At 71.4% G+C, this 56,690-nt stretch carries 48 protein-coding genes and 2 pseudogenes; 24 read left to right on the forward strand and 26 right to left on the reverse strand.

Features of this window, described 5'->3' with window-relative positions:
- Positions 1-7: 7 nt before the first annotated feature.
- The 3 genes from NQO67_RS40705 to dprE1 form a co-directional block, all read right to left on the reverse strand.
- A complete protein-coding gene (locus NQO67_RS40705; RefSeq protein WP_255955616.1) occupies positions 8-421 on the reverse strand; it encodes a VOC family protein in 414 nt (137 codons plus the stop codon).
- Between the two features lie 202 nt (positions 422-623).
- Positions 624-1,400: a decaprenylphospho-beta-D-erythro-pentofuranosid-2-ulose 2-reductase gene (dprE2, locus tag NQO67_RS40710; protein WP_255955618.1), complete on the reverse strand. Its 777-nt coding sequence runs from the start codon at positions 1,398-1,400 to the stop codon at positions 624-626.
- Between the two features lie 115 nt (positions 1,401-1,515).
- Entirely contained in the window at positions 1,516-2,976 is a 1,461-nt protein-coding gene (dprE1, locus tag NQO67_RS40715) for a decaprenylphosphoryl-beta-D-ribose oxidase (RefSeq protein ID WP_255955619.1), read from the reverse strand.
- A 142-nt stretch (positions 2,977-3,118) separates the two neighbouring features.
- Between dprE1 and NQO67_RS40720 the strand changes: the two genes are divergently transcribed.
- The 3 genes from NQO67_RS40720 to NQO67_RS40730 are packed head-to-tail and all read left to right on the forward strand — an operon-like array spanning position 3,119 to position 5,393.
- On the forward strand, positions 3,119-3,724 hold the full coding sequence (locus NQO67_RS40720; protein ID WP_308295745.1) for a phosphatase PAP2 family protein: 606 nt from the start codon (positions 3,119-3,121) through the stop codon (positions 3,722-3,724).
- Positions 3,717-4,844, forward strand: coding sequence for a decaprenyl-phosphate phosphoribosyltransferase (locus NQO67_RS40725; protein WP_255955620.1), 1,128 nt, complete (start codon positions 3,717-3,719; stop codon positions 4,842-4,844). The genes NQO67_RS40720 and NQO67_RS40725 overlap by 8 nt, the downstream gene beginning before the upstream one ends.
- A gap of 12 nt (positions 4,845-4,856) precedes the next feature.
- Positions 4,857-5,393 (forward strand): GtrA family protein, encoded by a 537-nt coding sequence (locus NQO67_RS40730; protein ID WP_255955621.1) that lies wholly within the window; start codon positions 4,857-4,859, stop codon positions 5,391-5,393.
- A 371-nt stretch (positions 5,394-5,764) separates the two neighbouring features.
- Here the strand turns inward: NQO67_RS40730 and NQO67_RS40735 are convergent, their stop codons facing one another.
- Positions 5,765-7,027: a D-alanyl-D-alanine carboxypeptidase family protein gene (locus tag NQO67_RS40735; protein ID WP_255955622.1), complete on the reverse strand. Its 1,263-nt coding sequence runs from the start codon at positions 7,025-7,027 to the stop codon at positions 5,765-5,767.
- Positions 7,028-7,569: 542 nt separating this feature from the next.
- Between NQO67_RS40735 and NQO67_RS40740 the strand changes: the two genes are divergently transcribed.
- The 3 genes and pseudogenes from NQO67_RS40740 to NQO67_RS40750 all read left to right on the forward strand — a co-directional run.
- A complete protein-coding gene (locus tag NQO67_RS40740) occupies positions 7,570-8,436 on the forward strand; it encodes a GH25 family lysozyme (protein WP_255955623.1) in 867 nt (288 codons plus the stop codon).
- Between the two features lie 366 nt (positions 8,437-8,802).
- Positions 8,803-9,669, forward strand: coding sequence for a GH25 family lysozyme (locus tag NQO67_RS40745; RefSeq protein ID WP_255955624.1), 867 nt, complete (start codon positions 8,803-8,805; stop codon positions 9,667-9,669).
- A gap of 174 nt (positions 9,670-9,843) precedes the next feature.
- Positions 9,844-10,071: pseudogene (locus NQO67_RS40750) on the forward strand (SCO4848 family membrane protein); the annotation flags it as partial.
- Positions 10,072-10,649: 578 nt separating this feature from the next.
- Here NQO67_RS40750 and NQO67_RS40755 read toward each other — a convergent pair.
- From NQO67_RS40755 to NQO67_RS40765, 3 genes are all read right to left on the reverse strand, one after another.
- Entirely contained in the window at positions 10,650-11,291 is a 642-nt protein-coding gene (locus NQO67_RS40755; RefSeq protein ID WP_255955625.1) for an MmgE/PrpD family protein, read from the reverse strand.
- On the reverse strand, positions 11,288-12,763 hold the full coding sequence (locus NQO67_RS40760; RefSeq protein ID WP_305126895.1) for an MmgE/PrpD family protein: 1,476 nt from the start codon (positions 12,761-12,763) through the stop codon (positions 11,288-11,290). Before NQO67_RS40760 ends, NQO67_RS40755 begins: the two co-directional genes overlap by 4 nt.
- Positions 12,764-13,135: 372 nt before the next feature.
- Positions 13,136-14,173, reverse strand: coding sequence for a LysR family transcriptional regulator (locus NQO67_RS40765; RefSeq protein ID WP_255955627.1), 1,038 nt, complete (start codon positions 14,171-14,173; stop codon positions 13,136-13,138).
- Between the two features lie 229 nt (positions 14,174-14,402).
- Here NQO67_RS40765 and NQO67_RS40770 point away from each other — a divergent pair, with 229 nt between their 5' ends.
- Complete coding sequence (locus tag NQO67_RS40770) at positions 14,403-14,879, forward strand: tetratricopeptide repeat protein (protein WP_255955628.1); 477 nt, start codon at positions 14,403-14,405, stop codon at positions 14,877-14,879.
- Positions 14,880-15,044: 165 nt separating this feature from the next.
- On the opposite strand, the gene NQO67_RS40775 is transcribed toward NQO67_RS40770, so the two are convergent.
- The 4 genes from NQO67_RS40775 to NQO67_RS40790 all read right to left on the reverse strand — a co-directional run bounded on the left by NQO67_RS40775 (position 15,045) and on the right by NQO67_RS40790 (position 19,818).
- Positions 15,045-17,537, reverse strand: a complete 2,493-nt coding sequence (locus tag NQO67_RS40775) for an ATP-binding protein (protein ID WP_255955629.1) — start codon at positions 17,535-17,537, stop codon at positions 15,045-15,047.
- A gap of 53 nt (positions 17,538-17,590) precedes the next feature.
- Positions 17,591-18,217 (reverse strand): DUF6879 family protein, encoded by a 627-nt coding sequence (locus tag NQO67_RS40780; RefSeq protein WP_255955630.1) that lies wholly within the window; start codon positions 18,215-18,217, stop codon positions 17,591-17,593.
- Positions 18,210-18,479, reverse strand: a complete 270-nt coding sequence (locus NQO67_RS40785) for a hypothetical protein (protein WP_255955631.1) — start codon at positions 18,477-18,479, stop codon at positions 18,210-18,212. Before NQO67_RS40785 ends, NQO67_RS40780 begins: the two co-directional genes overlap by 8 nt.
- Positions 18,480-19,155: 676 nt before the next feature.
- Positions 19,156-19,818, reverse strand: coding sequence for a M15 family metallopeptidase (locus tag NQO67_RS40790; protein ID WP_255955632.1), 663 nt, complete (start codon positions 19,816-19,818; stop codon positions 19,156-19,158).
- Positions 19,819-20,253: 435 nt separating this feature from the next.
- Between NQO67_RS40790 and NQO67_RS40795 the strand changes: the two genes are divergently transcribed.
- The 9 genes from NQO67_RS40795 (at position 20,254) to NQO67_RS40840 (ending at position 30,721) form a co-directional block, all read left to right on the forward strand.
- Entirely contained in the window at positions 20,254-21,450 is a 1,197-nt protein-coding gene (locus tag NQO67_RS40795; RefSeq protein ID WP_255955633.1) for a helix-turn-helix domain-containing protein, read from the forward strand.
- A 468-nt stretch (positions 21,451-21,918) separates the two neighbouring features.
- Entirely contained in the window at positions 21,919-22,221 is a 303-nt protein-coding gene (locus tag NQO67_RS40805) for a DUF7848 domain-containing protein (protein ID WP_308295746.1), read from the forward strand.
- A 294-nt stretch (positions 22,222-22,515) separates the two neighbouring features.
- A complete protein-coding gene (locus tag NQO67_RS40810) occupies positions 22,516-22,764 on the forward strand; it encodes a hypothetical protein (RefSeq protein ID WP_255955635.1) in 249 nt (82 codons plus the stop codon).
- Positions 22,761-23,483 carry a FadR/GntR family transcriptional regulator gene (locus NQO67_RS40815; protein ID WP_255955636.1) on the forward strand — a complete coding sequence of 241 codons (723 nt, stop codon included), beginning with the start codon at positions 22,761-22,763 and terminating at the stop codon, positions 23,481-23,483. The genes NQO67_RS40810 and NQO67_RS40815 overlap by 4 nt, the downstream gene beginning before the upstream one ends.
- A gap of 363 nt (positions 23,484-23,846) precedes the next feature.
- Positions 23,847-25,052: a hypothetical protein gene (locus tag NQO67_RS40820; protein WP_255955637.1), complete on the forward strand. Its 1,206-nt coding sequence runs from the start codon at positions 23,847-23,849 to the stop codon at positions 25,050-25,052.
- Positions 25,053-25,197: 145 nt separating this feature from the next.
- Positions 25,198-26,526: a metallophosphoesterase gene (locus NQO67_RS40825; RefSeq protein ID WP_255955638.1), complete on the forward strand. Its 1,329-nt coding sequence runs from the start codon at positions 25,198-25,200 to the stop codon at positions 26,524-26,526.
- A 142-nt stretch (positions 26,527-26,668) separates the two neighbouring features.
- Complete coding sequence (locus NQO67_RS40830) at positions 26,669-27,790, forward strand: hypothetical protein (protein WP_255955639.1); 1,122 nt, start codon at positions 26,669-26,671, stop codon at positions 27,788-27,790.
- A 64-nt stretch (positions 27,791-27,854) separates the two neighbouring features.
- On the forward strand, positions 27,855-28,259 hold the full coding sequence (locus NQO67_RS40835) for a hypothetical protein (protein ID WP_255955640.1): 405 nt from the start codon (positions 27,855-27,857) through the stop codon (positions 28,257-28,259).
- Positions 28,260-28,261: 2 nt separating this feature from the next.
- Positions 28,262-30,721 carry a DUF4132 domain-containing protein gene (locus NQO67_RS40840; protein ID WP_255955641.1) on the forward strand — a complete coding sequence of 820 codons (2,460 nt, stop codon included), beginning with the start codon at positions 28,262-28,264 and terminating at the stop codon, positions 30,719-30,721.
- Here NQO67_RS40840 and NQO67_RS40845 read toward each other — a convergent pair.
- Both NQO67_RS40845 and NQO67_RS40850 read right to left on the reverse strand, forming a co-directional pair.
- The gene (locus NQO67_RS40845) at positions 30,690-32,162 is read right to left on the reverse strand and encodes an MFS transporter (protein WP_255955642.1); all 1,473 of its coding nucleotides are present in this window, start codon (positions 32,160-32,162) and stop codon (positions 30,690-30,692) included. The two genes, NQO67_RS40840 and NQO67_RS40845, sit on opposite strands and share 32 nt — an antisense overlap.
- A gap of 293 nt (positions 32,163-32,455) precedes the next feature.
- The gene (locus NQO67_RS40850) at positions 32,456-33,109 is read right to left on the reverse strand and encodes a TetR/AcrR family transcriptional regulator (protein ID WP_255955644.1); all 654 of its coding nucleotides are present in this window, start codon (positions 33,107-33,109) and stop codon (positions 32,456-32,458) included.
- A 286-nt stretch (positions 33,110-33,395) separates the two neighbouring features.
- Here NQO67_RS40850 and NQO67_RS40855 point away from each other — a divergent pair, with 286 nt between their 5' ends.
- Both NQO67_RS40855 and NQO67_RS40860 read left to right on the forward strand, forming a co-directional pair.
- The gene (locus NQO67_RS40855) at positions 33,396-34,262 is read left to right on the forward strand and encodes a shikimate dehydrogenase (protein WP_255955645.1); all 867 of its coding nucleotides are present in this window, start codon (positions 33,396-33,398) and stop codon (positions 34,260-34,262) included.
- A 30-nt stretch (positions 34,263-34,292) separates the two neighbouring features.
- A pseudogene (locus tag NQO67_RS40860) lies at positions 34,293-36,086 on the forward strand (bifunctional sugar phosphate isomerase/epimerase/4-hydroxyphenylpyruvate dioxygenase family protein).
- Here NQO67_RS40860 and NQO67_RS40865 read toward each other — a convergent pair.
- The 5 genes from NQO67_RS40865 to sdhC form a co-directional block, all read right to left on the reverse strand.
- Positions 36,034-36,717, reverse strand: coding sequence for a hypothetical protein (locus NQO67_RS40865; RefSeq protein ID WP_255955647.1), 684 nt, complete (start codon positions 36,715-36,717; stop codon positions 36,034-36,036). The pseudogene NQO67_RS40860 and the gene NQO67_RS40865 sit on opposite strands and share 53 nt — an antisense overlap.
- A gap of 183 nt (positions 36,718-36,900) precedes the next feature.
- Complete coding sequence (locus NQO67_RS40870) at positions 36,901-37,647, reverse strand: succinate dehydrogenase iron-sulfur subunit (protein WP_255955648.1); 747 nt, start codon at positions 37,645-37,647, stop codon at positions 36,901-36,903.
- Between the two features lie 187 nt (positions 37,648-37,834).
- On the reverse strand, positions 37,835-39,610 hold the full coding sequence (gene sdhA, locus NQO67_RS40875; RefSeq protein ID WP_255955649.1) for a succinate dehydrogenase flavoprotein subunit: 1,776 nt from the start codon (positions 39,608-39,610) through the stop codon (positions 37,835-37,837).
- Between the two features lie 96 nt (positions 39,611-39,706).
- Positions 39,707-40,228, reverse strand: a complete 522-nt coding sequence (locus tag NQO67_RS40880) for a succinate dehydrogenase hydrophobic membrane anchor subunit (protein ID WP_255955650.1) — start codon at positions 40,226-40,228, stop codon at positions 39,707-39,709.
- 5 nt (positions 40,229-40,233) lie between these two features.
- Complete coding sequence (gene sdhC / locus NQO67_RS40885; RefSeq protein ID WP_255955651.1) at positions 40,234-40,614, reverse strand: succinate dehydrogenase, cytochrome b556 subunit; 381 nt, start codon at positions 40,612-40,614, stop codon at positions 40,234-40,236.
- 436 nt (positions 40,615-41,050) lie between these two features.
- On the opposite strand from sdhC, the gene NQO67_RS40890 reads away from it, so the two are divergent.
- The 5 genes from NQO67_RS40890 (at position 41,051) to NQO67_RS40910 (ending at position 47,016) form a co-directional block, all read left to right on the forward strand.
- Positions 41,051-42,607, forward strand: a complete 1,557-nt coding sequence (locus NQO67_RS40890) for a beta-N-acetylhexosaminidase (RefSeq protein ID WP_255955652.1) — start codon at positions 41,051-41,053, stop codon at positions 42,605-42,607.
- A gap of 160 nt (positions 42,608-42,767) precedes the next feature.
- On the forward strand, positions 42,768-43,400 hold the full coding sequence (locus NQO67_RS40895; RefSeq protein ID WP_374119291.1) for a hypothetical protein: 633 nt from the start codon (positions 42,768-42,770) through the stop codon (positions 43,398-43,400).
- Positions 43,401-43,606: 206 nt separating this feature from the next.
- A complete protein-coding gene (locus tag NQO67_RS40900; RefSeq protein WP_255955653.1) occupies positions 43,607-44,251 on the forward strand; it encodes a hypothetical protein in 645 nt (214 codons plus the stop codon).
- A gap of 675 nt (positions 44,252-44,926) precedes the next feature.
- The gene (locus tag NQO67_RS40905) at positions 44,927-45,649 is read left to right on the forward strand and encodes an RNA polymerase sigma factor (protein ID WP_255955654.1); all 723 of its coding nucleotides are present in this window, start codon (positions 44,927-44,929) and stop codon (positions 45,647-45,649) included.
- Positions 45,649-47,016: a hypothetical protein gene (locus tag NQO67_RS40910; protein WP_255955655.1), complete on the forward strand. Its 1,368-nt coding sequence runs from the start codon at positions 45,649-45,651 to the stop codon at positions 47,014-47,016. Before NQO67_RS40905 ends, NQO67_RS40910 begins: the two co-directional genes overlap by 1 nt.
- Positions 47,017-47,336: 320 nt before the next feature.
- Here NQO67_RS40910 and NQO67_RS40915 read toward each other — a convergent pair whose 3' ends face one another.
- The 8 genes from NQO67_RS40915 to NQO67_RS40950 all read right to left on the reverse strand — a co-directional run bounded on the left by NQO67_RS40915 (position 47,337) and on the right by NQO67_RS40950 (position 55,545).
- The gene (locus NQO67_RS40915; protein ID WP_255955656.1) at positions 47,337-48,041 is read right to left on the reverse strand and encodes a PIG-L deacetylase family protein; all 705 of its coding nucleotides are present in this window, start codon (positions 48,039-48,041) and stop codon (positions 47,337-47,339) included.
- Between the two features lie 14 nt (positions 48,042-48,055).
- Positions 48,056-48,925, reverse strand: a complete 870-nt coding sequence (locus NQO67_RS40920; protein ID WP_255955657.1) for a carbohydrate ABC transporter permease — start codon at positions 48,923-48,925, stop codon at positions 48,056-48,058.
- Positions 48,922-49,881 carry a carbohydrate ABC transporter permease gene (locus NQO67_RS40925; protein ID WP_255955658.1) on the reverse strand — a complete coding sequence of 320 codons (960 nt, stop codon included), beginning with the start codon at positions 49,879-49,881 and terminating at the stop codon, positions 48,922-48,924. Before NQO67_RS40925 ends, NQO67_RS40920 begins: the two co-directional genes overlap by 4 nt.
- Positions 49,875-51,251, reverse strand: coding sequence for an ABC transporter substrate-binding protein (locus NQO67_RS40930; protein ID WP_255955659.1), 1,377 nt, complete (start codon positions 51,249-51,251; stop codon positions 49,875-49,877). Before NQO67_RS40930 ends, NQO67_RS40925 begins: the two co-directional genes overlap by 7 nt.
- Positions 51,248-52,228 carry a GNAT family N-acetyltransferase gene (locus NQO67_RS40935; RefSeq protein ID WP_255955660.1) on the reverse strand — a complete coding sequence of 327 codons (981 nt, stop codon included), beginning with the start codon at positions 52,226-52,228 and terminating at the stop codon, positions 51,248-51,250. Before NQO67_RS40935 ends, NQO67_RS40930 begins: the two co-directional genes overlap by 4 nt.
- Positions 52,225-53,142: a MurR/RpiR family transcriptional regulator gene (locus NQO67_RS40940; protein WP_255955661.1), complete on the reverse strand. Its 918-nt coding sequence runs from the start codon at positions 53,140-53,142 to the stop codon at positions 52,225-52,227. The genes NQO67_RS40935 and NQO67_RS40940 overlap by 4 nt, the downstream gene beginning before the upstream one ends.
- Before the next feature lie 180 nt (positions 53,143-53,322).
- On the reverse strand, positions 53,323-54,519 hold the full coding sequence (locus NQO67_RS40945) for an exo-beta-N-acetylmuramidase NamZ family protein (RefSeq protein ID WP_255955662.1): 1,197 nt from the start codon (positions 54,517-54,519) through the stop codon (positions 53,323-53,325).
- A 159-nt stretch (positions 54,520-54,678) separates the two neighbouring features.
- Positions 54,679-55,545 (reverse strand): L,D-transpeptidase family protein, encoded by an 867-nt coding sequence (locus tag NQO67_RS40950; RefSeq protein WP_255955663.1) that lies wholly within the window; start codon positions 55,543-55,545, stop codon positions 54,679-54,681.
- A gap of 460 nt (positions 55,546-56,005) precedes the next feature.
- Between NQO67_RS40950 and NQO67_RS40955 the strand changes: the two genes are divergently transcribed.
- On the forward strand, positions 56,006-56,690 hold a 685-nt coding region (locus NQO67_RS40955; protein ID WP_255955664.1), incomplete at its 3' end, for a methylmalonyl-CoA mutase family protein.

A 56,690-nucleotide genomic window follows, 5' to 3' on the forward strand; every position in this document is an offset into this window, starting at 1 on the left:
CCCCGTGCTAGCCCCGCGGCTCGCTGATGTCGACCATCCACGGCACGCCGAACCTGTCCACGCACATGCCGAACTCGTCGCCCCAGGCCTGCTTCTGCATGGGCATCGTGATGCTTCCGCCCTCGGACAGCCGCTCCCAGTAGCCGCGCAGCCGGTTGGCGTCGTCGCCGCTGAGGCTCACCGAGGAGCCCGCCATGGGCCGGTACTCCATCTGGGAGGGCACGTCGCTGGCCATGATCGTGTAGCCGGCGTCGGTCTCCAGCATGGCGTGCATGACCAGGTTCGCATCGGGCGGGTCCGTGGCGCCGAGGTCGCCGAAGGTGCTGAGGGCGAGGTCGCCGCCGAACACGCTCGCGTAGAACTCCATCGCCTGGCGGGCGTCGCCGTTGAACGTGAGGTAGGGGTTCAGCCGTGAGGACATGGTGCTCCTCCTGGGGACTGTGGATGGTGGGTGGCCGGCGGGGCGGCGGGTCCGTGTGCCGTGGAACGGGCAGTGGGATGGTGCGCCCGGAGACTCGGTCGGCCACGGTGGCGCGGGTGCGAGCCACGCTAGCGCCCGCGCACGCCGGCCCACGGACGAAACGCCGGGTCCCCGGAGACGTTCACATCGGCACCGGAGCCGTTCACATCGGCAGCCGGCGGAGGACCGGCCGTGGCGCGTGCCGCACCGCCGACATCACCAGACGCAGGGGCCCCGGCACCCACACCAGCTCCGCACGCCGTACCAACCCCGTCTCGATGGCGCGCGCCACGGCGCTTGGGGTGGTGGCGAGCGGCGCCGGTGTGCGACCCGCCGTCATCTTCGTCCGGACGAAACCGGGGCGCACCACCATCACGTGCACCCCCGTGCCGTGCAGCGCGTCGCCGAGGCCCTGGGCGAACGCGTCGAGGCCCGCCTTGCTGGAGCCGTAGATGAAGTTTGCGCGCCGGGCCCGTTCGCCGGCGACCGAGGAGAGCACCACCAGCGAGCCGTGGCCCTGGGCCTGGAGCGCCTTGGCGCACACCAGGCCGGCCGACACGGCGCCCGTGTAGTTGGTCTGGGCGACCCGTACCGCGGACAGTGGCTCGTTCTCGTCGTGTGCCTGGTCGCCGAGGACGCCGAAGGCGAGCAGCACCATGTCGACGTCTCCGGCGTCCGAGCCCGTTCCGCCCTCGGCGAAGACCTTGCCCAGCACCTCCTCGTGGGAGGCGCAGTCCAGCGCGTCGAAGGCGACGGTCCGTGCGTCGGCGCCCAGGTCGCGCAGTTGCTCGGCCGCCGCGTCCAGGGCGGGCGACGGCCGGCCGGCGAGCCACACGGTACGGGTGCGGCGCGCCACCAGCCGCCGCGCCGTGGCCAGCGCGATCTCGGAGCTGCCGCCGAGCACGAGCAGGGACTGGGGGATACCGAAGGCGTCCTTCATGGCGGGCACTCCAGGGGCGAGGGAGAAGCGCGGGGAGGGGTGGGGAGGGGAAGGCAGGGGAGGGGAAGGCAGGGGGAGGGCGGGTCCGGGGGCGGGGCCTGGCGAGGGTCCGGGCCTAGAGACCGAGCCGGCGTGACAGGTCCGAGGTGAACACGCCGTGCGGGTCGAGCCGGGCGCGCAGCTCGCGGAAGTCGGCCAGCCGTGGGTACATCACCGGCAGCAGGTCGGGGCGGAGCCGGGCGTCCTTCGCGAGGTAGACCCGGCCGTCCGCGGTGGCCACCGCCTCGTCGAGCCGGTCCAGGAACGGGCCGAGCCCGGGGAGGTCCGCCGGGATGTCGAGGGCCAGCGTCCAGCCGGGCGCGGGAAAGGAGAGCCAGCCGGGATCGGCGTCACCGAACCGTTTCAGCACCGCGAGGAACGACGGGCAGCCCTGCGCGGTGATGCGCCTCACGATCCGCCGCAGGGCCTCCTCGTGGCCGTACCCGACGACGAACTGGTACTGCACGAAGCCGCTGGGCCCGTACAGGCGGTTCCAGTGCGGGATGCCGTCCAGCGGATGGAAGAACGTGGGCAGCCGCTGGAGCTCGCCGATGCGGAGCCGGGGCGCCCTGCGGTACCAGAGCTCGTTCAGGACGCGTACGGGGCCGCGGCCCAGCAGCCCGTCCGGTACGAAGGCGGGGGCGCCCGGCAGCCGGGCGGGGCGGAAGGCCAGGGGGTCGCGCCGGGCGCGCGCGGGGAGCGCGTCGAGCGGGGCGTGATCGCCGCGAGTGAGCACGGCGCGCCCGGTCGCCGCGCCGCGCGCCAGCAGGTCGATCCAGGCCACCGAGTACCGGTAGCGGTGGTCGGTGGCGGTGAGCCGGTCCATCAGGTCGTCGAGGTCGGCGGCGCGTTCGGTGTCCACGGTCACCCAGGACGTCTCGACGGGCAGCAGCCGCACCGTCGCGGTGAGGATCGCGCCGGTCAGGCCCATGCCGCCGGCGGTGGCGTCGAAGAGCGGGGTGCCGCGTTCGACGGTGCGCACCTCGCCGTCGGCGGTGAGCAGTTCCAGGGAGAGCACATGGCGGGAGAACGAGCCGGCGCCGTGGTGGTTCTTTCCGTGGATGTCGGCGCCGATCGCACCGCCCACCGTCACATAACGAGTGCCGGGGGTCACCGGTACGAACCAGCCCAGCGGCAGCAGCACCTTCATCAGCCGGTGCAGGCTCACCCCCGCGTCGCACAGGACGAGGCCCTGCGCCGCGTCGACGACGTGGATGCGGTCGAGGCCGGTCATGTCGAGCACCTGGCCGCCGGCGTTCTGCGCGGCATCGCCGTAGGCGCGACCGAGCCCCCGTGGAATGCTCCCGCGCGCCCCGTCCCGCGCGCACCCGCGGACGATCGCGGCCACCTCCTCGTAGCTGCGCGGGCGCAGCACCCGGGCGCCGCTCGGTGCGGTACGCCCCCAGCCGGTGACGGGGACGACCGGGTGGCGGACGGTGGCATCGAGTGCGGGTGCGTCGGGTGCGTCGGGTGCGTCGGATGGGTGGGCCGTGTTCGGGGCCTTCCGGGCGGGGGCGGTGTCGGCGGAAGCAGACATGGTCAGGACCGTATAGCCGCGGTACGGGCGAATCTGATGATCCTGTGGTTTTCTGCCGAATTCATCACTGAATGGGATGGATTAACGGAGTGTCGTCCTATCGCATCGTCATCTTTTTCGGAGGGCGTAGAAGAGTCGAGCCATGCACGACCTGGATCACCGGCTGCTCGCCGCGCTGCGGGACTGCGGCGCCGACCCTCGCGTGGCCACGATCGCGCGAGCGCTTTCCGCGGGGGGTGAGCACGGCGCGCTCTGGATCGCCGGAGGCCTCGGTGCCGCCGTCGCCGACCGCGCGCAGCGCGGCGCATGGGTGCGCGGTACCGCGCTGACCGCCGCCGCACACCTGACGAGCGTGGCCCTCAAGCGCCTGGTGCGGCGCCCGCGCCCCACCCGCATCGCGCCCCTGGTACGCACCCAGGGCCGGCACTCCTTCCCCAGCTCGCACGCCACGTCGGCGGCGGCGGCCGTGGTGGCCTGCGCGGCACTGCGGCCGGCGGGCGGCGGCCTCGCCCGGGCCGTGCCGCCGGTGGCCGCTGCGGTATGCGTCTCCCGGCTGGTCGTGGGGGTGCACTACCCGTCCGACGTGGCCGCCGGTGCCGTGCTCGGTGGGCTGCTCGCCCACCTCGGCAGGCCCTGGATCACCCGGCCGCTCCCGCCCGTCGCCCACCACCGCCCTCATAGGAAGTCGCTGCGCTCCCCCAGCCCGCCTCGGCCACCTGTCCGCCCGAAAGGCCGTCCCCATGTCTGAACGCACCGTGCTCGGCCCCGGTCCCGCCCGCACCGCGGCCCCCGACCCGCCTGCGAACGGAGCCGCGAAGTCCACCGAGGCCGGGAAGCATCCCGGAGCCGGAGCCGGAGCCGGAGCCGGAGTGGGAGTGGGGGAGTGCGCCGGCGGATCCGTGCGGTCGGCCGAGTCGGGCGCCCCCTCGGTGCCAACCGCGCCAACCGCGCCCTCCGGATTCGCCCGGCTCCTCGGCCCGCGTCTCGCGCTCGGTCTGCTGAAGACCGCGCGCCCCCGCCAGTGGATGAAGAACGTGCTGGTCGGGGCGGCACCGTTGGCGGCGGGTCAGCTGTTCTCGTGGGCCGTGCTCGGGCGGCTCGCGGTGGTCTTCGTGCTGTTCACGGCCGCCGCATCCGCCGTCTACCTGATCAACGACGCACGGGACGCCACGGCCGACCGGGCCCACCCGGTCAAGCGCCACCGCCCGGTCGCCGCCGGGCAGGTCCCGGTGCCCGTCGCGTACGCGGTCGGCGGGGCGCTCGCGGTGGCGGCGCCGGCCGCCGCCGCGGTGCTGTGCACCCCGCTGGCCGCGGCGCTGCTCACCGCGTACGTCGGCATGCAACTGGCGTACTGCGCACGCCTCAAGCACGTCCTCGTCGTGGACCTCACGGTGGTCACCGTGGGGTTCGTCATGCGGACGATGAGCGGCGGCCTGGCGCTCGGCATCCCGCTGTCCCGCTGGTTCCTGATCACCACGGCGTTCGGCGCGCTGTTCATGGTCGCCGCCAAGCGGTACTCCGAGGCCGTCCAACTACCCGGCAGCGCGGGTGCGACCAGGGCACTGCTGGCCGAGTACACCACCGGCTACCTGCGGTTCGTCTGGCAGCTCGCGGCAGGCGTGGCGGTCCTCGCGTACTGCCTGTGGGCGCTGGAGGGCGGTCCCGGGGCGGCGGGGAGCGGGGCCGGGCTGCTGCCCTGGCGCCAGCTGTCCATGGTCGCCTTCATCCTCGCGATCCTGCGCTACGCCGTCTTCGCCGACCGCGGCGCCGCGGGCGAACCGGAGGACGTGGTCCTGCACGACCGCCCGCTCGCGGCCATCGGCCTGCTGTGGCTGGCGCTGTACGGACTCGCGGTCGTCGACGGGTGAGGGGCGTGACGGATGCCGATCCCGCAGACGCGAGGGGAACGGGCGACGGTGCCGGCCGGAGGCGCCCGGGTGGCACGGGAGGCGCCGGGGGCGCGGTGCGGGCTGCTCGGCGAGGTGCTCGGATTCGCCGCGGCCGGGCTCTGCGCCTACCTCACCGACCTGGCGCTGTTCGTCTGGCTGCGCGGTGCCGTGGGCCTCGGTCCGCTTCCCGCCAAGGCGCTGTCCTTCGTGGCGGCCTGCGGGATCGCCTACGCGGGCAACGCGCTGGGCCCCTACCGCGGACGCGTCGGCTCCGACTGCGGCCCGGGAGCGTTCCGTTTCCGCCGCTACGGCCTGTTCGCCGCGATCAACCTCGCCGGTGCCGTCGTCCAACTGCTCTGCCTGACCGTCACGCACTACGGGCTGGGGCTCACCTCACCGTGGGCGGACACCGTCTCCGGTGCCGGGGTGGGGATGGCGCTGGCCACGGTGCTGCGCTTCTGGGCGACGCGGACGTTCGTCTTCGGCGCGAAACCTTCGGCACGCGACCTGTCGGAGCGGGTCTCGTGAGCGGAGGGACGAGACGCAGGGCCGAAAGACGCCCCGAAAAGGGGCGCGGGGAACTGCGCGAACGACCACGACGAAACCCGCACGCCGCCACCGAGACCGCGGGGCAGAACCGGCCGCATTCCGGCCACCGGCGGATGGTCTGCCGTCCCGGCCACCGGCGGATGGTCTGCCGTCCCGGCCACCGGCGGATGGTCTGCCGTCCCGGCCACCGGCGGATGGTCTGCCGTCCCGGCCACCGGCCGACGGTCTGCCGCCCCGACCACCTGCGGATGGTCTGCCGCCCCGGCCACCGGCCGACGGTCCGCCGCCCCGACCACCTGCCGACCGCCGATCACGCGGCGGAGCCGCAGAAGGCGTGCGGGCGCCGGGCGTCAGCGGCGCGGCAGGCGGCGGACGAGTTCGGGGAGCGGCCAGCGCTTGTGGACCACGAAGGCACCGATCGCCAGGAGCACCAGCACGCCACCGACGATCGCCAGCGCGATGCCGACCCCGCTGGAGCCGTCGTCGGAGGCCTGCGCGGTGTCGGTGGCGGCACCCTTCTTGTCGCTGCCCTTGCCGTCGCTGGAGGCGTGCTTGCCCGCCTTGCCGCCGGAGGCCGAGGCGACGCTCTTCGGGGGCACCAGTGCACCGACCGGGGTGACCTTGCCGGTCGCCTTGAAGCCCCAGTCGAGGAGGCGTGCCGCCTCCTGGTAGACCGGCAGGATGCCGCCGGCCGACGGGTGCATCACCGTGACGAGCAGCACATGGCCGTCGCGCTCGGCGACGCCGGTGTAGGTCGCGCCCGCGTTCGTGGTGTTGCCGTTCTTGACGCCCGCGATGCCCTCGTACGGGCTGAGTCCGGCGTCACCGGTGAGCAGCCGGTTGGTGTTCTGGATCTCGAACGACCCGCGGGTCTTCTTGCCGTGCTTGCCCTTCTTCGTCTCGCCCGGGAACTGCGCCCGTACCGTCGAGCAGTAGTCGCGGAAGTCCTTCTTCTGGAGCCCGGAGCGGGCGAACAGGGTCAGGTCGTACGCGGACGACACCTGGTGCGGCTCGTCGTAGCCGTCGGGGCTGACCACGGTCGTGTCGTCGGCCTGCAACTCGTCGGCGTGCTTCTGCATGTCCTGCACGGTCTTCGGCACGCCGCCGTTCATGGCCGCGAGGACGTGCACCGCATCGTTGCCGGAGCGCAGGAAGACACCCAGCCACAGGTCGCTGACCTTGTAGGTCTCGTTCTCCTTGACGCCGACCAGGCTGGAGCCCTCGCCCATCCCCGCCAGGTCCGAGAGCGCCACCTTGTGTTCCTCGGTCTTCGGGAACTTCGGCAGCAGGGTGTCGGCGAAGAGCATCTTCAGGGTGCTGGCGGGCGGCAGCTTCCAGTGCGCGTTGTGCGCGGCCAGCACCTCGCCCGACTCGGCGTCCGAGACGATCCAGGACCGTGCGGTCACGTCCTTCGGCAGGACCGGGGCGCCGGACCCCAGCTCGACCTGCGTGCCCTGCTGGCCGAGCCGTGCTCCGCCGATGGTCGACATCGACGCCGGCGGTTTCGCGTTGCTCCAGTCGGGGTCGCCGCTTGCCAGCGCGGGCGTGACGGCCGGGGCGGACAACAGGGCGGTGGCGCAGGCCACAACGGCAATCTTCTTCAAGGCAGGCACGATCGAGAACGTACACGGCCACCGGGCCGTCGTCGCCGTCGCGGTGGCCATTTCCAGCCCCTGTCCGCACGGCGTGCCCTGCCCGTCGGCCATCCGGCGGCAGGGCACCGCCCGACGGGCGTTCACCACCCGACGGCCGTCCGCCGCCGTGCGGGCGCGCCGCCCCCCGCCCGCGACCTCGCGGGCGTCCTCAGGCTCCCGGCCATGGGGGCGACGAGGCCCCTGGCCGGGATGTGGAACAGGTTTCAACCACTGAAAGTTTTTGCCGTCCGTGGACCGTCACCGCAGCTCCACGGATTCTTCGCTGGGCTAGACCACAGGGCATGCGTGAAACCTCTTTACCGCGGGGACGATTCATGCGTCACTCATGACGCGTCTACGTCAAAGACACAGACCTCGCACAGCATCACCCAAGCATGCACAGCACCGCCCGGCACGCCCTCGTCCCCACACATCACTGACGTGCTCAGGAGGAAGCTTTGCTCTCTCGTAGACCCCCCACGCCGAGAGGCAGAAAAGGGAGAAGAGACAGAACCGGCGCCGTGGCGCTCGCCGCCGGTGCGACCGGCGTCGCCCTGCTGACCGCCGCGGGCCCGGCCCTCGCGGCGCCACAGGCGGCACCGGCACCGCAGGCGGCGCGGGCCTCGCAGGCGGCGCATGCGCCACAGACGCCGGCACCGTCCGGCAGCTCCCTGCCGGTCGGCTCGGGGTACATGGGTGTGGGGTACCGGGCGGACACCGACGGCGACGCGCTGGGGCCGCTGTCCAGCAGCGGCGGTGTGCAGGGCATCGACGTGTCGCACTACCAAGGGTCGATCAGCTGGGCGAAAGTGAAGGCCGCCGGGATCCAGTTCGCCTGGATCAAGGCGACCGAGGGGACTTCGTACAAAGACCCGCAGTTCAACGCCAACTACCTGCACGCGTACAACAACAAGGTGATCCGCGGCGCGTACCACTTCGCGCGCCCGGACGTCTCCGGCGGCGCGGCACAGGCGAAGTACTTCGCCGGCCACGGTGGCGCCTGGTCCAGGGACAACCTGACCCTGCCCGGTGTCCTGGACATCGAGGGCAGCTGCTACGGGAAGTCCACCTCGGCGATGCGCACCTGGATCACCGACTTCTACAAGACCTACAAGGCCAAGACCGGCCGGGACATCGTGATCTACACCAGTGCCAGCTGGTGGAACGGCTGTACCGGCAAATGGGGCGGCATGTCCGCCAAGAGCCCGCTGTGGGCGGCCCACTGGACCTCGGCGGCCAGCCCGACCATCCCGGCCGGGTTCCCGTTCTGGACGCTCTGGCAGTACACCAGCACGGGCAAGGTCGGCGGAGTGTCCGGAAGCGTGGACCGTGACAAGTTCAACGGCACCCGGGCCCGGCTGCTGGCGCTTGCCAACAACACCTCCTGACTGCTCGGGAGGCCCCCGGAACACCTCCTGGGGCCTCCCGGGACCCGCCCGGACCCGAGCAGACCTGCTGTCCGAACCGCCGGAACTCCCCCGAGCCCCGGCACCTGCGGCAGCCCCGGGCAACCCCCCGCCTCCGGACGGCCGACGGTCTTCCGCACCGCCCGGAGGCTACGCGAGTAGATCCACCGAGCACCCCCAGCACCACCCCAGCACCACTCCCAGTACCGCCCGCACGGTTCCACCCCGCTCCACCCCGGCTCCACCCCGCTCCACCCCCCAAAAAAAGCTCCACCCCCACCTCAGTCCCTCTCACACCGGAAGTGCCAGGAGGCAGCCTTGTTCTCCCCGTTCCTTTCCTCGAAGGCCATGCAGCGAAGACTCTCCATCGTGGGTGCGATAGGCGCGAGCGTCGCGCTGACGCTCACCATGGCGGCCGGCTCGGCCTCCGCCAAGCCCCTGCCGTCCGGTAAGGCCGTGCCCCTGGGCCAGGGCTACGCGGGCGTCGGCTACATCCAGGACATGAAGGACTTCAAGCCGGAGAAGGGCGAGGTGAAGACCGGTTCCGCCACCGAGGGCGTGCTCGGCCCGAACCTCATGGCGTACCCGGCCGGCGTCGACGTCTCCCACTACCAGGGCTCCATCAACTGGAGCTCGGTGAAGGGCGCGGGCATCCAGTTCGCCTGGATCAAGGCGACCGAGAGCACCAACTACAAGGACCCGCAGTTCAACGCGAACTACCTCAACGCGTACAACGCCAAGGTGATCCGCGGCGCCTACCACTTCGCGCAGCCGGGCTCCTCGAGTGGCGCGGCCCAGGCCGACTACTTCGCGAGCAACGGCGGCGCCTGGTCCCGGGACAACCTGACCCTGCCCGGCATGCTGGACCTGGAGGGCACCTGCTCCGGCCTGTCGCAGGGCTCGATGCAGTCGTGGATCCTCTCGTTCTACAACGAGTACAAGGCCCGTACCGGCCGTGACATGGTCATCTACACCAGCCCGAGCTGGTGGAGCTCCTGCACCGGCGGCTGGAGCGGCATGTCGTCCAGGAGCCCGCTGTGGGTCGCGCACTGGACCACCGCGTCCAGCCCGACCGTCCCGTCCGGGTTCCCGTTCTGGACGATCTGGCAGTACACCGACGCCGGCTCGGTGAGCGGCATCTCGGGCGCCGTGGACCGCGACCGGTTCAACGGCGACAGCTCGCGGCTGCTGGCCCTGGCCAACAACACCGCGTGAGCAACGGCACTCCGGCACCTCGTGATCAGCGGCTGAGCTGATCGGACCCAGGAGAGCCCCCCGGCGGGGCCGGCCACGGACCGGCCCCGCCGGGGTTCCTCATGTCCCCGGCGGGACGCTGCGGGGGCCGGCCCCTCCAGAGCGGAATCGCGGGAGTACGGCACACTGGGCGGTATGAAGCTCAGCCGCCGTGTCTCCTGGTTCCTGCTCGCCTTCGGCGCCTGGAGCTGGGTGATCTGGGTCACTTTCGTAAAGAACCTCTGGCAGGACGGCAGCGGTCTCGCCTTCGATGCTGGCCGGCCCACCGCCTATTTCTGGGTCCACCTGACGCTGGCGGTGGTCTCCTTCGTGCTCGGCACGGTGATCGGGCTGATCGGCCTGCGGGGCGTGCGTGCCCACCGCGCGGCGGCGTCCGGGGACGACGTCACCCCGTCCGTCACCCGGTCTCCAGCGGCCGCACGCCCGGCGACGGCTGAACGGGATCCTGATCAGCAGCGTCCGGCACCCACCGCGCCCCGGCCGACGTGATGAACGACAGCGCGCGGACGCTGATACCGAGGTGGTCACGTACCGCGGGTGCGGCGTAGGCGAAGGTGTTGATGTCGGCGAGCTCGAACGCGAAGCACAGGGCAAGCGTGCCCACGACCCGGCGCTGATGGCTCGACCAGGGCAACCGGTCGAGCCGGGCGAGCACATTCATTGGAACCCTCCCTGCCTTTCCTCTGATTTCGTTCGGGGTCTGGCCTCGGTTTTCGGTGTGGGTGGTCGACCTGCGGGTCGCCCCAGGGGGCGGCCCAGGGAGCGGCCCCGCAGGGCCGCCGAAAGGGGCGCGGGGAACTGCGCGACCGGCCACGACGATGGCTGCACGTCGGGCAAGGCCTGAAGTGGGTTAAAAGGGGCGCGGGGAACTGCGCGACCGGCCACGACGGCGCCGCACGTCATCACGACCAGCAAGGGCAGTTCCCGGCGCTGAGGCCCACTCAGCGCCAGCCCGTACCGGAGGACATCACCGCGAACAACCCCCGCCGCCCCTCCAACGGCTCCGCCGACGAGGTGAACCCGCACTGCGCGAGCAGCACCGCCTCCACGGCGTTCGCCGCCGCTTTGCCGAGCGCCAGCGCCTCCGCGTCGGTACCCGCCGCAGCGGTCAACCCGGCGGCCTGGGTCGCGCACAGGCCGACCGCGTGCCGCAACGTGTCCTCGTCGAGGTCGCACAGCCGGCCGGCGGCGGCGCACGCGCCGAGCTGCCCTGCGGTGGCCCGCACGTCCCAGCCCGCCGCCGAGTGCGTCGGACCGAGGGCGGCGGCCACCCGGTCGGCGACCTCGTGGCCGACGGCGACGGCGGTCGTTGCGCGCACGCCGTCGGCCAGCGCGACCGCCGCGGCACACACCGCCGTCCACGTCAGTTCGGGATCGCCGGCGACGGCCGCTGCCGCGCCCGACTCCGAGGCCGTCCACAGCGGATCCGTGGAGCCGGCGGCCAGCGCGGTGAGGGCGGCGGGCGCCCGACCGGCCGACCGGGCCCGGTGGAAGCGGGCCAGCTGCCCGGCGGCCGTGTCCAGCGCCTCCGGGGCGGGGGCGGCGGTGCGGACGTACCGGACCACCCATGCTGTCGCGTTCATACGGTCGTCCCTTCTCCGGGACCTTCGGTGGGGTGTCCCGGACCTGCGGTCGGATCTCCTGGGCCAGCGGTGGGATCTCCTGAGCCAGGGGTGGGATCTCCTGGGTCAGGGGTGGGATCTCCTGAGCCAGGGGTGGGATCTCCCGGACCATCGGCCGTCCGGATCACGGCCAGCAGCTCGTCCGGGCCCGGCGCCGCGGCGAGCCGTTCGACGGCGTCGTGGATCGGGGCGGTGGCCCCGGCTCCGAGTACGGGCTCGACCAGGCGGCGGACCTTGTCGTATAGCTCGTCGTCGGTCAGCGGGCGGGCCAGGCTGCCGCGGGCGTGCTCGATGTGGACGGTGACCGGCTCGGCGCCGGCGCGTGCCACCCGGATGAGGGCCTCGTCGCGGTTGCGTTCCGCGCTGGGCACCAGGGTGATCAGGTCACGCAGCCGTGCGGCGTCCACGGACCGCGCCCGTGCGTCGCTGAACTGCGGCAGTCCCACCTCGCCGTCCAACAGCCCGACCGCAGCGGCGTGATAGGCGCTGAAGCGCGCCTGGAGCCCGTCGGCCGGCTGGCGACGGCCCATCAGCTCGGGCACCAGCGGATGGCAGGCGACGGAGACACCGGTGATCGTGTCCGGGTCGCCGACCTGCCGCGCCGCCGCGCAGGCCGCGTCGATGACCGGGTGCGCCACGATCCCGCACGGATACGGCTTGAAGGCGTTGCGCTCCAGCTCCCAGTCGCGGTCCCAGGCGCCTTCCAGGTGGGCCCGGCGCACCGTCCCGGACAGCGCCGCGAGCCCGCGTGCGCTGAGCGGATCGGCGGGCCCCGTGCAGCCGCCGGCCGCCAGCCTGGCCGCCAACACCCCGTTCGCCGCGGCCTTGCCCGGGTGGAACGGCTTGGTCATCGAGCCGAACCCCTCACGCTGACCGACCGTCATGGTCCCCGTGAGGGCAAGGGCGTGCTCGGTCCGCTCGGCGTCCAGGCCGAGCAGCACGGCGGCGGCGACCGCGGCGCCGTAGACGCCGCAGGTGCCGGTGATGTGCCAGCCGCGGTCGTAGTGCTCCGGCGAGATGGCGTTGCCGATCCGCAACTGCGTTTCACAGCCCAGCGCGAAGGCGGTCAGGTAGCGCTCGCCCGGTACGTCGAGCTCCGGGCACAGCGACAGGACGGTGGCGAGCGTCGCGGCGCCCGGGTGGATCACCGTGGCCAGGTGCGTGTCGTCGTAGTCGTCCAGGTGCGCCGCGGTGCCCACCACCAGCGCACCCCAGTACGCGTCGATGGTCTCCCGGCGCCCGGGCAGCACGACCGAGCCGGCGGCCGCGCGCCGGGAGGCGGCGCTGAGCAGCGCTTCCACCGCGGGGATGCGGGCCGCGCCGATCGCGGTGCCCAGCACGTTGAACAGGCTTCGGCGCGCGGCCCGCGCCGCCGCACTCGGCAACGGTGCCGCTGCCGCCGTCATCAGCCGGTCGCAGAACTGAGAGGTCAGCGACCCGCAAGGGGTTGGTGCAACATGGCCGAAAAGTTAGGTACGCCGCCAAGACGGAACAACGCCAAGCACACACCAAAACCGTTGCACCCCACGCAAAGATCGCCCGAGAGAGCCCGACCGACTCCCCCCGCCCCTGGGGCTGGCCCCCGCCAGCCAGGGGCGCGGGGAACTGCGCGACCAGCCACGACGATGACTGCGGTTCGTCACCGTCCCAAGGGGGCTGCTCCTGCCGCGTGGTGGCCACCGGCCGGGAGCGGGCTGGGGGCGCAGCCCCGGTGGAGAGGGGGCGCGCCCCTGACGGGGCTACCGGGGCGTCCAGCCAGGGGCGCGGGGAACTGCGCGACCAGCCACGACGATGACTGCGGTTCGTCACCGTCCCAAGGGGGCTGCTCCTGCCGCGTGGTGGCCACCGGCCGGGAGCGGGCTGGGGGCGCAGCCCCGGTGGAGAGGGGGCGCCCCCCTGACGGGGCTACCGGGGCGTGAGCCCCGTTTCAGGGCGAGACCGTTGGCACGGGCAACCCGGGCCAACGCCCGCACGCTGTCGTGCGCGGCCCCACCCCCGGGGTAGGCGACGAAGATGGTGCGGTGGGCCGAGCTCGGCTCCCCGATGCGGAGCCGGGCGACGCGGGGATGGTGGTGGTCGTTCATCCCCTCGGGCACCACCGACACCCCCAGCCCCGCCCCCACCATCGACTCGACGAGGAACAGATCGTTCCCCTCCACGGTGACCCGCGGCACGAAACCCGCACGGGCACAGGCGTTGATCATGTGGGTGCGGCTGCTCGACCCGGGCTCCATGGCGACGAACGAACGGTCCCGCACCTCCGCCAGGTCCACCGTGCCGCGTGCGGCGAGCGGATCGTGCGCGGGCACCGCCAGCAGCAGCGACTCCGTGAACAGCGGCTGGACCACCATGTTCGGCTCGACCGGCGACACCGACGTGAACGCGACGTCGTCGTCCCCGCGCAGCAGCGCGGACACCACGGCGTTGGCCGAGCCCTGCCAGCAGCGGTACCGCAGCCCGGCCCGGTCACGTAGCAGTTCGGCCAGGACGGTCGGGACGAAGCCGAGGCCGAGGCCGAGCGAGTACGTGTGCGCGATGCGCAGCAGCCGCTGCGGCTCCCCCGCCTCGGCCAGCGTGGCGCCCACCGCGTCCACCCGCGCGCGCAGTACGCCGTGCGCCTCCCGCGCCAGCACCCACCCGCTGTGCCGCAACCGCACCCTGCGCCCCGCCTGCTCCACCAGCGGGACCTCCAGCTCGCGCTCCAGGGCCCGCACGCTGCGCTGCACGGTGGATACGCTGACGCCCAGCTCGGCGGCGGCCTCCCCGAAGTGCTCGGTCCTGGCGAACACCAGGAACACTTCGAGGTCGTCGAAGGTCACCCGGTGCGCGCGTTCCTCTGCCATGGCTGGAGTATGGCCGAAAGCGGAATTCCGTCTTCCCTGGCATTCAATGCCGCCGTCGGCCGGCGCGCGACGGGGCGGGGCCGTACCGACGCGTTGCGGCGTCCGCGGCGCGCTGTCCGCAACTGACGTGGGCCGTCAGGGCGTCCACGGAGATGGCGAGGCCGCCACGGGCCGACACCACGTGGTGGGCGTCAACCGGACGACGTGCAGCGAAAGGGGCGTGCCTGACGTGTCGCGGACATGGGTGATCACGGGTGCGGTCGTGGTGGTGGGTGCCGCGCTTCTCGCGGTGCGGGTGAGGAGAGCGCTGGGCGACCCCTTCGGGCAGGCGGAGAAAGAACTGGACAAGCGGGATCGGGCGCTACGCGAGGAGCACCCCGACACCACGGCGTTGCGGCACCGGGCCCACTACCTGAGCGAGACCGGGGACCTGGCCGGCGCCGTGGAGGTCTCCGAGCAGTTGCTGGCCGAGCGGGTGCTGGCGCTGGGCGAAGACCACCCCCAGGTCCTCACCACCCGGCACAACCTGGCCGTCCTGCGCGGGAGGGCGGGGGACGCGGCCGGCGCCGCCGAGGACTTCGAACGGCTGGTGCCCGACATGCGGCGGGTGCACGGAGCCGACTACATCTACACCGTCCTGGCGGAGCGCGCCGCCGCCCGCTGGCGGCAGGAGGCGGAGGGCGGCGGCGGCCAGGGTGCCGAGTGACGAGAGGGGCGCCGTATCCGCGCACTGCAGGCTGCCCCGCCCGCAAGGGCGCGCGCGGACGGCACCCCCGCCCCGGGCGACGTCGCCGACACCACTGGTAACGCGCCCCGCGGCGGGAGCTGATCGCGCCAGGCGGCCTGTGCCGACCGCGTCCGAAGGCGCGGGCTAATCACCCGCTGCTGTGAGCCTCGCCCGCAGGGCCGCCGCCCGGGGATCGTCGTAGTCCGCAACCAGCCGCAGGGCCGCCGCGCGGTGCCGGGCGGCCTCTTCGTGGGCGCCGGCCGGCGCGGCGTCCCCGGCCGTGTCGGAGAGGGCGGCCGTCTCGCAGAGCGCGGCTGCCAGGCCGGCGAGGGCGAGCGCCTCGTACCAGCGGTCGCCGACCATGCGGAACGTCTCGCGGGCGCGCGCGAGGAACGCGGCGGCCTCCTCGGGGCGGTCCAGCGCCGCGTACGCCAGGCCGGTGCCGTACCAGGCGACCGCCTCACGGAAGCGGTTGCCGAGGCGGCGGTGCAGGATCGCGGAGCGTTGGTAGGAGATCAGCGCGTCGCCGTGCTTGCCCAGGGCGCGCTGGGCGTCGCCGAGGGCGAGCAGCCAGTAGCCCTCCAGGATGTGGTCGCGCAGATCGAGCGCGGTGTTCACGGCGTCGGTCGCCTCGCGCAGCGCCACTTCGGTCGCGCCCTGGTCGGTGTGGATCTGGCTCAGCAGCGCGAGTGCGTCCGCGGCGCCGGAACGGTCGTCCTGGGCTCGGCGGAAGTCCAGCACCTGAGCGGTGGCACGGGCGGCCTCGTCGAGGCGGCCCGCGTCGTACTGCACGGAGGCGAGGTTCATCCGGGCGAGGTCGGCCTCCTGGGCAAGACCGAGTGCGGTGAACGCGGCGTGGGCCTGCTTGAAGAGGCCTTCGGCGGCGTCGAGTTCCCGCTGGTGGAGGTGGGTGAGGCCGATCAGGTTCAGGGAGTTCGCCGCACCGCGCCGATCCCCCTGGCGGTTGTGGATGTCCAGCGCCCTGAGGTGGCAGGCCCGGCCCTGCTCGTATGCGTTGAGCTGGGTGTGGCTCATGCCCAGGTACTCCAGCATCCGCGCCCGTACCGCCGGATCGGCGTGGCGCGCCGCCTCGGTGCCCGTCTCGGTGACGGCGAGCCAGTCGGTGGCGGGTGCGGTGGGAGGCATCGCGTTGAACAGGACGGCTGCCAGCTGCCAGGTGTAACGGTGCGCACCGGCCGCGGCGGCCGAGTGCAGCACGGCGAGTTGGCTGGTGTGCTCGCGTTCCGCGAAGTCCACGGCCTCGTCGTAGTCGGCGAAGGCGAGGGGTACGACACCTTCGGCCGGTTCGTCGAGCGGTACGGGATCCTCGTCGGGCTCGATCCAGCGCTGGGCGGCGGCGGCCGAGTGCAGGTACCAGTCCCGGACCCGGCCGAGAGCCATCTCCCGCTCCGCGTCCGGCTCCTCGTGCTGCGCCTGCTCGGTGGCGTAGGCGCGCAGCAGGTCGTGGAACTCGTAGCGGTCGGGCGCGGTCTGTTCCAGCAGGTGGGCGCCGACGAGAACGTCGAGGAGCTGGCGGGTGCGGGGCACCGGAAGTGCGGTGAGGGCGGCTGCGGTGTGCAGGCCGATGTCGGGGGCCGGGTGGAGGCCGAGGAGGCGGAAGAGGCGGGCCGCGGGCGGTGGCAGAGCGCGGTAGGACCAGGCGAAGACGGTGCGGATGGCCTCGGCGTCCTCGCCGTCCCCGTCCGAGGTGCTGAGCACGTCCCACAGCGCGCTCTGGTCGCGGAGATCGGCGATGAGATCGTCGAGGCGCAGGTGCGGGTTGGCGGCGGCGCGTTCGGCGGCGATGCGCAGGGCCAGCGGAAGACGGGCGCAGAGCCTGGCGAGCTCGACGAGCTTCTCGGCGTCGTCCGCCGGCCGGTAGTCCGCGGTGATGGTGCGCAGCAGGGCCACGGCCTCCGGTTCGGGAAGCGTGCCGAGGGTGAGGCGGCGGGCACCGTCTCTTATGGCGAGTCCGGAGAGCCGGCTGCGGCTGGTGACGAGGGTGAGGGAGGCGGGGGCGCCAGGCAGCAGGGGGCGGACCTGGGCGGCGCTGCCCGCGTTGTCGAGGACGACCAGGACGCGGCGGTCGGCGAGGAGCGAGCGGTACAGCGCGGCGGCGGCGTCGGTGTCCTGCGGGACGGCGGTGGGCTGGACGCCGAGCGCGGTGAGGAAACCGTGCAGGGCCTGGTGGGCGGTGACGGGCTCCCCGGGATCGTACCCGCGCAGGTTGGCGTAGAGCTGGCCGTCCGGGAAGCGGTGCTTGACCTGGTGGGCCCAGTGCAGCGCGAGGGACGTCTTTCCGGCGCCCGCGGTACCGGCTATGACGGCGACGGAGAGGGCGAGCGGGTCGCCGTCGCCGTCGGGTAGGACGGCACTCAGCTGGGCGAGCTGTTCGGTGCGGTTCACGAAGTCGTGCACGTCGGCCGGTAACTGCCGGGGCATGGGGGAGCCGGCTTCGTCGTCCGCGCTGCCGTGCCGGTGGAAGTGCACGCCACCGCTGACGGTCCCGGCCTGAACGGTGTCTCGCGTGGTGCCGGACACGTCGTTCCTGGTGTGCGGCCCGGTGCCCCCGGACGGGTCAGGCCTGTCGTTCCGTTCGGGCACGGGCCGGTCGGCGCGGTCGTCCGGGGTGTCCATGGGGGCTCCGGGGGCGGGTCGGGGTCGGTGGGCGGTGGAAGGGTGACGCGGGGTCAGGGAGCGGGGGCGGGGAGGTGGGCCACGTAGCGCTCGACGTAGCCGACGACGTCCTCGCCCGTGGCGTACAGGGCGGCGATGAAGTCCTGCCACGCGCGGATGACCTCGGGGTCGGTGTACTGCACGGCACCGTCGTGCACGCCGTCGGTCCGGTAGGACACGCGGTACAGGACGAGGCCGCCGACGATCACCAGCTCGGGCAGTGGGCCCTGCGCGGCCGGCTCGAAACGGCGTACGTCAGCGGCCTGGACGACGCGGACGGGGATGCCTGCCTGTGACTGGTGCCGCAGGGAGTGCAGTTCCCACTGGGTGTACGGGGTCGGGGGCTCCTCGACGACACGGACGCGGCGGAAGACGGAGCCGCGCTCGCGGTCCTCGGCAGCCGACGCACGCAGCTCGGGGATCGCCTCCTCCAGCAGCCGCAGGGCCTTGGACCACTCACCGCGGCGCAGCGCGTCATAACTCGGGTCGTCGTCCTCGTGGAAATTCTGGAGGCGTTCGAGTTTCCACGAGTCCTGGCCGCGCACCGTGTCGTAGAAGTGCTCGAAGTCGGTGTCGTACTCGTCCGGCGTCAGCCACCGGCCCTCGGCGGGGTCGAGGGCCGGGCGTCGGAGTTCAGGCATCCGGGATGTCTTTCTTCGCGGTGCGGAGCATGCGGCCTGGGATGACCACGAGCCGCTCGTCGGCGCCGAGGGAGACGCCCTCCGGGAGGCTGGCGGCGTAGCTTTCCGTGAGATCCCGGCCGATGACCGCAATATCACCGTTCGTCAGTTGCCAGATGTCCGGGCACTTCTGCTTCTTGTTCGACAGACCCTGCTCCGCGGCCGACATTCCGAGACGCTTCTCGAATAACGCGGTCGGGTCTGCTTCCCATGCGCGATCCATTTTTCCCCCTCTTTTCGGTTTCCAGCGAACTTCCCAGTTCCCGGTGGGCTTTCCGTTTCCAGTGGATTTCCGGCTGCCTCCCGGAATGCTGTCCGGTCCTGGGGTGGCTCCGAGCTGGCGGGCGAACCTCCAGGTCGAACGTGTCGCGGGATTGTTCCGATGGTAGGCGTCTGGCTACTATCCGTGCAACGGTGCAGAGGTGATGTGCCGGATGTGGGAAGAAATTTCCGCCGTATGGGTTGCTGGTGGTCACCCTCCAGTCACAGAGAATCATATTTTGATTATGTAATATGCCGGTCCGCTATGCCGGATCGTTCATGCGTATCTCTGTGCCCCTCTTCGCTCGCTACGCGAGCTATTTCTGGGACCGATGGCGGAGATGAGGCACCGGGGGCGCTGCCGAGGCGGCGGACGCGACAATTCATGAGTGCGTTGATGCACGCCGGCGCCCGGGGTTTCGCAATGGCGCACGTGCGGGGCGCACGGGCGCACGGGCGCACGAGGTGCGGGGCGCCAAGAGATGCGTTCGCCGGGGCGGCGCGGGGTGGGAGGCCCTGGTGCGGTGAACGGGTACTCGGGCGGAGCAGGGTCTCCGACTGGCAAGCGGACAACCTGAACGGGGCATCCGCTGGTGTGTCACTGGTTGCCTGACTGGGCCGTGCGCCAAGCCGGCCGGTCAAGTGCGCGGTGTGAGCTCTTTCGGACCGTAGCAAGCGGTGGTCTCCCCTGTGAGCAGGGCCCAGTAGCGGTCGCCGAAAGACCAGTGCCACCACTCCGTGGGGTAGTTCACCAGGCCCGCCGCCGTAAGCGCGGTGCCCAGAAGTGTGCGGTTGTCGCGAGCCTGCTCACTGATGTTGACCGCATCGGTGTAGCAGGCCCCCTCGCTCTCCTCCGGGTCCGCGTTCATCCGCGTGCCCAGGTCCAGTTCGCGCCCAAGCGTGTCGGCCAGGGTGAGGTCGACGGCCGCGCCGGCGGTGTGCGGAGCGATGTCGGGCGGTGACACATACCGGCTCGCCGCAGCATGGACCTGCGCGGCAGACCATTCCGGGTGCATGGCCCTCAGTTGGCTGGCGTACTCCTCGAAGTAACGCCGTTGACGCGATGGGAGTCGGTAGCCCTCGACGAATAGCAGCCGCGCATTCTCCGGAAGCATTGTCTGGGCCTTCAACAGCCGCTCCAATACGCCCTCTCGTAAGTACGCGAAGGTATCCGCCGCATCCTGTTTGCGTCCATCAACCAGTAACGAACCACCCACGCGAACGTCTACGAGACGTTCACCGCATTCCGTCACGGGTACGGCAGCGACCTTCGGATCCGACATCAACACGATTTCACTCATGGCGCGATCATCCCGCATCGCTCAGCCCAGCGAGCCTATGCGGCGCTAGGTCCTCCGCCGGGAGGCAACCTAAAACATACTCACTCTGACGTCTCGGCCGCAGAGAAGTTGTCGCTGGTCAGCTGGAGGTGGGTGCGTGAGACGGACGGGCCTCTTCCCCGGGCGGGCGGTCCTTCTCCTCCCTTGGTGCCGGCGCGATGCGTGCGTTGTGCGGCCGCCGGGGTGCTTTCTTCAGGCTTCCGCCGAGTTCTCTCGGCCACCGCCGGGTCGGGGCAGACAGCATGTATCCCCTGGTCAGCGCGATACCAGACCTGTGGGCAGGGCGGCAGTACACCGACACGACAGTGGTCATCATGGTCGCGAGGGCCGCTGGTTGTACCTCCGGCCGTGAACCGGGAGTACCGTTCTGAGTGCTGAGGTCAGAATGGAGCCAGTATGCCTGACAATGCCGAAGTGCACATTGGCGCTCGGATTGCCCAGATCCGTAAGCAGCGTGGCCTGACACAGCAAGGTCTAGCCATGCGGGCCCATATCTCGAAGTCGCTGCTGTCGAAGGTCGAGTGCGGGCAGAAGCCTGCTTCTCCATCCTTGGTCGCTGTCTGTGCCCGGGCTCTGGGCGTCCCCACGCCGGATCTGCTGGGGCAGCCTTTCGCCGATGAGTTGCGCCGTGACCGGATGGACGCGTTGATACAGCCCATCCGTGAGGCCTTGGAGAACTGGGACATCCCGCTGGAGTGGCAGACGAAGCCCCGGCCGGTCGCGCTCATCCGGGCTGACGTACAGCGGGCGCTGGCTCAGCGTCGTGAGGCTGAGTACACGGAGTTGGTCCGAGACCTCCCGGCACTGATCGATGAGTGTGTTCAGGCTGTCCATATCAGTTCGGGAGAAGAACAGCGGCAGGCATACGAGTGCCTGGCTGGGACCTTTCGCTGTGTGTTCACGGTGGCCTGGAGGCTGGGCTATCTCGACCTGGGCACAGTGGCACTGGATCGGTTGGCATGGGCCGCGCCTCAAGCCGACGAACCTGGCCTCGCCGCCAATTACGCCTTTCTCCGCGCACAGACCACAATGTCATCCGGTCGGTACGACCTCGGCATGCGCGTTGTCGAGCGGGCTCTGCGGGATCTTGAGGGGCAGGAAGCGCGCCGCCCGTCCGGCATCGTCACCATGCGAGGGATGCTGCACCTGCGGGCCGCGGTGATCGCGGGACGCGCCAAGGACCGGGATCATGCGGAGGCCCGCCTTAGGGAAGCCCGCGTCCTGGCAGAAGAGACGGGCGAGCTTCCCGATTACGGCGCGTCGTGGGGACCGGCGAACGTCGGCGTTCACGCCGTGGCCATAGCTTTGGAGATGGACGAGTTCGGCCTGGCCATTGAACTCGCCGAGGGTGTACGGATTCCGCGCGGCTGGGCCCGTTCCCGGGCCGGACACCACTGGATGGACTTGAGCAAGGCGTACGCCTGGGAGGGAACCCCGGAACAGGCGTTGGACTGCCTCCAGCGCGCCCGGCGCATCGCACCGCAGCAGACGCGTTATCACCCCACCGCGCGGGAGACGGTAATCGCCCTGAAACGACGCGAGCGAGTTCGCAGCGGATCGCTCGCGCAGTACGCACAGTGGATCGGCGTCTGAACCACGGCACATCGAGGGGAGTTGCACGAAACAGTGCAACTCCCCGTTGTCATGCAGGGGCACGCTGTGACGGTCAGAAGACCCCCGCAACCGCTGTGTGGTGAGTGCGGTCCGGAGGTACGGCCACCAACCTGTGTGGAGGTTGACAGCAGCAATGGACCCTATCCGATGGACCTTTGAAGCGTTGGTGCGCGCGTTACTTCCCTCGTCTGGCCGTCACCGGGCAGGCATCGGCGCCGCTTGTACACAGGCTGACCAGCCCGCCGACGTGCCGGCCATGCGCCCGACGGAACCCGTTGCAGACCCCTCGCTGCGAGGCGAGGACATCGGGCACGTTCGGCCCTACTTCGTTGCGCACGAGCTGAGGCGGGAAGCGCAACGGCAGCGGCAACGACGCCGGACGCTGTGGCTCGCAGTCCATGGCGTCGACATCGGGCCGCGGATGATTCACGGCGTGCGGGTGGCCGGATGATGGGCGCCAACTCGTCGACACCCGCGCACGAGCGGTCAGAAGAAGGTAGCGCGGAGCGCCCCCCGCGCCGCACGTTCCGGTTCCGGGAGTACACCCTCGGTCCGGACCGGCGGCCGGAAGCGGAGCCGGTGACGTTCGAGATGTACTGCGCCTCGTGTTACGTCACCGGGCCCGTCTCGACGGACGCTGAGGACGGCACATGGTGGGCTTTGGAGCATCTGAAGAAGAACCCGAGCCATCTTGACTACCGGGAGCATGTCACGCGCTCGTACCGGGCTGAAGCGGGAGCGTGGCTGTGAGCACGCAACCCGCTTTGTATGAACAGGGCTTGACTCACACCCGCACTGACCCGGAACGCCGAGGCTACGGGTTCAAGGGCCGGTTGGCGGGGTCGCTGTACCGAACGGGGATGTGTGCCGCCTTCGGTGTCGTCCTCGGCGCGGTGTATTTCCTGGGAAAGATCTGACTGGTCATGGCCAAGAAGAAGAAAGAGCCATGTAGCCATGCGAAGTTGGACCCGGAAACGAACAAGTGCAAGAACTGCGGGAACCAGATTTATCCCCCGCCCCCGAACGGAATGTAGAAAGACGCAGATGATGAATGGGTCTGACCCGCAGACTGCAAGGGACAAGCGCAATGAAGCTGTGGCGGTGTGCAAGGAACTCAACCAGGCACTGAAGAGCCGGGGAGTCGTGCTGCCCTCTCTGTGGGTGGAACCCGTGGGAGACGCCTTGTTCGACCTGCGGCCCCTGATCGACTTGGGACACTGCAACCTGAACACGGCCCGCGCGCTTCTCGCCGTGGTCCAGAACGCCCGGGAACACACGGAGGTCGGGACGTGAGTCTGCCACTCAAGTCCCTGAGCCAACCCAGGCGCAGGCGTGGGCTTCATGCCGAAGTCGTCCACGAACTGGGACAGATGATCGTCTCAAACGGCGAGTTGACCGACGGTCCCCTCATCATGGACGACCTCGTCCAGCACTTCGGAGCGTCGCGTACCGTCATCCGTGAGGCATGCCGCTGCCTGGAATCCAAAGGACTCATCACCGCCCGCCCCAACGTAGGCATCCATATCCGTCCCCCGGACGAGTGGAACCTTCTGGACCCTGACATCGTCGAATGGCGGGCGCTGGGACCACAGGCACACCACCAACGCAACGAGTTGCACGAACTGCGCCAGGTCGTCGAGCTATTCGCGGCACGTCTCGCCGCTACCACGCAAGACCTGGCCACATGGCGGCTCCTGACCGCGTCCGTCACCGACATGGAAGACGCCGTACGCCACGGCCAAGCAGATGAATTCGACCACGCGGACACCTGCTTTCACCAATACCTGATACGCGCCGCCGGCAGTGTCATGGTCCACCACCTCTCCACGATCGTGCCCCGAGGGCTGATCGCCTGTACGGAGCCGACCACATGCGAGCGCACGGAAGCCTCCGTCAAACGCCACGCCGCAATCGTCAGCGCACTCCGCCGGCAGGACAGGGAAGAAGCGGAACGAGCAATGCGAGACCTTCTGGCAGCACCCCTGGACTCCGCGTTGGAGCGCACCACCTGAATTCCTGATCTCCCGCCCCCTGCCGGTGACGTGATGGAGGCTCTCCCAAGGTCCCCACACCCGGCACGGGGCGGGCCTGCCGTGTTCGTCTGTGGGAAAGGTGGGGCGGCTTTGGAAGCGGTCGAGGTCCCGGCCGGAGGCGCGTACGGCAGGGGGCTCGGGGATCGGTCGGCGGAGCGCGGACCCGACGCGCCGGCCGCGAGCGCGCGGTACCGCCGACCCGCCCGGTGCCCGTTCCCGCGGGGGCGCCAGAAAAGGAAGGAACGCGTCCAGAGCTGCCCGCGTCTCCCAGCGCGGCAGTGATCGTCGCCGCCCCCGCGGCGGCCCGGTCGACGTGAACACGAACCACGGAGCGAGGTACGGATGGGAACAGGGTCCATACAGGCGGCCAGACGGGCACGGGGCGCGCGAAGATGGCTGGCGGCGTCGGGGCTGGCCGGTGCGCTGCTCGTCACGGGTGTGACCGGCACGGCCAGTGCGTCGGACGCGTCGGCGGCCGGCGACGCGGGTTGGCAGACGACCCCGCTGCCGGTGCCCTACGCCAACCTGGTGGCCGCAGGTTCGATCCGCGGCAGCGACGACGTGTGGGCCACCGGGTTCGCGATGTCGGAGAACGACCGGGATCCGTTCCAGGGCATCGCCCTCCGCTGGAACGGCGGTTCCTGGGAGCAGACCCCCGTTCCCATCGCAGGCGAGGACGCCACCGGCAAGGTGGACAGCAGGATCGACAGCCCGGTGTCGGGCGCAGCGCCGGACGACGCCTGGGCGGTCGGCGACATGAGCTACGCCACGGCGGACGGCTACCGGGGCCAGGCGCTGATCGAGCACTGGAACGGAACCTCCTGGCAGCAGACCCCCGGTGACGTACTGCCAGACGGCAGCGGGCTCTACAGCCTCGACGCCGTGTCGACCGACGACGTCTGGGCGGGCGGCATCATCGGCGGCAGCGCGGGGCTCGCGCACTGGGACGGTCACACCTGGAGCGCGGTCACCCCGAGCGCGCTCGACGGACTCGACCCGGTGAGCTATGTCACCGGGATCAGCGGTTCGAGCCCCGACGACGTCTGGGCGGTGGGCCCCGTCGGGCTGTCGATCCACTACGACGGGCACGACTGGAAGCAGGTCGAGCTGCCGGACGTCGGCGGGGACGAGGTCTGGCTGGAGAAGGTGCGCACCGACCCGACCTTCGGCACCTGGGCCGTGGGCTACCACGTCGGATCGGACCACGTACGCAGGTCGCTTGCGCTGCACTGGTCGGGCAGCTCCTGGGAGACGGTTCCGGTGCCGCAGGTGGACGACACGCAGCTTGAGGACGTGGCGTTCACCGACGACGGGCCCGAGGCGTACGGCTACGTCCGCGGTGGCGCCCAGCCCGCCGGGTACGGGTTGCGCCTGCCGGCCTCGCCGTCGGGCCAGGCCACGGCGGTGCCGATCGCCGTGCCGACCCAGGCGACCACCCTCTACGGCGCCATCCGCGAGCCGGGCGGTTCCCACGTGTGGATCGTCGGCGCCGGGGTCTCCGACTCGCCGTCGATCTTCCCCCCGTTCGCCGCGCACAGCACCTCCTGACCGGACTGGACCGGACCGGGGGCGGCCTCCGCCTGTCCGCCCCCGTCCACCCGGCCACACCCGCCGGCGGTCAGGGCAGGCGCCGTAGGATTCGGACGGTTCGTACGTCAGGGGACTCAGGGGACTCAGGGGACTCAGGGAACTCATGGGACTCTGGGGACTCTGGGGGGCAAGGGGCGCTGTGGTCGTCATCGTCGCGGTTCTGGTCGGGCTGGTCGCGCTGGCCGTCATCGCCGGGCTGTACTGGTACGTCTGGCGGCGGCTGGTGCGTGACACCACCGTCGCCGGGTCGTGGCTGCGCCGCGCGGGCTCCGTCGTGTTCGTGGCCGGGCCGCTCCTGATGGTCGGTGCGCTGGTCAGCGAGCGTGCGGGGGCGCCGTTCTGGATGCAGCGGGTGCTGGGCTGGCCCGGGTTCTACTGGATGGCGCTCTCGCTGTACCTGCTGCTGGCAGTCGTCGTCGGTGAGGTCGTACGGCCGCTGGTGCGGTGGGGGATGGCGCGGTACGAACGCCGGCGCGCGCCGGCTGGCGACGCCCCGGTCACGCAGACCGCCGGGACCGCCCCCGCTGTGGCGGAAGCCCGCACCGCGGAAACCGGTGGGGTGCGGACCGCCGTCCCGGACACCGCCGCAGCGCCAGGGCTCGTGACGCCCTCCCGCCGGCTGTTCGTCTCCCGTGTCGTCGGCGGCGCCGCGGCCACCGCCGCGCTGGGGACCGTCGGCTACGGCACGTACGGGGTGCTCCGCGGGCCGCGCGTCAAGCGGATCACCGTTCCGCTCGCGAAACTGCCGCGTTCGGCGCACGGTTTCCGGATCGCCGTCGTCAGCGACATCCATCTCGGGCCGATCCTCGGTCGCGACTTCACCCGGCACGTCGTCGGCACCGTCAACGCCACCCAGCCCGACCTGATCGCGGTGGTCGGCGATCTCGTCGATGGCAGCGTGCCCAACCTGGGGCCCGCCGCGCAGCCACTCGCGGGGCTCCGGGCCCGGCACGGCGCATACTTCGTCACCGGCAATCACGAGTACTTCTCCGGCGCCGCCCAGTGGGTTGAGTTCGTCCGGGGCCTCGGCATCCAGCCCCTGGAGAACGCCCGCACCGAGCTGCCCGCGTTCGACCTCGCCGGGGTGAACGACGTGGCGGGCGAGAGCCAGGGCCAAGGCCCGGACTTCGCGAAGGCGCTCGGTGACCGGGACCGCTCGCGCACCGCCGTCCTCCTCGCCCACCAGCCGATCGTCATCGACGACGCCGTCAAGCACGGCGTGGACCTCCAGCTCTCCGGGCACACCCACGGCGGCCAGCTCTGGCCGGGCAACTACGTCGCGGAGCTGGCCAATCCGACGGTCGCCGGGCTGGAGCGCTACGGCGACACGCAGTTGTACGTCACCCGGGGCGCGGGCGCGTGGGGGCCGCCGGTGCGGGTCGGGGCGCCGTCGGACATCACGGTGGTGGAGCTGGCGTCGCGGCAGGCGTGAGGGGCGCCGCAGCCGTTCGCCTCACGCGGGAGGGGTCCCGAGCCGGGTGGGAGAGGCTGTGCGCAGGCGCGTAGCGGAGAGGCTGTGCGCGAGCGCGTAGTGCCAGCGCCCGTAGTCCCGCGCCTGTCCGGGAGGATCCGTGGTGTCCGACAAGACCGCCGCCGCGACGACCCGAAGGTGGGCCCGCCGGTTCGGGCTGGCACTGTGCGGGATGTTGCTGCTGACGGCGTGCACGGATGCCGGCTCCGAGGAGCAGGTGTCCCAGCCCGTGGTGGGTGAGCGGGAGTTCGACCAACGTCTCACGGAGCATCTCTCCCGTTTCGTGAGCGAGGTACTGGACTCCGACGCGCACGCCTCGGAGCCGAAGGTCTCCCGGTCGGTGGGCTGCGAGGACCTTCCTGCGAACGGACCCGAGAACGTGTCGGACCGCGGCCCCGACTGGGGCGTCGTGCCCCGAGCGAAGATCACGGTGTCCGCCGGCGAGAACGCCATGAAGTACCTCGACGACTTGCAGTACTGGATGCTCGACATCTTCGACGACGTCGAGGAGGGCTGGAGCACCACGCGGAAGGACGTCCATACGGTCACCGGGGCGTACAAGGACGGCACCCAGGTGCTCATGGAACTGCCCGGCGGCGGGTCGAACCTCACCATCACCGTGACCGGGCCGTGCACCTGGCCGTCCGATCGACCCGGCGGTCCGTCCTCCGGGCGGCTGGCCCCGCTCCCGCCACCGCCGGGGCCGGACACCGGCCTGGGTGACGACGCCTGCCGGTCGCCGAAGATCAAGGTGTACGACATCCAGGCCCGGCCGTTCGCCGGGCGCGGTCCGCATCTGATGGCACTGGTCGACTATTCCGACGAGGAGTCGGTCGAGTACACCGAGTTCTTCCTGCCGGACGGCTGGGAGCCGAAGGTGGACGTCGTCCATCCCGACGACTCGGACCGGAAGAAGGTGCAGCTCCTGGTCTGCGTGCGCATGGACGCGGGGCGGGACACCGGCCGGAACGTCACCTGTTACTACTCGACCAGTCCGATGATCGACGGTAGCCCGCACACCTTCGACGTGCTCGAAGGCACGTACCACGTGGTGGTGCGCGAAGCGCGCACCGGCAAGAAGGTCAAGGAGTTCACCGTGCCCGGGACGCAGGGTGACGAGGACAGTTGCCCGTACGAGACCGGTTACGAGCGGAAGATCGCCCGCGGCATCGACGAGAAGGAACTCCACCGCGAACTGCGCCCCCTTCTCACCTCGCCCCGGTGACCGCACCTGCCTGCCGTGGGCGTCGGCTGATTGGTTGTCAGTGGTGCCCCGTACCGTCGGGTGCATGGGAACGGTGACGTGCGTCGACGAGACGACCAGTGGGGAACGGGCCGACGGCTGGGCCCTGGAGATCGCGGAAGAGCGGCTCACGCTGCGTGAGCTGATCAGGCGCCGCGTCTTCCAGGAGGTCGCGGAGTTCAACGCCGCAGCGCCGGACGTGTTCCAGGGCCTCGTCCAGCCCGAGGACACCGAGCGCGTGCCCAACGGCCACGTGAACGGCTACGCGGTGCGCACCGAGCGCCGCGTGGACCCGCAGAAGCAGACCGACCTGGCCCTGAAGGCCTTCGCGGGGAACGGGTTCCTGGTCCTCGTCGGCGACCGTCAGCTCACCGATCTCGACGAGCAGGTCGACCTGCCGCTCGGCACCGAGGTCACCTTCCTGAAGCTCGTTCCGCTGGTGGGAGGCTGACCATGGCCAAGCATCCCGTCAGCCATGACCGGAAGGCCCTGCGGCGCATGATCGCCGATGACGACATGGGCGCGCTCGCCGACGAGGCCGTGAACAGGGCCGGGGCCACCAGGGGGCACTGGACCGGCGAGTGGACCCGGTTCCATCAGCAACTGCGTGCGATGCCGGCCGAGCAGCGCCGGCGGTTCGCCGAGGCGCTGGTCGAGCGTTATCCCTCGCTCGGGCCCAGGCTGATCGCCCGGTTGGGCGTGCTGCTCCTGGTCACCCACGTCACCCTCGACCTGCCGGGCGACTACCTGGGCAAGGAGCGCCGTGCCGCGCTGGACGAGATCGGCCGGCAGCGCCTGCTCCCGTACCCGCACCAGGTCGAGGTGCTGGCGCGGGCCGAGCTGGCGGCGGGCCGCGCCCTTCGCCCGGCCGTCGCGGCCGCCTTCCGCCGTTCGGCACCCACCGAGCTGCTCAAGCTGCTCGCCGAGCCGGTCCTCAGCCCGGGCGAGCCGTGGGCGGAGCGTGCGCTCGAGGAGGTCACGGACAAGCCCGACGACCCCTGGCACGCGCTGCTCACCCATGCCCTCGCGGCCACCACCGCCAAGCCCGGTGTCACGTGGGACAAGCGCGCCCGTGAGCTCGTCGAGCCCCTCGGCGCCGACCGGGTACGCGACACCGTCCTGCCCTGGCTGGCCCTCGCCGGCCGCCCACGGACCATCCCGCTGGACGAGTACGAGTGGCAGGCCGGCGGCAACGAAGGCTGGGACCCGCACAACGCCACCGCCCTGCGCGGCCTGGCCTGGCTGCTCGCCCTGCTGCCCGCGCACCCCGACACGGCCAGGGCGCTGGGCGCGCTCGTCGAGACCGCGTTGAAGAAGGTCCCGGGACTCGGGCCGCGCAACCCGAAGGTCGCCAACGCGGGCGTCGTCGCCCTGGCCCGGATCGACAGCGAGCAGGCCCTGGGGGAACTCGCCCGCCTCGCAGCCCGGGTGACGTACAAGAACACCGCGAAGCTGATCGACGGCGCGCTGAGCACCCGGGCCGAAGCGCTCGGCCTGACCCGCGAGGAGGTCGAGGAGCTGGCCGTGCCCGCCTACGGCCTGACGGAGGTCGGGGCAGCCGAGCACCGGCTCGGCGAGATCACCGCCGAACTGCGGGTCCAGGGCGGCAAGGCGGTGCTGACCTGGCGTAACGCCGCGGGCAAGACCGTCAAGAGCGTGCCGGCCGCGGTGCGCCGGGACCACCCGGAGGAGCTGAAGGAGCTCAAGGCCGCGGTCAAGGACATCGACAGGATGCTGACGGCGCAGAGCGAGCGTCTGGACCGCCAGTTCCTGGCCCGGCGCACCTGGCCGTACACCGCGTGGCGCGAGCGGTACCTGGACCACCCGCTCGTGGGCACCCTGGCCCGCCGGCTGCTGTGGACCGTCGACGGCACCACCGTCGGATTCGCCGACGGGCGCCTGCGCACCCTCACCGACGAGCCGGTGACCACGGGTGCCGAGGTCGAGCTGTGGCATCCCGTCGGCCGCGAGCCCGCCGAGATCGTCGCCTGGCGGGACTGGCTGGAGCGGCACGCCATCACCCAGCCCTTCAAGCAGGCGCACCGCGAGGTGTACGTGCTCACCGACGCCGAGCGGGCCACGGGGACGTACTCGAACCGGTTCGCGGCGCACATCCTGCGCCAGCACCAGTTCCACTCGCTCGCCGCGATCCGCGGCTGGCGCAACAAGCTGCGCCTCTGCGTGGACGACGAGGCGCCGCCCGCCACCCGTGAGCTGCCCCAGTGGGGCCTGCGCGCCGAGTACTGGATCCACGGCGACGGCCAGGAATGGGGCGTCGACATCGCCGACTCGCAGAGTTATCTGCGGGTCTCCACCGACCAGGTGCGCTTCTACCCGGTGGACGCCCCGCAGAACTCCGCGCACTGCTCGGGCGGCGAGTACCACATGGGGGAGCGGCGCCTCAGCAGCCCCGTGGAGTCGCTGCCGCTGGCCGGGATACCGCCGCTCGTCCTCTCCGAGGTGCTGCGCGACGTCGACCTGTTCGTCGGCGTGGCCAGCGTCGGCAACGACCCCACCTGGCAGGACGGCGGGCCCGACGGCCGACACCGGGACTACTGGGCGTCGTTCGGCTTCGGCGCGCTGAGCCAGACCGCCGAGACCCGCCGCGCCCTGCTGGAGCGCCTGGTGCCGCGGCTGGCGACAGCCGACCGCTGCACCGTCGAAGGCCGCTTCCTGCACGTCAAGGGCGAGCGGCACACGTACCGGATCCACCTGGGCTCGGGCAACATCCTGATGAGCCCGCACGACCAGTACCTGTGCATCGTCCCGAAGCCATCCGCCGCGAGCGCCGCGCCACCCGCCGGCTACCTCCCCTTCGAAGGCGACCGCACCCTCGCGGTCATCCTCAGCAAGGCGATGCTGCTCGCCAGGGACACCGAGATCACCGATCCGACGATCCTGAGCCAGCTGTGACCCCGCCGATCGACCCCCGGCCCGCATCGGTGCGCACCGGCGCGGCCGTGCGGAGCCCGAGCTCGTCGGTGGGCACGTCATGGGTCTCGCGGGCGGTGAGCCCGGCCAGCACGGGCGGCACGCACAGCGCTGCGGTGAACAGGGCGACGGCCACCCAGTCGTCGCCCCCGGAGCCGGCGATCTGCGCGGCGAAGGTGACGGCGAAGCCGGCGAGGGCGAAGCCGATCTGGGTGCCGACCGCGACACCGGAGAGCCGGACCCGGGTGGGGAACATCTCGCCGTAGAAGGACGGCCAGATGCCGTTGGCGGCGCTGTAGACCACGCCGAAGACCAGGATGCCCAGCAGGGCGGTGAGCGGATAGGAGCGGCTGGAGATCGCCCACAGGAAGAGGAACATGAAGACGGCGCTGCCGATCGCCCCGGCCAGGTAGACCGGCCGGCGGCCGACACGGTCGGAGAGCCGTGCCCACAGCGGGATCGCGGCGAGCGCGACGAGGTTGGCCAGCGCCGCCACCCACAGCATGAAGGTGCGGCTCATGCCGACGGAGTCACCGGTGGCGTAGGCGAGCGACCAGACGGTGAAGATGGTGCTGACCGACGCCACCAGGGCACCGCCGACCACCCGCAGCACGTCCACGCCGTGCCCGCGCACCAGCGCGACCAGCGGCATCCGCGTGACGCCCGAGGTCTCGGCCTGCCGGGTGAACGCGGGCGGCTCGTCCAGGGTGCGCCGGATGACATAGCCGACCACCGCGACCACCACGCTGAGCAGGAACGGCACCCGCCATCCCCAGGACAGCAGCGCGTCGTCCCCGAGCGCGGAGACCGGGAGGAAGACCAGCGTGGCCAGCAACTGCCCGGCCTGCGTGCCGCTGAGCGTGAAGCTGGTGAAGTAGGCGCGGCGGTGCTGCGGGGCGTGCTCCAGCGTCATGGAGCTGGCGCTGGCCTGCTCGCCGGCCGCCGAGATGCCGCCCAGGACGCGGCAGAGCACCAGCAGCACCGGGGCGAGGCCGCCGACCTGGGCGCGGGTCGGCAGGCAGCCGATGAGGAAGGTGGACAGGCCCATCAGCAGCAGCGTGAAGACCATGATCTTCTTGCGGCCGATACGGTCCCCGAAGTGGCCGAGGAAGAGCGCGCCGACCGGGCGGGCCGCGTAGGCGACACCGAAGGTGGCCATGGACAGCAGCGTGGCGTTCGCCGGATCGGACTCGTCGAAGAACACCTTCGGGAAGACCAGCGCCGCGGCTGATCCGTAGATGAAGAAGTCGTAGTACTCCAGGGCGCTGCCGATCCAGGCGGCGAGCGCGGCCTTGCGGGGCTGCGCCTGTCCTTCGCCCTGGGGCGCGGCCTGGGCCTGGGGCTTCGTGGGGACGTCGGGTGCGGCGGCTTCCGGCCGGTCGGCTGGCTGCTGGGCGTCGGGCGGTGGGGCGGGGGAGGGCACGGCGTACTCCTTCAGCGAGGCTCCGGGGGACTCGGAGCGGACTCGGAGCTGCGGCTGGGAACTAGGAACCAGGAGAGCGGGGACCAGGCGGTGCATCGAGGAGCCGGGGGGAGTGGGCGAAGTCGGGAGGGCGGGAAGCCGGCGGAGGCCGGGAAGTCGGACGGGCGGGAGGTCCGGCGGCGGAGACCATGAATAACCCACTAGATAGTTAATAACGCGGTGGGACGGATGCTGCGTCCGACGGTCCGCAGGTGTCAAGAGCCGTGCAGGCGGGTGTGCAGGGGCGCGGCGACCTACGGAAGCGGGCGTCCGCCGGTCAGATAGCCGATGACCATGTCCCCGAGCATGGTGCGGTAGCGCTCGCGCTCGTCCGGGTCCAGCAGGTCACGACCGAACAGTGCGGCGAAGGTGTGCCGGTTCGCGACCCGGAAGAAGCAGAACGAACTGATCATCGCGTGCAGGTTGACGGCGTCCACGTCCGCGGTGAACAGGCCGCTCTCGCGACCCCTCGCCAGGATCCGGGCGATGACGTCGATGGCGGGCCAGTTGAGCCGGCTGAGCTTCTCGGAGGCGGTGATGTGCTCGGCGTCGTGGATGTTCTCGATGCTGACCAGCCGGATGAAGTCCGGATGCGCCTCGTGGTGGTCGAAGGTGAGTTCGGCCAGCCGGCGGATCGCGGCGGCCGGGTCCAGGTGCTCGACGTCCAGGTCCTGCTCGGCGCCTCGGATGACCGCGTAGGCGCGCTCCAGGACGGCGGTGAACAGCTGCTCCTTGCTGCCGAAGTAGTAGTAGATCATCCGCTTGGTGGTGCGGGTGCGGGCGGCGATCTCGTCGACCCGGGCACCGGTGTATCCCGCGCGGGCGAACTCGGAGGTGGCGACGTCGAGGATCTCGGTGCGGGTACGGGTCGCGTCCCGCGTTCGGCTCCGGTTTTCGGCGGTTGTCATGCGGTTCCCCTGCGGCTTCGCCCTCGCCGGGCGAGCCCGGCCTCCGGCGGCATCCTAGGCGTGCGGTCATGGGGTTCCCTCATCCCCCGAGATGTGCTGGGATAGATAACGAACCAGTTCGTACATTACCGCTGGAGCAGCAGTGACCCAGGACCCCGCGACCCAAGCCCCCCAGGGACCCCAGGGCCCCCGGGACGACTACTCGGGTTCGCCGGGTGATGTCCGCGCTGGCTCTCCCGCCGACCTGCTTGTCCGGCTGGGGGCCCGGGGCTCATCCCCCGGGGAAGTGCAGTACCTCGTCGGGCTGATCGGCTCCAGGATCGCCCCGTCCCTCAGCCCCGCGCTGCACGAACGCGAGGGCGCCCGGCACGGCGTGCGCTACCGGTACCGGCTGCTGGACATCGACCGGCTCGAGGTCGCTCCCGAGCAGGCGGGCCGGCTCGTGCACGCCGCCCGGGAGAGCGGCTTCGACGGGCTGAACGTCACCCATCCCTGCAAGCAGCACGTCGCGGCGCACCTCGACGAGCTGTCCGCGCCGGCCGCCCGGCTCGGGGCGGTCAACACCGTCGTGTTCACCCCGGACGGCCGCACCGTCGGGCACAACACCGACGTCACCGGGTTCGCGGCCGCCGTCGCCAGCGGCCTGGACGCCCCGCTCGACCGGGTGGTCCAGCTCGGCGCGGGAGGCGCGGGCGCCGCCGTCGCCCATGCCCTGCTGGGGCTCGGCGTGCAGGACCTCGTCGTCGTGGACAATGTCACGGACCGGGCGAACGCCCTGGTCACCGCGGTGAACGGGCACTTCGGCGCCGACCGCGCCCGCGCCGGCACCGCCCGCACCCTCGGTGCGGAACTCGCCGGCGCCGACGGCCTGGTGCACGCCACCCCCACCGGCATGGCCGCCCACCCCGGCATGCCGCTCCCCGCCGACCTGCTGCACCCCGGCCTGTGGGTCGCCGACATCGTCTACCGCCCGCTGGAGACGGAGCTGCTGCGCGCCGCACGCGCCCGTGGCTGCCGCACCCTGCACGGCGGCGGCATGGCCGTGCATCAGGCGGCCGACGCCTTCCGCCTGTTCACCGGTCTCGAGCCGGACCGGGACCGGATGCTCGCCGACCTCGCCGACCTCACCGCCGTCCCGCACGGCTCCAGCTGATCACCCGGCCACCTCGAGAAGGAGCGTTCCGTGCGCACCGCCATCGCCACCGTCAGCCTGAGCGGCTCGTTGACCGAGAAGCTCACCGCCGCATCCCGGGCCGGCTTCGACGGCGTGGAGATCTTCGAGAACGACCTGCTGGCCAGCCCGCTCACCCCCGAGGACATCCGCGCCCGCTGCGCCGACCTGGACCTGAGCATCGACCTCTACCAGCCGATGCGGGACATCGAGGCGGTGCCCGCCGAGGAGTTCGCGCGCAACCTGCGCCGGGCCCGCCACAAGTTCCGGACCATGCAGCGGCTGGGCGCGGACACGGTCCTGGTCTGCTCCACGCTGGCCCGTTCCGCCGTCGACGACGACGCGCTGGCCGCCGAGCAGCTGCACCGGCTGGCCGACCTCGCCGCCGACCACGGCGTCAAGGTCGCCTACGAGGCGCTGGCCTGGGGCCGCCACGTCAGCACCTACGACCACGCCTGGCGCATCGTCGAGGCCGCCGACCACCCGTCGCTCGGCGTCTGCCTCGACAGCTTCCACATCCTGGCCCGCGGCGGTGACCCCAAGGGCATCGAGGCGATCCCCGGCGAGAAGATCTTCTTCCTCCAGCTCGCGGACGCCCCGATCATGGCCATGGACGTCCTCCAGTGGAGCCGCCACTACCGGTGCTTCCCCGGCCAGGGCGGCTTCGACCTGCCGGCGCTGCTGAGCCATGTGCTGGCCGCCGGCTACCGGGGCCCGCTGTCCCTGGAGATCTTCAACGACGTCTTCCGCCAGGCCGATCCCGGCCCCACCGCGATCGACGCGCACCGCTCCCTGCTCGCCCTCTAGGAGGCCGTCGACGCCACCGTGCTGCCGGCTCCCGTGCCGCCCACGGGCGTAGCCTTCGCGGAGCTGACCACTCCCGACCCGGAGCTGCCCGCCGGCCAGCTCGCCGCGCTCGGGTTCACCCGCACCGGCGCCCACCGCACCAAGCCGGTCTCCCGGTGGGAGAACGGCGGTGTCCGCATCCTCCTCAACACCGGCCCGGCCAGCCGGCGCGAGGGCACCCGACTGGCCGCCATCGGCCTGGAATCGCCCGATCCGGCCGGCGCCGCCCGGCGCGCCGAAGCCCTCCTGGCACCCGTACTGCCGCGCCGCCGGCACCCCGACGACACCCCGCTGGACGCGGTCGCCGCCCCCGACGGCACCCAGCTCTTCTTCTGCGCCACCGGCAGGCCCGGCCTGCCGGACTGGCGGGACGACTTCGAGCCCACCGGCACCCCGGCAGCTGCGTCGGGCGGCCTCGGCGGCATCGACCACCTGGCGCTCAGCCAGCCCTGGCACCAGTTCGACGAGGCGGCCCTCTTCTACCGCAGCGTCCTCGGCCTGCGCCCGCAGGAGAGCGTGGAGGTGGCCGATCCGCACGGCCTGCTGCGCAGCCGGGCCGTCGCCGATGCCTCCGGCGCCGTCCGCATCGCGCTGAGCATCGGCCCGGCGCCGTCCGACGAGCGACCCCGCGCCCAGCACATCGCCCTGGCCACCGACGACATCGTGGCCGCCGCCCGCGCCTTCCGCGCGGCCGGCGGCCATCTGCTGCCCGTTCCGGCGAACTACCACGACGACCTGGCGGCCCGGGTGGAACTGCCGGGCGACGTCCTGGACGCCTACCGTGACCTCGGCATCCTCTACGACGAGGACGACCAGGGCGCCTTCCGGCACTGCTACACCCACACCATCGGCCAGCTCTTCTTCGAACTGGTGCAGCGCGATCCGGGCTACCGCGGCTACGGCGCGGTCAACGCACCGGTGCGCCTCGCCGCCCAGCACCTCGCGGAGCAGGCGCCGTGAGACGGTTCGCGCTGCGGTACGCGGCGACGCCCAGGGCCAGCAGCCAGTAGCTGAGCAGGGCGCCCATCGAGGCCGTCGTGCCCCAGCCGTTCGCCGCGTAGAAGTGCGCCGGGTCGTTGCCGAAGAACAGCGACGGCACGAAGGCCAGGTTGACGGCGGCCAGGACGTACGCCGAGCGGTGCGTCCAGCGGGGCAGGAGCCGGGTACGGGAGATCGCGAAGCCCACGGAGGTCAGGAAGAGGGCGAGGAGCAGCCGGCCGATCGAGCCGTAGAGGATGTAGGTGCCGTCGACCGTGATGGTCGGGTCGATGGAGTGGTCGGTGGCGATCACCGCGCCCGCCTCGAGACCGTGGGAGACCAGGGTGACCGTCGCGTAGACAAGGCCGGCGGCGCAGGCCAGCGTGCCGGCCCACTCGTGCTCCGGGTTCACCCGCCGCACCAGCTCGCGAAAGGCCGTCACCAGCACGATCAGGCAGGTCAGGGCGGTGATCCCGATCAGCAGCCGGCTCAGCACGTTCCAGTCCGGCGGCGGGCCCGAGTAGACGAAGTACAGCGGCACCTCGATGATCAGGGTGGCCGCGGTGGCCAGTGCGGCGATGCCGGTCACGCGCCGGGCGGTGGTCTCGTCCATGGTGTCCCCCTGGGGTCCTGGGCCCGGGTGCTCGTCCGGGCTCTCGTCCTGCGCCACCCATGCTTCCGGCTGCGCGGTGGCGCGTCGCGGGGCCTGGGACCCGGATCGGGGGTGGTGCTGGTGACACCCAGGGCGGCGGGGACGGGGGCGCCGGGGTGAGCGGCACTCCCCTGACCTGGCTCCTCACAGCCGCCGTGTGATGACCGCCCGCTTCACCTCCTGGATCGCCTGGGTGACCTGGATGCCGCGCGGGCAGGAGTCGGTGCAGTTGAAGACGGTGCGGCAGCGCCAGACGCCCTCCCGGTCGTTGAGGATGTCCAGGCGCCGCTCGCCGGCCTCGTCGCGCGAGTCGAAGATGAAGCGGTGGGCGTTGACGATGGCGGCCGGGCCGAAGTACTGCCCGTCGTTCCAGAAGACCGGGCAGGACCCGGTGCAGGCCGCGCACAGGATGCACTTGGTGGTGTCGTCGAAGCGGGCCCGGTCGGCGGGCGACTGGAGCCGCTCGCGGGTGGGTTCGTTGCCGGTGGTGATCAGGAACGGCAGCATGTCGCGGTACGACTGGAAGAACGGTTCCATGTCGACCACGAGGTCCTTGAGCACCGTCAGCCCCTTGATGGGCTCCACCGTGACGGGGCGCGTCGCGTCGAGGTCCTTGACCAGCGTCTTGCAGGCCAGCCGGTTGCGGCCGTTGATGCGGACCGCGTCCGAGCCGCAGATGCCGTGGGCGCAGGAGCGGCGGAAGGTCAGGGTGCCGTCCACCTCCCACTTGATCTTGTGGAGGGCGTCCAGCACCCGCTCCTTCGGATCGATCTCCACCCGGAAGTCATGCCAGGCCACCGCCGCGGAGACCTCGGGGTTGAAGCGGCGGATCCGGAAGGTGACGGCGAGCAGGTCGGAAGTGGGGGCAGGGGCGGGGGCGACCGTGGACATCGTGACGTGCCTTCCGTGATCAAGGTCGAGGGCACCCCAAAAGGGGCGCGGGGAACTGCGCGCGCAACCCCCCACCGGGCTGGTGGTCCGGATACGACAGAACAACCCTTTCGGATCGGTCTATGTGGCCGAAGGCCACAAAAGCTCAGGCCGGGCTATATGCGGCCATAGGCCGCAAGCGTGGCCATCAGTACGTACGCTCCATCGGCTGGTAGCGGGTCTGCACGACGGGCTTGTAGTCGAGCCGTACGGACTCGGTGCCGTCGGCGCCCACCTCGCGGTAGGCCATGGTGTGGCGCATGAAACGGTCGTCGTCGCGGTTCGGGAAGTCCTCGCGGTAGTGGCCGCCGCGTGACTCCTCACGGGCCAGCGCCGAGCGGGCCATCACATCGGCCAGGTCGAGCAGGTTGCCCAGCTCGACGGCCTCCAGCAGGTCCGTGTTGAACCGCCTGCCCTTGTCCTGCACGGAGATCAGCCGGTAGCGGCGGCGCAGTTCGTCGATCTTCCGCACGGCCGCCGTCAGGGTCTGCTCGGTGCGGAAGACCATCACGTCGGCGTCCATGGTCTCCTGGAGTTCCCGGCGCAGCACGGACACCCGCTCGGGCCCCGAGCCCTCCCGCAGCCGCTCCACCAGCTCCACCACCACGGCCGCCGGGTCCTCCGGCAGCTCGGGAAGGGCGGCGCCGGCCGCGTACTCGGCGGCGGCGAGCCCGGCGCGCCGGCCGAAGACGTTGATGTCCAGCAGGGAGTTGGTGCCGAGCCGGTTGGCGCCGTGCACCGACACGCAGGCCACCTCGCCGGCCGCGTACAGGCCGGGCACCACTTCCGTGTTGTCGGCGAGCACCTCGCCGTGCACGTTCGTGGGGATGCCGCCCATCGCGTAGTGGGCGGTCGGCTGGATCGGGATCGGGTCCGTGTAGGGCTCGATGCCCAGGTAGGTGCGGGCGAACTCGCTGATGTCCGGCAGCTTGGCGTCCAGCTGCTCGGCCGGCAGATGGGTGAGGTCCAGGTAGACGTGGTCGCCCTCGGGACCGCAGCCACGGCCCTCGCGGATCTCCGTGTAGATGGCGCGGGAGACCACGTCACGCGAGGCGAGGTCCTTCATGACGGGGGCGTAGCGCTCCATGAAGCGTTCGCCGCCCTTGTTGCGCAGGATGCCGCCCTCGCCGCGGGCGCCCTCGGTCAGCAGGATCCCCATCCGCCAGATGCCCGTCGGGTGGAACTGGAAGAACTCCATGTCCTCCAGCGGCAGCCCGCGCCGGAACACCGCGGCCTGCCCGTCGCCGGTGAGGGTGTGGGCGTTGGACGTCACCTTGAAGAACCGGCCGCAGCCGCCGGACGCGTAGACCACCGCCTTCGCACGGAAGACGTGGATGTCGCCGGTGGCCAGCTCGTACGCGACCACGCCCGCCGACCGCCGCACCCCGGTACCGCCGGCGCCGTCGTCCCTGGTCAGCAGCTGGTCCAGGACGTAGAACTCGTTGAAGAACTCCACGCCCTCCTTCACGCAGTTCTGGTAGAGCGTCTGGAGGATCATGTGGCCGGTGCGGTCGGCCGCGTAGCAGGAGCGGCGCACCGGGGCCTCGCCGTGGTTGCGGCTGTGCCCGCCGAACCGGCGCTGGTCGATGGTGCCCTCAGGGGTGCGGTTGAAGGGCAGGCCCATCTTCTCCAGCTCGAGGACGGAGTCGATGGCCTCCTTCGCGAGGATCTCGGCGGCGTCCTGGTCGACCAGGTAGTCCCCGCCCTTGACGGTGTCGAAGGTGTGCCACTCCCAGGTGTCGTCCTCCACGTTGGCGAGCGCGGCGGCCATCCCGCCCTGGGCGGCCCCGGTGTGCGAGCGGGTCGGGTAGAGCTTGGTCAGGACGGCGGTGCGGCTGCGGCGGGTGGCCTCGATCGCGGCCCGCATCCCGGCACCGCCCGCGCCGACGATGACGGTGTCGTAGGTGTGCATCTGGAGCTTCATGGCGTTGCCTGCCCTTGCTGTCCGGGGCCTGCTGTCCGGGGTCTGCTGTCCGGGGTCTGCTGTCTGCGGTGCGCCATCGGCCTTGGGCGGCGGGCCCTAGGTGATGTCCGGATCGAAGGTGAAGATCACCAGCGTGCCCAGCAGGACGGTGAAGACGGTGGCGGTGTAGAGCAGGGCCTTGAGCCACAGCCGGGTGGCCGCGCGTTCCGCGTAGTCGTTGATGATGGTGCGCAGGCCGCCGACGCCGTGCAGCATCGCCAGCCACAGCATCAGCAGGTCCCACACCGTCCACACGGGCGAGGCCCAGCGCCCGGCGACGAACGCGAAGCCGATCTTCGCCACCCCGCCGTTCAGCACCAGCTGGATCAGCAGATGGCCGAGGACCAGCAGGACCAGCACGATCCCGGAGAGCCGCATGAACAGCCAGGCGTACATCTCGAAGTTGCCCCGGGTCGGCCGGGGCGTGCCCGCGGTGCGCTGCCGCGGCGGCTCGATCACCGGCGCGGGGTGGTCCGGGCTGTAGACGGGGGCGCCCTCGACGGGGCCGACGCCGGAGCCGCCCGGCGTGCCGCGGGGGCCCGGGGGTCCGGACGGATGGGTGGAGGTCTCGGTCGACATGGGGATCAGCTCCCGAACACTTCGCGGGCGGCATGGCCGAGCAGGGGGTAGACCGCGGCGGCCATCAGGAGCACCCAGACACCGGCGGCTCCCCAGAGCATCTGCTTCTGGTGGCGCGCCCCCTTGGACCAGAAGTCGATGGCGGCGACGCGCAGGCCGTTCAACGCGTGGAAGAGGACGGCGCCGACCAGGAAGTACTCCAGCACCGCCACGGCCGGGGTCTTGTAGGTGTCGACGACCCGGTCGTAGTCCCCCGGCGACACACGCACCAGCGAGGTGTCGAGGACGTGCACGAACAGGAAGAAATAGATGAGGACGCCGGTGACCCGGTGAGCCACCCAGGACCACATGCCTTCCCGGCCGCGGTACAGCGTTCCAGCCGGCACGGAGGAACCTCCGGTAGCGGGGGAGTGGGGCCCGCGCCGGCGTGACGGTGCCGGACGGGGCCCGGCCGGGTGCGGTTCCGCCGGCCCCCGCCATCGTAACGATGATCTTGGCCGAATCTAGCTGGCTGAATAATGGCGTGTGCCGCACCCCGCCCTTCCGCGTGACGGCCTCCACATCCTGCGTGACCGGGGGCGTTGGGCCCGGCGGCCGGCGCGGCGGCGGTCATACGACGGTACGACGGGCGTATCGAATTCACCCGTTCGGCGAGCGGTACGAAGGCCCGGACGGTGTGGGGTGGACGGCGAGCGGGCGGCTGCGTCTAGGGTCGGGGCGGCGCGCCCCGTCGGCGACCCGGGGCGCGGGCCGGCCGCCGGCTCGTGACCGGCGCCCCGGACCTCGGGCCGTCAGCACCCCTCCTGGGAAGGGAGCGCACCCTTGAACCGCCGCACCGCGACCGTCGCCACGACGGCCGCCCTGGTGGTCGTGGCCGCCGGCATCTCCCTCGGCCTCGCCACCCAGGACGGGGGCGACTCCGCAGCGCCCGCACCGACGCCGACCCGCTCGTACCCGCTGTCGAAGCCGCCCCGCACCATCCCCTCCGTACGGCACTTCACGCCCGCCCACGGCCCCGGTTGGCGGCCCGCCGGCGACGAACGCGTGGTGGTCGGCGACGACCGGCTCGTCGACGAGGGCCGGCTGCTCGCCGGGGAGCTGGGGCTGCGCTACGCCGGACGGACCGGCGCACGCGCCGGGGACGTGGAACTCGCCCTCGACTCCCACGTACGGGGCGGCGGCGAGGCGTACACCCTCGCCGTGCAGGGCGGCCGGGTGCGGATCACCGGGTCGGCCGACGCCGGCGTCTTCTACGGCACCCGCACCCTCAAGCAGGAGGTGCACGGGGGCGGCACGGCGCCCGAGGGCGTGGTGCGGGACGCCCCGGCGAAGCCGCAGCGCGGGTTCATGGTCGACATCGCCCGCAAGCCGTACAGCGAGGGCTGGATCGAGGACCGCATCCGCGAGCTGGGCGATCTGAAGTTCAACCAGCTCGGCCTGCACTTCTCCGACGACCAGGGCTTCCGGATCGCCTCGGACACCCACCCCGAGGTGGTGTCGAAGGACCACCTGAGCAAGGCGCAGGTGCGCCGGATCATCGCCCTGGCCGCCTCCCGGCATATCGCGGTCGTCCCCGAACTCGACTCGCCCGGCCACCTCGGCATGGTGATCCGCGCCCACCCGGACCTCCAGCTGCGCACCGGCGACGGCCGGGTGGCCCAGGGCGCCGTCGACATCTCGAACCCGGCCGCCGCGCGCATCGTCGACGATCTGCTCAAGGAGTACGCCGGGCTCTTCCCCGGCCGGTACTGGCACCTGGGCGGCGACGAGTACGTCGCGCTGATGTCCCGCGACCCCGAGGCGACCTATCCGCAGCTGGCCGCGGCGGCCCGCCGCAAGTACGGCAGCAAGGGCCGCATCCAGGACCTGGCCACCGGCTGGCTGAACGGCCGGGCGGCCACCATGCGCCCGTACCACCGCACGCTGAAGGCCTGGAACGACGGCTTCTTCACCGGCGGCCGGGTGCACGCCGACCGCGCACTCGAGGTCGCGTACTGGACGGGCATCGAACCGGAGAAGCGCCCACCGACGGACCTGCTGCGCGAGGGCCGCAGGTTCACCAACTACAACGACTCGTACCTCTACTACGTCCTCGGCCAGCCGAACAGGTTCCGCTACCCCACCGGCCGGCGCATCTACGACGAGTGGACGCCGCTGGTGCTGCGCGGCACCAAGCCCGTGTCGAGCCGCTACGACCGGCAGATCCAGGGCGGCACGTTCGCGGTGTGGGGCGACATCCCCTCCGCGCAGACCGAGGACCAGGTGGCCGCGGGCGTCTTCATGCCGCTCCGCGCGGTGTCCCAGAAGCTGTGGACGCCGGGCCGCCCGCCGCTCTCCTGGTCCGAGTTCGGCGCGCTGGCCCGGCGCCTGGGCGACTGACGCGCCCCCCGCCACGGCATCTGACGGCCGACGGCGCCCCGTTCGGAGCGCGTCCGTTCGGAACATGCCCCCTTCGGAACACCGTCCTCCAGATGTGTTTTCGGCCATGCATTCCGTCCGGGAAGTTACGTTTTTGCGCGCCGCCCCGCACAATCCTGACGTGCACAATTCCGCAAAGGGAGGCGTCATGGGCCTGGTCGATCTCATCGCGATAGCCGATGAGCGAGCGTTGGCGGCAACGGGAGTGGCTTGTCTTGATCGTTGTCTGCCCGTGCTCGGTGGTGCTGACGAGGCGCTACGGCCCCTGTGGTCCAGCCTCACGGACGGCACCGGCTGGTCCGACCGGCTGGCTGCCGCCCGAACCGCGCTGAAGGACGCCGGCACGCGGGTCGCGACACCCGGCAAGCAGGACCCGGAGGACGAGGCACGCGCCTTCGCGCTGCGCATGCTCGCCTACGCCCCCGACACCCTGCCGCCCGGTCTGTCCGCCCCGGCGGGCTCCGCCGAGCGCCGCGCACTGCACCGGTGGGCCGACGTCTGCTCGCTGGCCGCACTGCACGTGCACAACCTGCTCGACGCCACCGGCGAGACCCCCGACGCCGTGGCCGCCCGCCGTTCGGGCCGCCTCGACGGGGTGTCCCCGCTGGTCCAGGGCGAGCTGCGGCGCCAGACCGAGATCCTGGAACTGCTCGCCGAGCACGGCTCCGGGGCGCTGCGGCAGGCCCTCGAACTGTCGACGGACGGCCGCCGCATCCTGCGTGCGGCGGTGTCCCGCCGGGCCCGTGCGCGCTGAGCCCGCGCGGCCTGCCCCGCCCGGCGGCCGCTCTGCGGACACCCCGTCCGGCGGGGCGGCAAAGGGCCCTCGACCGGGCGCTGCGGCCGGCGAGCGTGACACTTCCCGGGCGGTATCCGCTGGACCAGCCAGAGAACCGGGTGGGGCCGCACCAGGAGACCCGGGACTCACTTTTGTGCAGGGCCACAGGGGAGGGCGGGATTCTCATGTCTTTGGAGATGCTGGAACGGGCGCTGCCTGCGTTAACCGAACTGGGCACGGTCGCCGCGGTCACCCACGCCCCCGACAGGACGCTGCACGATCCGGGGCCGGTCCCCTGTACCAAGGGCGTGAGCCCGCGCGACCCGTCCGTCGCCTACGACATCGACTGGGACCTCATCAGCCGCTCGCTCGGCACCCGGCTGCCCCAGGACTACATGGACCTGGTGCACCGCTACCAGGGCCTGGTGATCGACAACTGGCTGGGGGTGCGCATGCCGCGCCCCGCCATGGAGCCGTGGTACGTCGACGGCATGCGCGAACACCTCCTGGAACTGGAGGACGCCTGGATGACCGGGGACACCGAAGGCCACGTCCCCTACCCGCGGCCGCGCGGTCTGCTGCCGTGGGGCGGGTCGATCGACGGGGACACCTTCTACTGGCGCACCCATCCCGAAGGTCCCGAGGCGTGGACCGTCGTGGTGTGCGGCGCCTGCAACGACTGGAAGGAGGTGGACCGCGATCTCACCGGATATCTGGCCGGTCTCGTCCTCGGGGAGGTGGAGCCGTGCAGTGGAGTGCCGGCGGACTTTCCCGGGGCGGCGCCGTCGATCTCGGTGGACTCCGGTCGGGTCCGCCCGCCGGTCCAGTGAGCCGCCTGCTCGGCGGGCCCGCACGCCGACCCCTGATCGCGTGGGGCCCGCCGGTGGCAACGGCCGGGGCCGCCACCCCCCACAGGAGAGGCCCCGACCGCCGCACGGCACGGGCCGCGCGGCGGCCCGTACTTTCCTCAGCGCCGTGGAGCCGGTTTGTGTCACACCCCACCCTGACAGGTACTAGTTGCACGTTGTACAAACATGGACGTGGACGGAACGAGGCCGTAGCGTCCAGTTCTCGACACACGCCGACCGGTTTCCCGCCACTCCGGCCGGCGCCCACAGCCAGACCACAGCGAGGTGACCCCCACCGCCCCCACCAGGCGAAGGTCGCCAAGCAACCCGACCACACCCCCCACACGCCATCGAACAGAGCCTGAGCAGCCATCGAACACACCCGGACGTACGTCCCCACCACACCCACCAAGGACGCACGTCGACCAAGAGAAGCGACCACCGACCGCAACCATCAATTGAGCAACCGGGACGGCGAGCAACCAGGTACGCGAGAGCGGCGCCGGTTTAGGCGCAAACGAACGAGCAACCGGGACGGCGAGCAACCAGGTACGCGAGAGCGGCGCCGGTTTAGGCGCAAACGAACGAGCAACCGAGACGGCGAGCAACCAGGCCCGCGAGAGCGGCGCCGGTTCAGGCGCAAAAAGGGGCCCTGTAGTGCTGGGGGATGACGCGGAGTTGACCGCCGCGGTGAGCGCGGCACAGGACGGGGACGAGCACGCGTTCCGGACCGTGTATCGCGCTGTGCACCCGCGGTTGTTCGGGTACGTCCGTACCTTGGTCGGCGAGTACGACGCCGAGGACGTGGCGTCGGAGGCGTGGTTGCAGATAGCGCGCGACCTCGGGCGGTTCAGCGGGGACGCCGACCGGTTCCGCGGTTGGACGGCGCGGATCGCCCGCAACCGGGCGTTGGACCACATCCGGATGCGGGGCCGTCGCCCGGCGGTGGGTGGCGACGAGTCGGAGCTGACCGGCAAGCCGTCGGCCGCGGACACCGCGAGCGAGGCCATGGAGGCCCTGGCCACCAGCCGGACGCTGGCGTTGATCGCACAGCTCCCGCAGGACCAGGCGGAGGCGGTGGTGCTGCGTGTCGTCGTCGGTCTCGATGCGAAGACGGCCGCCCAGACGCTGGGCAAACGGCCCGGGGCGGTGCGTACCGCGGCACATCGCGGGTTGAAGAGACTCGCCGAGCTGATCGAGCCGGAGGCCGATTCGCCGGACGGTCTGTTGCACGGCAGCTCCCTGGACGGGTTGTCGGACGATGAACCCCAGGGTGACCAGGGCGAATTCAACACAGTTCTGCGCCGACGGACACATGCGCGTACCGTGACCTCCGCGGGTGTGACGCAATCGTGTCCGCGGACGCAGAAGGACATGTGATGGCCGACGAGAGCTGTGCCTTTCCGGGGGAGTCAGGGGAAGTCCCCCGGAGTCCCGGCCGGTGGCTGGACCGTGCCACCGCGGAGCGGCTTCTGGATGGCGCCCCTCTCGAAGACCTGGACCTCGGCCCCGCGGCGTTCGACGCCGGCGTCGCCGACGAGGCCGCCCACCTCGCCCAGGCGCTGAAGGCGCTGCGCGCGCTGGGCGCCCCTGGTCGTGCCACGAACGCCTTCGGCCGTAGCGCGGAGGTCGGCCCCGCGGAGGTCTGGTCCGTGGGGGTCGGGTCGGCGGTGACCGGTGCACGCTCCGACGGCCTGGGGCCGGCGCAAGGGGAGCTGCCCGGCGAAGCCGCCGCGCTGACCGCGTTCCGGCAGGCCCGGGACGGCGGATGGGTGGGCGACGAGCCGTCCATACGCAACCTGCGCGGCGCCCGGTCGAGGGCACGCAGCGGGTACGACGGCGCGCGCGCCGCGGCCGCCACCACGAGCGTGCCGGGCGCGGCGATGGAGATCGCCGCCGTACGGCTCGGCGGACCCGGCGACGGCGGGAGCTCCGACGGCTCCGGACACACCGGCGCTACGCGCGCTGATCACGCTCCCCGTAGGCCCGTGAGGTTCGGCCTGGTCGCCGTGCTCGCCAGCTGCATGCTGGGCGGGGTGACCGTCGCGGCGGCCACCGCGGGCATCCTGCCGTCGCCGTTCGGCCACCACCGCCCCAGCCCCACCGTTTCGGTCCCGGCCGGCACCCCCGACCATCCGCGGCTCTCCCCCTCGCCCGGCGTCTCCGGCGACACCACCGGCACCCACCACCCCTCCGGTACGCCCGACCAGGACGACGAGGCCAACGGATCCGACCGCAGCGCACCCCCGGACAGCCGTCAACACGACGGCAGTAGTTCGTCCGAAAAGTGGTGGGCGCGTATGACAAGCGCGTGCCAGGACTACCGCGGCGGCAAGGACCTCGACCCGGCGACCGAGCGGGAACTCGAAGACGCCGCACACGGCTCCGGACAGGTCGAGAGCTTCTGCGCCGGTGTCCTGCGCGATGACAGCGCCAAGGACTCCAGCGGCCAGAACACCCCCGACGCAACCCACGGAACCACCGACGACAACACCGCCACCAGCGAAAACAACGGCGGCGGCGATGACGGCGAGCACGGCCAGGGCGATGCCAACGGAGACGGCAACGGCCAAGGCGACGGCCGCAACGGCACCGAGGACGACGACGAGGGCACCGAAGGCAGCGGATCCAACGCCTCCGGCAGCAGCGTCTCCTCCGTCCCGAGCACCACGGACACCACGACCGAACCCCCGGTAACACCCGAGGCCGATGCAGGTGTGACGTTTTCCGAGACACTGACGCAGTAAGAAATGAGCCGACTGGTCATCGGCCGTAGCACGAGCCGGGGTTCCCCCCGTACCCACGGCTCAGTGCATCGCGGCGGGCGGGACACGTTCCCCCGGTCCCGCCCGCCGCGCCCTTTTGCGCCTAGACCGGCGCCGCCCTTTGCGCCTGAACCGGCGCCGCTTTCGCGTAGCCGGCTGGTCGCCGTCGTGGTTGCTCAATTGATGGTTGCGGCCGGGGGTGGTTTTCTTGGTGGGCCCGGCTCTCTCCTCAGCCCGTCCGGCGTTTGAGGACGAGGCCGTTCAGGCCGACAGGGGGGTCCGGGGGCGAAGCCCCCGGCACGTCACCACAGAGGGCCGACCGTCTTGGCCCCGTTGCCCGAAGACAGCGCACTCGCACGCTCCCTGCCGGACAGGCACCCCCGCATGGTCAGGAGCGCCGTGTAGTAGTCGATGTAACGGAAGCCGTACGTCTCGCCGCGAGCGAAGGCCTGTTTGGAGATCGCCGCGTGCCAGCGGTCGAACGCTTCCGTGCAGACGGGGGCGTAACGGTCGGGGGTGAAGCCCTCCATGTCCTCCCAGTTCTCCGCGTGCAGCACCGTCGGCACGCCATGCCGTGGCCGTTCGCGTTCCAAGGGCAGCCCGGCCAGGAAGCGGGCGCGCTCGGTGAGCTGCGCCGCGTGCGCATGGTCGCTGTGGATGCTGTGGCGCCAGTGGGCGATGACCACATCGGGGCGGACCTCGCGTATCACGTCGGCGATACGCAGCGCGACGTCGTCACCGGTGCCCAGGAACCCGTCGGAGAGATCGTCGAAGCAACGGAACTCCGCGCCGATGTCCTTCGCGAACTCCGCGCCCTCGGCGATCTTCTGGAGCTTGTACTCCTCCGGGGACAGCCGCGGATGGCCGCGCTCGCCGGGGGTCAGGGCGAGGAGCACGCCGCGGTGCCCCTGGAGGACGTGCTCGGCCAGCAGGGGGCCCGCGGTGAGGTCCATGTCGCCGATGTGGCCGCCGATGGCAAGGACCGTCTTCGTTCTCGTACCGGTCATGGCTGCTTCGCTCCTTACTTGAGGCCGCTGAGCATGACGCCGCGTATGTAGTACTTCTGGAGCAGCAGGAAGAGGATCAGGACCGGCAGGATGCTCAGGACCAGGCCGGCCATGACGATGGGCATCGTACGGGTCGGGTCGACATAGCTCTGGAGGAGCTGGATGCCCACGGGCAGCGTCATCACGTCCGGGTTCGCGGTCGAGATGAGCAGCGCCCAGATGTACTCGTTCCAGGCGTTCACGAAGGTCAGCAGCCCCAGGGTGACCACGACCGGCCTGGTCTGCGGCACCACGATCCGCCACCACACGGCGAACTCACCCGCCCCGTCGATACGCGCGGCCTCCAGGACCTCGTCCGGGATCGAGACCATGAACTGGCGCATCAGGAAGATCCCGAAGCCGTTCACGAGGAACGGCATGGCCAGCGCCGCGATGCTGACGGTCAGGCCGGCGCCGCCGCGCCCCAGCAGGTCGTTGCCGCCCGCCAGCGGCCAGTGCACCAGGATCAGGAAGTGCGGGATGAAGAAGAGGAACGGCGGGAACATCATCGTCGACAACACCAACCGGAAGATGAAATTCCGGCCGGGGAAGCGGAGCTTGGCGAGCGCGTAGCCGGCGAGCGACGACGTGAGCAGCACCGAGCCGGTGATCACGGCGGTGGCGACGACGCTGTTGCGGAAGAGCATCGGCAGATCGAGCTGGTCGATCGCCGCCCGGTAGTTGGACAGGTCGAACGCCTTGGGCAGGAACCGGTACGGCAGCGTGCCCGCCTCGCCGGGGCCCTTGAAGGACGTCATCAGCATGTCGAGGAACGGCACCACCGTGAGCACGGCGCCGACCACGACCACCAGATACGAGAACCACGGGAAACGGCGACGGATCATGCGTCCTCCCCCTTGCGCCGGAAGATCCACAACTGCACCAGGGTGACCACCATGATCACCGCGAACAGCACGAAGGCGGCGGCGCTCGCCGTGCCCCAGTTGCCGTAGGAGAAGGCCTGCTGGTACATCTCCAGCGCGGCCACGTTGGTCGCGTCGCCCGGACCACCCTGGGTCATCACGATGATCAGTGCGAAGGACTGCAACCCGGTGATGAACTGGGTGATGGTCACGAAGAGCAGCGACGGCCGCAGCAGCGGAAGGGTGATCTTCCAGAAGACGGTGCCGGGCCCGGCACCGTCGAGCGCGGCGGCCTCGTAGTACGACGGGGGAATGTTCTTCAGCCCGGCGGTCAGGATGAGGATCGCCGTGCCGACCGAGGCCCACGCCTGGACGACCACGACCGCGGGCAGCGCGGTGTCCGGGTCCTGGAGGAACGCGACCGAGCCGAACCCGAGGCCGTTGAGTACCCCGTTGACCAGACCACCCGGCTGGTACATGTACTTCCACACGTTGCCGACGGCGACGACGGTCGTGACGATCGGCAGGAAGTACAGGGTGCGCCACACGCCCTGGAACCGCAGGTTGTCGATGCAGGTGGCGACCAGCACCGACCCGGCGAGCGCGAGCGCCACCGTGCCCAGGGCGAACAGCAGCGTGTTGGTGAGGATCGGCGTCAGGAACGTCGAACCGGACGCGAAGAGATCGGTGAAGTTGTCCAGCCCGACCGGCTCGATGTCACCGAGGTCGAAGCCGGCCCAGTGGGACATCGACAGCAGCAGCGCGAAGCCGAGCGGCAGGATCAGGAAGATCGCGAAGAACAGCAGTGTCGGCGCCAGGAAGAGATACGCGACGACGGTCTGGCGGCGCCGGGTGCGACGCGGGCCGCCGACGGCGCGTCCGGCGGACCGCGGGCTGCGGGCCCGCTCGGCCACCGCCGTGGACAGGGCGTTCACCATGCGCGCGACACCTCCTGGTCGACCTGACGGCGGGTGGTGCGCAGCGCGTCGTCGACCGACCGCTGACCGCTCCACAACGCCTCGATGTTCTTGCGCAGCAACGACTTGGCCTGCTGGGCGCCCGGTACGTTCGGTTCCGCCACCGCGTACGCCAGCGCGTCCAGGAACGGGTGCAGATTCGGGTCGCTGCCCTTGCCCAGGAGCGTGCGCATGTCATCCGCACGGCCGGTCATGGAGCCGACCGAGACCTGGAGAGAACTCATCCGGGTCGCCTTGACACCCTTCTTGGCCCCCTTCACGCCGGATTTCTCGGTGTTGAGCCAGCGCAGGAACTCCCAGGCCTCGTGCGGGTACCGGCTGGCCGCGTTGACGCCCAGCATGAAACTGGTGGAGAGCGTGGCCCGCTCGTCGCCGGCCTCGGGGACGGGGAGCGGCGCGACCCCGACGTCCCGATAGTCCTTGCCCATCACGGCCTTCAGGCTCCCGGTCCACCAGCCGGCGCTGATCACCATGGCCACCTGCCCGGACGGGAACGCCTGGAAGACGTTGACGGCAGGGGCGCTCGTCCCTTTGGTGACGAAGCGGTGTTCCAGGTCGAACACGGCACGGCCGGCGGGCGAGTCGATGGTGGTGTGCCTGCCGTCGGCCGAGACGAACGTTCCGCCGGCGGCGTTGAGCAGGGCGAGGGTCTGCCCGACGGTGGTGGAGTCGTCGAAGGTCGACAGGCCGAACCCCTGGACGAGGGTGTTGCCGTACCGGTCGCGCTTGGTGGTGCGGTAGGCCGTCTCCTCCAGCTCACGCCAGGTGCGCGGCGGGTGGTCGATGCCGGCCGCGCGCAGCAGCCGCTTGTTGTAGTAGAGGGCGTACGTCTGCATCTCGGTGGGGTATCCGTAGACCCGGCCCGCCACCGACGCGGAGCCGACCGCGGCCCTGCTGTACCCGCTCCTGATCTCCGCGGCGTACTCCGACGGCGCGGGGCGCAGCACGTCGGCCTGGACGAGCTGGCCGTTCCACAGGCAGTACGGGTGGATGATGTCGGCGCCCTGGCCGGCGGCCTGCCGGACCATGAAGGTGGTCAGCAGATCGTTGAAGTTGATGGCCTTCGTCTGCACCTTGACCCGGTCATGGGTGGCGTTCCACTCGTCGACCGGGCCTTTCAGGGCCTCCTTGAGCACCCCGCTCGAGTAGTGCGAGAGCAGGGTGAGGGTGATCGGGTCCCCGGGCCGCCCGGTGCCCTGGTGTGGTGCCGCACATCCGGACGCGAGCAGCGCCGAGGGAAGCGCGAGCGCGAAGTGCCGGCGACTGAGGCCTCTGCCGCGGTGCGACGCCTGTGATGCTTGTGACGTCCGTGATGTTTGTGACGCCGTCATCGGGAGGCCTCCCGACGCATCACGCGGAACACCCGGGTCGTGGTGAAGCCGGTCTTGAGGTACAGCCGGCCGGCCGGGGACCGCTCGCCCGTCCACAGGAACCACGCGGAGTGCGCCCCGCGCGCCCGCATCCGCTCCAGGACCAGGTGGAGCAGGACCTTCCCGAGCCCGGTGCCGCGCATCTCCTCCAGCACACCGAACGGACCGAACCGCTCGTCCGCCGACTCGTACGCGCCGTGCATCGCCCAACCGACCAGGCGGCCGGAAGGGTCCCGGACGACCACGATCCGGTCGAGCGGGGTGCCGGCGGCCAGGCATTCGCGGATGGCGCGCGCCCAGTCCGGGTTGAAGTGGTGGCCGGCGAGCGCGACCAGGTCCACCAGGTCGTCGTCGGCCGGCGTGTCGAACCGGTAGCCCTGCACCGTGAGTTCGTCCAGGCGCCGCATGACGTCCTCGGGGAAGCGGTAGCCGACCAGGCTGCGGTCCATCGCCGCCGCCTCGTACAGCGTGCGAAAGCCCAGGGATTCGAGGAGCCCGGCCGCTGCCGGGTACGCCTCGGCGTCCAGGCCGGGGAGGACGTAGTTCGGGGTGTACGAGGAGAAGTCCACCCGGGTGCGGCCGTGGGCGCCCAGCCAGTCGAGGGCTTCGGTCAGCAGCCGCCGGCCGAGGCCGCGTCCGCGGGCGGCGGGGTCGACGAAGAAGAACGGGATCCAGCCCTGCTCCGGCTCCAGATCGGTGCCGGTCAGCGGGATCAGGCGGCGCACCGCGTAGGCGGCGCCGACGACGCGACCGCCGTCGACGGCGACCCGCAGCCCCTGCGGGTCGAAGTTGGCGTCCAGCAGCACCAGGGAGCGGAAGCGGTCCGGGGCGATCGGGTCGGCCGGAGCACTCCGGCGCCACGCCTCGACCAACTGCGGGCCGTCACCGGCGCGGAAGTCACGTATGCCGGCCCGGGTGCTCGTCGTGGGGTCGATCATCGAGGAGGAGGTCCTTCCAGCTCTGAGGAGGGCGGAGCCACCGGCAGATCCCGGACGGCGTCGAACGTCGCCCGCAGCGCGGCCTCGGTCCGGTCCGGGGTGCGCTGCGCCACGGCGACCAGGACGCAGTCCACGATGGCGAGTTGGGCGATACGGCTGGCCATCGCGCCGGAACGCAGCCCCGACTCGCGCACCACCGTGGTGAGGACGGCGTCCGCGACGTCGGCGACGGGGCTCGGCGCGACATTGGTCACGGCGGCCGTTAAGGCGCCACGGCGCCGGGCCAGCGCGAGGACCCGGACGGTCTCGGCGGTCGTCCCCGAGTGGGACACGCCGATGTACACGTCACCCTCGCCGACCAGTCCCGCCGCGGCCAGCGCCTCGTGCCAGTCCTCGAAGCCCGCCGCGGGCAGCCCGATCCGATACAGCTTGCGTTGCAGGTCACGGGCGGTGAAGCCGCTGGCGCCCACCCCGAAGAGGTTGATCCGCCGGGCCGTGGTGAGCGCGCCGACCAGCTGTTCGAGCCGGTCGAGGTCGAGGTTCTCGATGGTGTCCTCGACCCCGCGGGCGTCCGCGTAACCGATCTTGTCGACCAGCTCCCGCAGCGTGTCGTCCGGGCCGATGTCGGTGCCGGGCACCGGCCGGTGCCGCTCCCGTGCGGCCTCGTGGGCGAGACCGGTGGCCAGCGCCATCCGCAGCTCCGGGAAGCCGCGGTGCCCGACGGCGCGGCTGAACCTGACCACCGTCGTCTCCGAGGTGCAGCAGGCCGCGGCCAGCTCGGAGATGGTCTGCCCCACGGCGCCGGCCGGATCGGCCAGGATGTGGTCGGCGACCCGCCGCTCGGCGGGGGCCAGGGAGGCCCGGCCGGCGCGGATGCGCAACAGGGTGGCCGTGGGCTGCTGGTGAGACGTCACGGTGGTCCGTTTCCTTTTTTGCGCCTAAACCGGCGCCGCTTTCGCGTAGGTGGTTGGGGTTTCGTGGGGGTTGCTCAATTGATGGTTGCGGCCGGGGGTCCTTTTTCTTGGTGCGGCGGAACTGCGGGGCGTGAGGGTGGAACTGCGGGGCGTGAGGGTGGAGCAGAACGGCTCAGGGGCTCAGGGGTAGAGCAGCACGTCGGCGCCGGCCCACCGGGCGGGCGGCGCCGGCGGATCGCACCCCGGTAGCGGGTCCTCGCCCGCGTCGACGGCACGCCGCAATCGGTCGGAGCCCCACAGCAGGTCGATGAAGTGACGGTGGCCGGTCCCGTCCACACCGCCGTCCGCGGTCCGCCACGCGAAGTCGTCCGGGTACAGCCGGCTCAGCGTGGCCAGCATCGCCACGGCGGTACGCACCGGGGCGAACGCCTGCCGGTCGGTGATGTGGACCTGGACCCCGCGCAGCGCCCGCCCGGCGTGCTTGTGGAAGGTCGGCACGTAGCGCAGGTCGCGGAAGTGCACCCCGGGCAGGGCGAGATCGGCGAGCGCGGGGGCGAGGCGTGCGTCGATGTACGGGGCACCGATGATCTCGAACGGTTGCGTGGTGCCGCGCCCCTCCGAGAGGTTCGTCCCTTCGAACAGGCAGGTGCCGGGGTAGACGGCGGCCGTGGTGAGTGTCGGGATGTTCGGCGAGGGGGCGATCCAGGGCAGGCCGGTGGCGTCCGCGGCCATGGCGCGCCGCCAGCCGACCGCCTCGATCACCGTCAGGTCGGCCGCCCTGCCAGCGGCCTGCGGCACGGCCGAGGCGTTGAGGTGGCGGGCGAGTTCACCGCAGGTGAGGCCGTGCCGGACGGGTATCGCGGCGCGTCCGACGAAGCTCGCCCATCCGGGGTCGAGCAGCGGGCCCTCGCTCACCAGCCCACCCAGGGGATTGGGCCGATCGGCGACCACGAACCGGATGCCCGTACGGGCCGCCGAGACCATCAGGTCGAACATGGTCCACACGTAGGTGTAGAACCGGGCCCCGATGTCCTGGAGGTCGTACACCAGGGCGTCGACACCGCTGCCGAGCAGCACCTTGTCGAGGTCCGCGGCACTGCACCCGTAGGTGTCGTGCACCGGCAGCCCGGTACCGGGATCCGCCTCGGCGGTCTCGCTCTCGCCGGCCTGGCCCGTTCCGTGCAGCCCGTGCTCGGGACCGAAGAGCGCGACCAGAGGCAGGCCGGCCGCCAGCAGCGCGGGTGCGGCCGGGCGCAGATCGGGCAGCACGCCGGTGTGGTTGGTCACCAGGCCGAGCCGGCCGGGCCCCGCGAGCCCGGGCGCCGCGTGCAGGCGCGCGATCCCGGTCGTCACCACCGCGCGGTCGTCCGTGCTCATCGTGCGCCCCCGTCTGCCGGTGCCTCTCGATCTGGCTGTTGGAAACTTACTTGCGCATCTTGGAATATGACAGGGGCTTACCAACAAGTTCTGTGCGGACGGCGCAGGGATGAGCGACCGGGATGCCGGGACCGCGAGGGCTGCGGGGCTACGGGGAACTCAGTAGATGATCACCTTGTCGCCGGTGCGCACCTGCGCGAACAGGCTGGCGATCTTCTGCTCGTCCCGTACGTTGACGCAGCCGTGAGAGGCGCCGGCGTAACCGCGGGCGGCGAAGTCGGACGAGTAGTGGACGGCCTGGCCGCCGCTGAAGAACATCGCGTACGGCATCGGCGTGTGGTAGATCGTCGAGACGTGGTGGCGGGACTTCCAGTAGACCGTGAAGGAGCCCTCGCGCGTGGGGGTGTACTCGGAGCCGAAGCGGACGTCCATCGCGGACACCACGCTGCCGTTCACCATCCAGGCCAGGCTGCGGCTCTGCTTGCTGATGCACAGGGCGCGACCCGTCATGCAGCGCGGATCCGGCTTGCTGAGCGGCAGGGTCGTCGGCGGGTACAGCTCGTCGTGGCCGGGCGCCGGGGTCAGCGCCGTCAGACGCTGCCAGGTGGTGGTGTCCGTGCGGCCGGTGCGGGGCAGGCCGTGGGCGCCCTGGAAGGCGGAGACCGCGGTCGCGGTGATCGAGCCGTAGTAACCGGTGGGGGAGCGGTCGAAGTACGCCAGCTTGCGCAGCCGGGCCTGGAGTTCCCGGACCTGGCCGCTCTGCGAGCCGGTGCTCATGAGGACGGTCGGCGCGGTGGGGGACGGCCGCCGGGTCGGCGTCGGGGTGCTCGGTGCGCCGGCCGTGGGTCGGGCCGACGGTGTCGGCGCGCCGGAGGAACTGCCCACCCTGCCCTCCACCTGGATGGGGCGGCACGCGGTGAGCGTGGTGAGGGCGGTCAGCAGGGCCAGCGTGACGGCCAGGGCGGCGGCGAGCGGCAGCCGGCGCGCGGCCGGCGCGTCCGGCGGGGTGGGTATGGCGCGACGCATGGGTTCCCCTTGGCTCGAAGGCGGTGCCGCTCTCGACGACGCTGCCCCGATGGTTCCCCCGCGCGCCACGTCGTGAACTCCCCCGTACGTGCTGTGCGCGGTGCACGCGAGGCACCTGTCACGCACGGCGCGCGCGGGGCGTCCGCGGTGTCCGCCGTTCAGCCGCACGCTGTGACGAAGACCTCGTCGAGGCGCATGCTGTGAGCAAGGTCCCAGCGTGTGGCCCTCCACCGGCCGCGCAGCGGCCGCTACAGTCCGTCGCTAGAGCGGCGCGACGACGCTTTTTCGGGGCGACGTCCCGACGACCCGCTCCCACCCGAGCCGCCCCCAGCACACCCGCACCGTCAACCTCACCTTCACCCACCTACCCCCACCCCCCACCGACCCCTCACCCATCACGCTCAACACCTAGAAGGAGCCCGGCCGATGGTGGCCGGCCGCTCCAGCGGGAGGCCCCATCATGGCGCGCGAGTCGCAGTCCGGACTGCCCATCGAGCCGGTGTACGGCCCGGACGACCTCAAGGACTGGGACGCGGCGGAGAAACTCGGCGCACCGGGCACGTACCCCTTCACCCGCGGCGTGTACCCGACCATGTACACCGGTCGCCCGTGGACGATGCGCCAGTACGCCGGCTTCGGCACCGCCGTGGAGTCGAACGCGCGCTACCGCCAGCTGATCGAGCACGGCACGACGGGCCTGTCGGTCGCCTTCGACCTGCCCACCCAGATGGGCCACGACTCGGACGCCCCGATCGCGTCGGGCGAGGTCGGCAAGGTGGGGGTGGCCATCGACTCCATCGACGACATGCGGGTGCTGTTCGACCAGATCCCGCTGGACAAGGTCTCCACGTCGATGACGATCAACGCGCCGGCGGCCCTGCTCCTGCTGCTCTACCAACTCGTCGCCGAGGAGCAGGGTGCCGCGGCCGACCAGCTGACCGGGACGATCCAGAACGACGTGCTCAAGGAGTACATCGCCCGCGGCACGTACATCTTCCCGCCCAAACCGTCCCTGCGGCTGATCGCGGACATCTTCAAGTACTGCAAGGCCGAACTCCCGCGCTGGAACATGATCTCGATCTCCGGCTACCACATGGCCGAAGCCGGTGCCACGCCCGCGCAGGAGATCGCGTTCACCCTCGCGG

The sequence above is a fragment of the Streptomyces odontomachi genome (genome assembly GCF_024435355.1).
Classification (GTDB): domain Bacteria; phylum Actinomycetota; class Actinomycetes; order Streptomycetales; family Streptomycetaceae; genus Streptomyces; species Streptomyces odontomachi.

Coding starts and splice junctions, on each gene's coding strand:
- NQO67_RS40865 (WP_255955647.1), bottom strand. CDS start 36,717: ATGGACGAGACCACCGCCCGGCGCGTGACCGGCATCGCCGCACTGGCC.
- NQO67_RS40820 (WP_255955637.1), top strand. CDS start 23,847: ATGGGAACAGGGTCCATACAGGCGGCCAGACGGGCACGGGGCGCGCGA.
- NQO67_RS40790 (WP_255955632.1), bottom strand. CDS start 19,818: ATGAGTGAAATCGTGTTGATGTCGGATCCGAAGGTCGCTGCCGTACCC.
- NQO67_RS40775 (WP_255955629.1), bottom strand. CDS start 17,537: ATGGACACCCCGGACGACCGCGCCGACCGGCCCGTGCCCGAACGGAAC.
- NQO67_RS40745 (WP_255955624.1), top strand. CDS start 8,803: ATGCAGCGAAGACTCTCCATCGTGGGTGCGATAGGCGCGAGCGTCGCG.
- NQO67_RS40850 (WP_255955644.1), bottom strand. CDS start 33,109: ATGACAACCGCCGAAAACCGGAGCCGAACGCGGGACGCGACCCGTACC.
- NQO67_RS40795 (WP_255955633.1), top strand. CDS start 20,254: ATGCCTGACAATGCCGAAGTGCACATTGGCGCTCGGATTGCCCAGATC.
- NQO67_RS40810 (WP_255955635.1), top strand. CDS start 22,516: ATGATGAATGGGTCTGACCCGCAGACTGCAAGGGACAAGCGCAATGAA.
- NQO67_RS40950 (WP_255955663.1), bottom strand. CDS start 55,545: ATGCGTCGCGCCATACCCACCCCGCCGGACGCGCCGGCCGCGCGCCGG.
- NQO67_RS40920 (WP_255955657.1), bottom strand. CDS start 48,925: ATGATCCGTCGCCGTTTCCCGTGGTTCTCGTATCTGGTGGTCGTGGTC.
- sdhA (WP_255955649.1), bottom strand. CDS start 39,610: ATGAAGCTCCAGATGCACACCTACGACACCGTCATCGTCGGCGCGGGC.
- dprE2 (WP_255955618.1), bottom strand. CDS start 1,400: ATGAAGGACGCCTTCGGTATCCCCCAGTCCCTGCTCGTGCTCGGCGGC.
- NQO67_RS40785 (WP_255955631.1), bottom strand. CDS start 18,479: ATGGATCGCGCATGGGAAGCAGACCCGACCGCGTTATTCGAGAAGCGT.
- NQO67_RS40730 (WP_255955621.1), top strand. CDS start 4,857: ATGCCGATCCCGCAGACGCGAGGGGAACGGGCGACGGTGCCGGCCGGA.
- NQO67_RS40805 (WP_308295746.1), top strand. CDS start 21,919: ATGATGGGCGCCAACTCGTCGACACCCGCGCACGAGCGGTCAGAAGAA.
- NQO67_RS40755 (WP_255955625.1), bottom strand. CDS start 11,291: ATGAACGCGACAGCATGGGTGGTCCGGTACGTCCGCACCGCCGCCCCC.
- NQO67_RS40910 (WP_255955655.1), top strand. CDS start 45,649: ATGGCCGACGAGAGCTGTGCCTTTCCGGGGGAGTCAGGGGAAGTCCCC.
- NQO67_RS40880 (WP_255955650.1), bottom strand. CDS start 40,228: ATGTCGACCGAGACCTCCACCCATCCGTCCGGACCCCCGGGCCCCCGC.
- NQO67_RS40725 (WP_255955620.1), top strand. CDS start 3,717: ATGTCTGAACGCACCGTGCTCGGCCCCGGTCCCGCCCGCACCGCGGCC.
- NQO67_RS40930 (WP_255955659.1), bottom strand. CDS start 51,251: ATGACGGCGTCACAAACATCACGGACGTCACAAGCATCACAGGCGTCG.
- NQO67_RS40900 (WP_255955653.1), top strand. CDS start 43,607: ATGTCTTTGGAGATGCTGGAACGGGCGCTGCCTGCGTTAACCGAACTG.
- NQO67_RS40935 (WP_255955660.1), bottom strand. CDS start 52,228: ATGATCGACCCCACGACGAGCACCCGGGCCGGCATACGTGACTTCCGC.
- NQO67_RS40705 (WP_255955616.1), bottom strand. CDS start 421: ATGTCCTCACGGCTGAACCCCTACCTCACGTTCAACGGCGACGCCCGC.
- NQO67_RS40720 (WP_308295745.1), top strand. CDS start 3,119: ATGCACGACCTGGATCACCGGCTGCTCGCCGCGCTGCGGGACTGCGGC.
- NQO67_RS40870 (WP_255955648.1), bottom strand. CDS start 37,647: ATGTCCACGGTCGCCCCCGCCCCTGCCCCCACTTCCGACCTGCTCGCC.
- NQO67_RS40915 (WP_255955656.1), bottom strand. CDS start 48,041: ATGACCGGTACGAGAACGAAGACGGTCCTTGCCATCGGCGGCCACATC.
- NQO67_RS40945 (WP_255955662.1), bottom strand. CDS start 54,519: ATGAGCACGGACGACCGCGCGGTGGTGACGACCGGGATCGCGCGCCTG.
- NQO67_RS40840 (WP_255955641.1), top strand. CDS start 28,262: ATGGCCAAGCATCCCGTCAGCCATGACCGGAAGGCCCTGCGGCGCATG.
- NQO67_RS40835 (WP_255955640.1), top strand. CDS start 27,855: ATGGGAACGGTGACGTGCGTCGACGAGACGACCAGTGGGGAACGGGCC.
- NQO67_RS40825 (WP_255955638.1), top strand. CDS start 25,198: ATGGGACTCTGGGGACTCTGGGGGGCAAGGGGCGCTGTGGTCGTCATC.
- NQO67_RS40780 (WP_255955630.1), bottom strand. CDS start 18,217: ATGCCTGAACTCCGACGCCCGGCCCTCGACCCCGCCGAGGGCCGGTGG.
- NQO67_RS40765 (WP_255955627.1), bottom strand. CDS start 14,173: ATGGCAGAGGAACGCGCGCACCGGGTGACCTTCGACGACCTCGAAGTG.
- dprE1 (WP_255955619.1), bottom strand. CDS start 2,976: ATGTCTGCTTCCGCCGACACCGCCCCCGCCCGGAAGGCCCCGAACACG.
- NQO67_RS40925 (WP_255955658.1), bottom strand. CDS start 49,881: ATGGTGAACGCCCTGTCCACGGCGGTGGCCGAGCGGGCCCGCAGCCCG.